The organism is Neorhizobium petrolearium, from assembly GCF_017873175.1.
GTDB classification, from domain to species: domain Bacteria; phylum Pseudomonadota; class Alphaproteobacteria; order Rhizobiales; family Rhizobiaceae; genus Neorhizobium; species Neorhizobium petrolearium.
In genome coordinates this window covers 169,358-225,426 of sequence record NZ_JAGGJW010000005.1, presented here as the reverse complement: position 1 = coordinate 225,426, position 56,069 = coordinate 169,358, and the positions used below count along the sequence as shown (strand labels likewise).

The window sequence follows — 56,069 nt, the reverse complement described above, 5'->3', positions numbered from 1 at the left end:
CCGACTATGTGGATGTCTATTTCATGCATCGCGACAATCCGGATGTTCCGGTCGGTGAGTTCGTCGATGCGATGGATGCGGAAGTGAAGCGTGGCAGGATCCGCGGCATCTTCGGCGGGTCGAACTGGAGCCGCGAACGCATGGACGAAGCAATCGCCTATGCCCGCAAGAACGGCAGGGCACCCCCCCGCGCCCTCTCAAACAATTTCTCGCTTGCCGAAATGCTCGATCCGATCTGGGCAGGATGTGTTGCCGCATCTGACGATGATTGGAAGAGATGGCTGATGGAGAGGCAGATCCCGAACTTTGCCTGGTCGAGCCAGGGGCGCGGGTTCTTCACAAACCGGGCCGGCCGTGACAAACGCGACGACGAAGAACTCGTTCGCGTCTGGTATTGCGAACGCAATTTCCAGCGTCGCGACCGGGCAATAGAGCTTGCCGAAAAGCTTGGACGTCACCCGATCCACGTCGCATTGGCTTATGTCATCGCACAACCCTTCCCTGTCATACCCTTGATCGGGCCGCGGACCGTGGGCGAGCTCGAGGACAGTCTTTCGGCCCTTGATATCCAGCTCTCGCCGGGGCAAGTGGCATGGCTGGAAAACGGATCATAATCTCGAGCGCCGAACGGCCGGGCTTTCGGCCCGGCCGTTGCAAACTCGGTTCATGGTCATGAATGAAAGTCAGCGCCGCTTTGGTGGCTGTCTTTCCATTCGCATATTCCGCTCATCCTGAGCAAACTTACCTGCCATACTGCAGTTCGCCGGACGGCTAAATCCTGGAGCAGTCTCGTCTCCTTGATAGGCTATATCGATCTCCCTGAGATCGATAACTTCTCGTTAACCAAAAAATCCTTGACGCGACTCGGAGAGGCGTTCAGCTTCCGTAACGGAATTGAGCGGATATTTTTCATTTCAGCGTAACCGGTGGCCGCCTCTGTTAGTTCGGTTGCTCAGCGTATAAAATCAGACGGGAATCACGTGCCCGGTCAAGCCGGCTTCATATCGGAGGTTTATCCTGCCTCTGGTCATCGAAGGGAGCAAGGCATGGCGGACACGAAGGGGAACAAACGCATGAACGTATCGGCGAAGAAATCGGGAGCGGGGAGCACAGGAGCTGTGGTCGAGCCGCGCGTGCTCGCCGACGAGGCGATCGCCAGGGATGCGCGGGCGCTTTCCGAACAACTGAAGGCGATGCGCGAGCGGCTCTTTCCCCCGGCCTCGATGAAATCGCTGCGTGCCTTTTCGTCTGGAGAAGCGGCAAAGCTGGTCGGCGTATCCGATGGCTATCTCCGCCAGCTTTCGCTGGCAGGAGAAGGGCCGCAGCCGGAGACGGGCGCCGGCGGCCGGCGCTTCTATTCGCTTACCGACATCAATGCGCTCCGCCGCCATCTTGCCGAACAGGCGCTTGCCAAGGGGAACATCGCCAAGGCGCGATCCTACCTGCCGCGTCGCGATGCGGCGCGCGGGGAACACCTGCAGGTGATTTCGGTCACCAACTTCAAGGGTGGCTCGGGCAAGACAACTTCTGCCGTGCATCTCGCCCAGTATCTGGCGTTGACCGGTCACCGGGTTCTGGCCATCGACCTCGATCCGCAGGCCTCGCTTTCGGCGCTCTTCGGCTATCAACCGGAACTCGATCTCACCGGCAACGACACGCTTTACGGCGCGATCCGCTATGACGACGAGCAGCGTCCCTTGGCGGACATTATCCGCAGCACCTATTTTCCCGGCCTTGATCTCGTGCCGGGCAATATCGAGCTGCAGGAATTCGAGCACGTGACGCCACAAGCGCTGTCTCGCCGCCAGAACGGCGAAGACGCTGGGCCGCTCTTCTTCGCACGTATCCAGGCAGCACTGCAGACGGTGGAAGCCGACTACGACGTTGTCGTGATCGACTGCCCGCCGCAGCTCGGCTACCTGACCCTCTCGGCGCTGTGTGCCTCCACCTCGGTCATCGTTACCGTGCACCCGCAGATGCTCGACGTCGCCTCGATGAACCAGTTCCTCTTCATGACGTCCGATCTGCTTGCGGTCGTACGCGAAGCGGGTGGTACGTTGAATTTTGATTTCCTGCGTTATCTCGTCACCCGATATGAACCGAATGACGGGCCGCAGGCACAGATCGTCGGTTTTATGCGCTCGCTCTTCGGGGATCGCGTGTTGACGGCTCCGATGCTGAAATCGACGGCGGTCTCGGACGCTGGGCTCACCAAGCAGACACTTTATGAGGTGGGCCGCGAGAATTTCACCCGCACCACCTATGACCGCGCTCTCGAGGCGATGAATGCCGTCAATGATGAGGTCAAAGGGCTGATACACACTGCCTGGGGTCGATAGGGGACTGAACTGAAGGAAGGTTTTGGGAATGGCGGGAAGCCGCAAGAATGAGTTGAGGGCATTGTTCGGGGGAGGGCTGGCACCGACCGAGCCTGCCCGTGCGCCCGAGACGAAATCCATGCCTGAGGCTGAGGCCAAACCTGCGCCGGCGAGAGAGGGAGCCTTGCCGCCCCGCAGCGCATCGGGTGCTGTCAAGGCGATGGGGCTTTCCCTCGGAGCCATGTCTCGCGAGGTAGAAGAGGCCCGAGCGCTTCGACAGGCATTGAGCGAAGGGGAGCGCGTCGTCACCATCCATCCCGACAGGATCGATTCCTCTTTCATCGAGGATCGGTTGATGCTTGATGGGCATGAGGATGGGGATTTCGCAGCGCTGGTGGACAGCATCCGCGAGAGTGGCCAGCAGGTGCCGGTGCTGCTGCGTCCGCATCCTGAAAAGCAGGGCCGCTACCAGACCGCCTACGGTCATCGCCGCGTCAAGGCCGCCGCTCGTCTCGGCATCGAGGTAAAGGCGATCGTCAGGCCGCTTTCCGACGACGAGTTGGTGTTGGCGCAGGGTAAGGAGAATGCCGAACGCCGCAACCTTTCCTTCATCGAGCGTGGGCTGTTTGCCAGGAATCTCGTGAGCCTCGGTTTCGACCGCAAGGTGGTCGGCGATGCACTGGCCGTGCAGAAGAGCGAGTTGTCACGCCTGCTGCAGGTGGTGGAAAGTGTGCCCGAACGGTTCATCCGGGCTGTCGGGCCGGCACCGAAGGTCGGGCGCGAGCGCTGGATGAAGCTCGGCGAAATCCTCTCGCGGGAGGCCAAGCAGCATATCGCGACCGACGTGATCCATACCGAACGATTCAAGGTGGCCGACAGCGACAGCCGTTTCCAGATATTGTTCGCACGGCTCGATGCGAGCATGAAGCCTGAGCCTGCCAAGCCGCAGGAATTGAAGGATAGGAACGGTCAGGTCTTCGCCCGCGTGAGGCGCGAAGGGAAGACGAAGCGTATCGAATTTGCGGCGGATGTCGACGCCGCCTTTGTCGACGAGGCGGCGTCATTGCTCGCCGCCCGTTACGAGGAGTTTCTGACAGGTCGATCGGCCGGAAAGAGCTGAGAGCTGTCTTGCATGTTGCCAAAAGCGGAAATCGATTCCGGGCAATGGCATGCACAAACGGAAGTAGAAATGCCTTAACGGGCGTATCGGAACACACGGAAAGGAAGCTACGAGAGCAAGAAAAAGGCCCCCAAAACGTCACCGTCCTGGAAGCCCTCTTCAATCTAAGCAGTTCAAGAGAATCACTTCCATAGTCCAAAGTCAAGAGTCGGCGGCAGAAATGCCGTGTCCGAGCGTGGGAGATTTTGGCTGATTGCGACGTTTCCGCGGGCGCTTGCCTCCGAACGGAGACGGATATGGTGGAAAGACTGGCAACGACGCCTTTTGGCGGCGCGCAATTTTCTGCGCGCAATTTTGCCCTCCGAGCCGAAGTGGAGCGCCGGCAGGAACGTCTGCGCGCGGGCGAGGGTGGCAATCACACCGGCAAGGCCGAGAAATGGCAGCTTATCAGGGCGCTCACCGAGGCGAGGGAGGTCTATGGCCTCTCGGACCGCTCGATCACGGTGCTTGAAGCGCTGACGAGCTTTCATCAGGAACGCGAACTCGATGGTAGTGCGCCACTCATCGTCTTTCCATCGAACGTGGAACTGTCAATCCGTTCCCGCGGCATGTCGCCTGCGACGCTGAGGCGGCATCTGGCAGCTCTGGTCGAGGCAGGGCTGATCTTCCGCCGCGACAGCGCCAACGGCAAGCGTTTCTGCCGCCGTGATGGGAGCGGTCAGGTTGAGAGCGCCTTCGGGTTTGACCTGGCGCCCTTGGCGCTGCGGGCCGACGAGATCTTTTCACGTGCGGAAGCCGCACGGGCGGAGGCGAAGCGGATTGCCCGGGTTCGTTCGGAGATCACGCTGCATCTGCGCGACATTGCCAAGACCGTGGAAGCAGCGCTCAATGAAAGCAGGACAGGGGACTGGGGCACCTATTTGGAGCGGCTGCAGACACTTTCCGGTCGCGTGCCGAGGCGGACCGAGATTGTGGAACTGGAAATCCGCTGCGACGCGTTGATCCGGCTGAGGGCTGAGGTGGAGAATGCCTATCTTAATAGTCTCTCGGAACAGGAAATGAGCGCCAATGAGTCTGTTTTTGAGCAGCATATTCAGAATTCAAATACAGACCCAACTTTTGAATTAAACGGCCAAGAACATAACACCCCGGCGCCGCGAATGCCGGAGATTGCCCCAGAACGCAAATCTGTCGGAGTTGGGCTGAAGGAATTCCTGAAAACTTGCCCGCAGATTGCCGATTATGCTCGCACCGGGGTGAAGAACTGGCGGGACGTGGTGGAGGCGGCTGATCTTGTCCGCTCCATGCTGGGCATCAGTCCGAGTGCTTGGGCGGCGGCGAGGGCAGCGATGGGGGACATTTCCGCCGCAATCGTCGTCGCGGCAATCCTGGAAAGGGCGGAGGATATCCGCTCGCCGGGCGGTTACCTGCGCGATTTGACACGGAAGGCGGAAAAGGGCCGCTTCTCTGTTCATCCAATGCTGAACGCGCTGAGGGGATAGCGGCGGCTCGCCGGGGGTGGAATTGAGGAGCGTCAGGATTCATATGCCTTCCTTTGATGATTTTGATCCGAAAGGCTAATATTGACAGTGAATGTATACAGACTTATTGCTTCTGTAGCGTCGCGATGGAGGATGGGAAAACTGACGGTTTCTGGAGTGGGGTCTGTAATTCCTTTTTTACGAATACCTTTTCTGCGCTTGTGATATCGCGCCATAGATTGGCCAGGCGCCGGATGAAATGTTCGGGAAATAGGGAGGCAGGGGCGATAGTGTATACACGGTTTTGTGAGGCCGTCTTAGAAAGAGTCCCCCGGATCATCAGAAAGCGGCGACCCAGGATATCGCGTCAATGAAAAAGGGAAATTGTGGGCCTGCAGATCATTTCAACTGGTTGACTGCTCGTTCTGCTGAACCTGATATGCTCTGCAAGCCGTGGTGGGCCATGGCCGCAAGGAGGATGCGGCCTGTCACGCAAGCTTTGGAAATGGTCATCTTTTGAGGAGGAAAAGAAATGATTACCAGAAGGACACTGATGGCTGCGACCGGGATCGCTTTGAGCGGTCTTGTGGCTCTGCCGGCGGCCGCACAGGAGACAGTCAAGATAGGCCTCATTCTGCCGATGACCGGTCCGTTTGCCTCGACCGGTCACCAGGTCGACGCCGGCGTGAAGGCTTACATGGCGCTGAACGGCGATACCGTCGCCGGCAAAAAGATCGAAGTTGTTCTTCGCGACGACGCCGGTGTTGCTGACCAGACTCGCCGCATAGCCCAGGAACTCGTCGTCAACGATGGGGTCAAGATGCTGATGGGCTTCGGCCTGACGCCGCTTGCCATGTCGGTCGCTCCGGTCCTTAACCAGGCGAAGATCCCGGCGATTATCACATCGGCCACGACATCGGCGATCATGCCGCAATCGCAATATTTTGCTCGTACTTCGATGGCCGGCCCGCAGTCGGCTGTTCCGGTCGCCACCTGGGCGGTGCAGAACAACCTGAAACGCGTCGTCACCCTCGTTTCCGACTATGGTCCAGGTATCGACATCGAGCAGGGGTTCACTAACCAGTTCAAGAAGGAAGGCGGCACGATCGTCGAAGCCGTCCGTGTTCCGCTCGCCAACCCGGATTTTGCACCCTTCCTGCAGCGCGTGCGCGACGCCAAACCCGATGCGGTCTTCGCCTTCGTGCCGTCGGGTGTCGGCTCGCTGTTCATGAAGCAGTTCATCGAACGCGGACTGGCGGATGCGGGCATCAAGCTGATCGGTACTGGCGATATCACCGACGATGATCTTCTGAACGGCATTGGCCCGGCGGCCAAGGGGGTGATAACCGGCCATTTCTATTCGGCCCTGCACGACAGCCCGGAAAACAAGGCCTTCGTTGAGCAGGTGAAGAAAGACAACAAGGGGATGCGTCCGAACTTTATGTCGGTCGGTGGTTATGATGCCATGACGCTGGCCTATGCCGCCCTCAAGAAGACTGAGGGCGATACGGATGGCACCAAACTCATTGAAGCCATGAAGGGGGCATCGTGGGTAAGTCCGCGCGGCCCGATCACCATTGACCCAGCGACCCGGGACATCGTGCAGGACATCTACATGCGCGAGGTCAAGGAAGTGGATGGCGAACTCTACAATGTCGAGTTCGCCACCTATCCAAAGATCAAGGATCCGAATGCCAAGTAATCGGCGGGCAGGATCGTTGCATATGCGGATGGCGGGCTTTGGCCCGCCATCCTTGTCTCGGCTTTAAACGGTTCCCGATTCCATCATGAGATGTGTTAATGACGGGATCATGAGTTCTTCCCCGTCGCCCGCTTCCGCATCCACCATATTGCAGCATAGCCTGCGGCACCTGAGGGCGTTTCTTGCGGTCGTTGATACCGGCTCGGTTACCAAGGCAGCGGAATTGTGCTTCGTATCGCAGCCCGCCGTCACGCAGGCGCTGTCGAAAATCGAGAAAACGGCGGGCATGCCGCTCTTCTCCCGCACGCCGCAACGCGTCTTTGCCAATACCGGCGGGGAAATGCTGGCGCGGCGCATCAGGCGCGCCTTCGGTTATCTCGACCCGTCCCTTTCCGAGCTCTCGCCAAGGCTCAAGGTGACGGCTACGACGGCACAGCTGAAATCTCTGATCGCCGTCCGGGAAACCGAGAACTTCACGCTCGCCGCGCGGCGGCTTGGCTTGAGCCAGCCCGCCGTATACCGCGCGGTCAGCCAGCTCGAACAGGAAGCAGCGCGGCCTCTCTTCGAACGCGCGTCCTATGGGATTGTCGCGACCCGCCCGGCGCAGGTGCTCGCCCAGGCAGCAAAGCTCGCCTTCCTTGAACTCGAACAGGCAGATGCCGACATGGCAGAGCTCACGACGGCTGAAGCCGGCCAGATCGTCATCGGTGCCACGCCTCTTGCGAAATCCTATGTGTTGCCGAAAGCGATCGCGAGCTTCCGAAAATTCCGCCCAAACCTTCCCATCCACATTCAGGAAGGTCCTTATCCTGACCTGCTCGGAGCTTTGCGCCGGGGCGAGATCGATTTCCTGCTCGGCGCACTACGGGAGCCTGCACCTATCGGGGACGTCGAGCAGAGGGTCCTGTTCTACGACACCGTCGTTCTGGTTGCGGGCAACGATCACCCCTTGGCCGGAAAGTCGGAAATCATGGTCGAGGAGCTTGCCGCCTACCCCTGGGTTGTCGGCCAGAGCGGTACGCCAATCCGCCGCTACTTCGATGGCATATTCGCCAACGCAGCCAGCGGGTCGCCCAAAAGCATCGTCGAATCCGGTTCGCTCATCCTCATGCGCGAACTCTTGGACACGAGCGAGCATCTTGGGTGCACGTCCAGGCTTCAGGCGGAAGCGGAAATAGCTCGCGGGTTGATGCGCGCCTTGCCTTTCGATCTGAGCTACACGTCGAGACCGATCGGGGTGACGCTTCGCAAGGACTGGCTGCCGACTGCCGCACAGCAGACGTTTCTGGAACTTCTGCCGACACGGCCCGATCGGCCGCTATAACGAGAACTTATGAGAACGGCAGACGATCTGATAAACATCTGGCCCGCGTCCGGTTTAATAGTGGGAGCTGGAACAAGCCCCGGGAGAGATTGCAGCTTGAAGCTTACGCCACAGGCGGAACCGAAAGCGAAAATAATGGGGCATCAAAATACCGTAGCCGGTTGACGACTATGTATACATTCATCGATATAGGCGCCAGATCGTGAGGATTTGCCGCTTCGGTTGAAAAATCGGCTGGCTGGCAAGAGGCCGATAGACATAATCCGCACCCTGAGGAGGAGACTCATGCTGAAGAGAAGAACATTGGTGGCTGCCGCAGGCGCGGCGCTTGGCTGCCTTGCCGCATTTCCGGTGGCCGCGCAGGAAGTTGTGAAAGTTGGCCTTATCCTGCCGATGACCGGACCGTTTGCTTCCACCGGACGCCAGGTCTCGGCCGGTGCCAAGACCTTCATCCAAACCCATGGCGACACCGTCGCCGGCAAGAAGATCGAGCTCATCATCCGTGACGACGCAGGTGTTGCCGATCAGACCCGCCGTATTGCGCAGGAACTGGTGGTCAACGACGGCGCCAAGGTTCTCGCGGGCTTCGGTCTCACTCCTCTTGCCATGTCGGTCGCGCCGGTTGCGACCCAGGCAAAGGTTCCGGCGATCGTGATGGCTGCCGGCACGGCATCGATCACCAAAGCCTCGCCGTTCATAACCCGCACCTCCGGTACGCTACCGCAATATTCGCTTCCGGTTGGCACCTGGGCTGCCCAGAATGGTATCAAGAACGTCGTAACGCTCGTGTCTGACTACGGCCCGGGCATAGATGCCGAAAAATGGTTCACCAAGGAGTTCAAGGCCAAGGGCGGCGAGGTCACCGAGGCCGTGCGCGTTCCATTGCAGAACCCCGACTTTGCACCTTTCCTGCAGCGGGTGCGCGACGCCAAGCCGGATGCGGTCTTCGTTTTCCTTCCGTCGGGCGTCGGTTCGCTGTTCATGAAGCAGTTCTCCGAACGCGGGCTTGCCGATGCCGGTATCAAGCTGATCGCCACCGGTGACGTCACCGATGACGACATCCTCAACAGCATGGGCAAACCGTCGATTGGCACTATCACCGGTCATTTCTACGCGACCGCGCACGACAGCCCGGAAAACAAGGCCTATGTCGAGGCTTTCAAGAAGGCCAACGATAACATGCGCCCGAACTTCATGTCGGTTGGCGGCTATGATGGCATGGCGCTGATCTATGCCGCGCTTGAAAAGACCAAGGGCGATGCGAGCGGGCCGGCCTTCATGGAGGCCGTCAAGGGGCTTTCCTGGACGAGCCCGCGCGGCCCCGTCTCCATCGATCCCGAGACCCGCGACATCATCCAGAACATCTATATGCGCGAGGTCAAGGAAGTGAACGGCGAGCTGCAGAACGTCGAATTCCAGACGTTCGAGGCGCTCAAGGATCCGGAAAAAGCCGAAGCCAAGTAAAGACTGGATACCCCTTACCCCGCCTAGCAAGCCGGCAGCCGGGTGAGGAGTTATCTGGCAGCGCCCCCTTAGTCACAAGAAACTCGGGGCTTGAGCCGCCTCGGTTTCCCGGCGACAATGCGGGGAGGCATCATGGGTGCAGTAACCGGGAAATCAGGGCCCTCTAGAGAAGATTTCGCATGCTGACCATTCTGTTTGACGGCGTAGCTTACGGCATGTTGCTGTTCATTCTCGCCTGCGGGCTGACGGTGACGCTTGGCCTCATGAACTTCATCAACCTGGCGCATGGCGCTTTCGCCATGGCCGGCGGCTATGTGACCGTCATCATGATGAACCGCTACGGCATTTCCTTTTACTGGTGTCTGCCGGCGGCCTTCCTCGTCTCGGCGCTGATCGGCCTCGTCTTGGAGCGCACGCTCTATCAGTGGCTATACCAGGCGCCGCACCTCGACCAGGTTCTCTTCTCGATCGGCATCGTCTTTATGGCAATCGCCGCGACGGACTATTTCATGGGCGGTCAGCAGCAGCTCATTAATCTGCCCCCGGAACTTTCGGGTCGGATGGATGTCTTCGGTGTGGGTGTCGGCCGTTACCGGCTCTTCACCATCGTCGTCTGCGCCCTGCTTGCGGTCGCGCTGCAGTTCATCCTGTCGAAAACCCGCTTCGGCAGCCGGCTGCGCGCCGCGGTCGATGACCGGCGTGTGGCGATGGGGCTCGGCATCAATGTGCCGCTCGTCTTCGCGCTGACATTCGCCTTCGGTTCGGGGCTTGCCGGCCTCGGCGGGGCGATGGGCGCGGAAATCCTCGGGCTTGATCCGAACTTCCCGCTGAAGTTCATGATCTACTTCCTGATCGTGGTATCCGTGGGCGGCACTTCGACTGTTTCCGGCCCGTTCCTCGCCGCCCTGCTGCTCGGTATCGCCGATGTCGCGGGTAAATATTATGTCCCCGCCATCGGCCCCTTCGTCATCTATGCGCTGATGATCGTCATGCTAATCGTGCGCCCGAACGGACTGTTCGCAAGGGGTGGCCGATGAGCGCTGTTCAACAGGAAACCACAGTGACGGCAAACCCGACCGCCGACGCCGAAAGCCGCGCGACCAGGCTGATGAAGCGCAGAAGCCGCGTTCGTTTCTACGAGATCGTCATCTGGCTTGCCGCGATCGCAGCTTATTTCGTGTTGCCATCGAAGATGCTGATCCTCACCGAGATCGCCATTCTGGCATTGTTTGCCGTCTCGCTCGACCTGGTACTCGGGTTTGCAGGGATCGTCTCGCTCGGTCACACTGCCTTCTTCGGATTCGGCGCCTATATCGCCGGCCTGCTGGCCCTGCATTTTATCGCCGAGCCGGTGATCGGGCTGATCGTGGCCGGCATTCTGTCCGGTGTGCTGGGCCTGTTGACCAGCTTCCTCATCCTGCGCGGTTCGGACCTGACCCGCCTGATGACCACGCTCGGCATCGGCTTGATGATGGCGGAACTGGCCAACCAGATGGCCTGGCTCACTGGCGGTGCCGACGGGCTGAGCGGTTTCTCGCTCAATCCGGTCCTCGGACTCTTCGAGTTCGATCTTTTCGGCAAGACCGGCTATCTTTATTGCCTTGCCGTGCTCTTCATCGGAACGATGATCATGCGCCGCATCGCCTTTTCGCCTTTCGGCCTGTCGCTGAAGGCGATCAAGGGCAACCCGATGCGAGCCGCCATGATCGCAGTACCAGCGCGCAAACGCATCGTTACAGCCTATACGATTGCCGCTGTCTTCGCCGGTATGGCGGGCGCCCTGCTCGCCCAGACGACGAGTTTCGTCTCGCCGGACGTGCTTGCTTTTCACCGGTCGGCCGACGTGCTTCTCGTGCTCGTCATCGGGGGTACGGGCTATCTCTACGGCGGCATTTTCGGGGCCGTGCTCTTCACGCTGGTGAAGGACTGGCTCTCGGTCGTCACGCCGCAATACTGGATGTTCTATATCGGCCTGATTCTGGTCGTGCTCGTGTTGATCGGCCGTGACCGGTTGGCGCGCTGGATCGAATATCTGCCGGAACGCTTCTCGAAGTCGAAGGAGGAGGGCCGATGAGTGACATCGTTCTTGAAACCAGGAACCTGAAGCGCTATTTCGGCGCCTTCCTTGCCACCAATGACGTGAGCCTGAAAGTGGAGCGCGGCGCCCGCCATGCGCTGATCGGCCCGAATGGCGCGGGCAAAACGACGCTGATCAACCTTCTCACCGGCGTTTTGCCTCCTTCGGAAGGCCAGGTCTTCCTGGAAGGGGAGGACATCACCTCGATGGCGTCCTTCCGGCGCGTCAAGCGCGGGCTTACCCGCACCTTTCAGATCAATCAGCTCTTCAGCGAATTCACGCCACTCGAAACCGTGGCGCTGGCGATTGCCGAACGAGAAGGTGTTGGCCACAATCTGTGGCGGTCGATTGCCGGCTATGGGAAGGTCGTCGACGAAGCTGCAACCCTTCTTGCCCGCTTTGGGCTTGCTTCGGTAATGGCCGAGCGCACCGTCATCCTGCCTTACGGCAAACAGCGTTTGTTGGAGATCGCACTCGCCTTTGCGTCCAAGCCTCGCGTGCTTTTGCTCGATGAGCCGGCCGCCGGCGTACCAGAAGACGAGCGGCACGAAGTGCTGTCGATCGTCTCGGACCTGCCTGCGGATGTAACTGTGCTGTTGATTGAGCACGACATGGATCTGGTCTTTTCGTTTGCAAATCGGATCTCGGTTCTTGTGGCCGGCGCGCTCTTTACCGAAGGCACGGTTGCCGAGATTTCCGCCGATCCGCGCGTCAAGGCCGTCTATCTCGGAGAAAATGCATGAATACCCCGGTTCTGGTCACCGAAAAGCTGGTGGCAGGCTACGGCGAGGCGAGCGTATTGTCCGGTATCAGCCTGACGATCCAGGAAGGCCGGACGCTGGCTCTGCTTGGCCGCAACGGCACGGGCAAGACGACCTTCGTGAATACCCTGGCCGGTGTGACAACCTACCACGCCGGTTCGATCCATCTGATGGGCCGCGATATCACCAGGCTGAGGGCCGACCGTCGCGCGGCGGCGGGTATCGGCTGGGTGCCGCAGGAGCGCAACATCTTCAAATCGCTGACCGTCGAGGAGAACCTCACCGCTATCGCGCGGCCGGGCGTCTGGAACCTGGAACGCGTCTATGGCATGTTTCCGCGCCTTCAGGAGCGGCGGAAGAATCTCGGCAATCAACTCTCAGGCGGCGAACAACAGATGCTGGCGGTCGGACGCGCGCTGATGGTGAACCCCAAGCTGCTGTTGCTTGACGAGCCGACCGAAGGTCTCGCGCCGATCATCGTCGACGAATTGCTTGCGGCAATCCGCCGGATCGTCGAGGGTGAGGGCATGTCGGCGATCATCATCGAGCAGAAGGCGCGGAAAGTCCTGCCGTTGACCGATGATGCCGTGATCCTTGACCGCGGCGCGGTGGTTTATCAGGGGAGCAGCGCGGAGCTTCTTGCCGACGAGGCGATCCTTGGCCAGCATCTTGGAGTGGAGAAAGGCGCGCGGCACTGACGCGACTTGCTACAGATTTGGCCTCACCGTCTTCGCACCGACAGGGTGAGGGGCGTCGGGACGCAATGTCCTTCCCGCAGGGATGATACGGAGGGAGGGATGGGGCGCCATCCCTCCCTCTTTTGTTCATTGCTTCGGAATTCCAGCCTTTTCGATCACGTCCGACCATTTCCTTATGTCGTCCGAAAGCCGCTTGCCAATCTCCTCCGGAGTGCTTGAACGAGCTTCGACACCGAGATCCGCAAATCGCTTCTGGATCGCCGTATCGGCGAGCACCTCGACGAGTGCGGCATTAAGTTTCTTCACCACCTCCGCCGGCGTGCCGGTTGGTGCGAAGATACCGTTCCATGACGTCACGTCGAAACCGGCGACGCCCTGCTCCTGTGCGGTAGGTACGTCGGGCAGCAACATTGAGCGCGTCGGGCCGGAGGAGGCGATAGCGGTCGCCTGTCCCTGGGTGAGGGCCGCCTTCAGCGCAGTCTGGCTGTCTACGATTACGTCGAGTTCGTCGCCAAGCAGGGCAACGAGAAGATCGGGCGTCGCCTTGTAGGGAACGATGGTGAAATCGATCCCCGAGGTCGACTTGAAGAGTTCGGCGGCGAGATTCTGGCTGCTGCCGACATTGATCGTGCCGACATTCAGTGCCCCCGGATCGGCCTTCGCCGCGTCCAGCACATCCTTGAGTGTCTTATATTTGCCGCCAGCCTTGGTGACGAACACGAAGTCGAAATAGGCAAGGCTTGATATCGGGACGAAATCCTTGACCGGATCGAACTGCAGGTTCTTGAAGAGCGGCACACTGATAGCCGTCCCGTTCGAAAGCAGGGCAAGCGTGTATCCGTCGGCTTCGGCGTTAAGTGCGGCCTGCGCAGCGGTGGCTCCGCCGGCGCCCGGCTGGTTCATGATGACGATCTGCCTGCCAAGCTTCTTGCCGAGCGCATCTGCCACCACGCGCGACGTGATGTCGGCAATCCCGCCAGGACCGAACGGCAGCACAAGGGTGATATCCCGCGAGGGGTAATCCTCCTGCGCTGCGGCGGCAGCCGGCGCGACGATCGCCAGGGCGAGCGCGGGCGCTAGCCATTTCATGAATTTGCCGGCCCGCCGAAACAGCCCCGGCGGTTTCTGTGCAACATCGAATGACATTCTCTCCTCCTCTTTTTTGAGACCGTTCAGGCCACGAAACCGTAAAGACGCGCGGGATTGTCGACGAGCAGTCGCTGCCGATCCTCCGCACGGACTGCAAGGCGCGGAACCAGGTCCACGAGATCGGCCTCGTCCACCGGCTCCTTGAGATTGGGATGCGGGAAATCCGTGCCCCACAAGGTTCGTTCGGGGCTCAATTCCACAAGCGCCCGAGCGAACGGCATCGCTGCATCGAACGGGAACCGCGAGATGCGCTCCGAGCCGCAGACCTTGATCCAGCAATTTTCCCGCCGGACGAGTTCGAGAAGCGCCTGGAAGGCCGGCTGCTCCGTGCCGAGTGCGGTATCGACACGGCCCATGTGGTCGATGACGAAGGGAAGCGGCAGGCGGCGGATCATGTCGGAAAGCGGGACGATATCAGCGCCGTCGAGATGCAGAACGACATGCCAGCCGCGGCCCTTGATCCGGTCGATCACGCGGTTGAAGGCGTCCATGTCCGGCGCCCCGCCGAGATGACGGACGAAATTGAAGCGCACGCCACGCACGCCGCCGTCATCGAGCGCCTGGTAGGCCCTGTCGTCGAATGTGTCGTCGACGATGGCGACGCCGCGATAGCGGTCCGGACGCCAGGCGATCGCGTCGAGCATGGCGCGGTTGTCGGTCCCATGGCAGCTCGCCTGCACGATCACGGCGCGATCGATGCCGAGCCGGTCATGAACGGCGGCCAGTGCCTCCCTGGGTGCATCGTCAGGCGTATAGCGGCGGTCCGGTGCATAAGGGAAAACGGCGCCCGGACCGAAGACGTGGCAATGGGCATCGCAACTGTCGGCAGGCAGAATGAAATCGGGCTTGCGCCGCTTTTCGCCCGCATGAAGGGCAGTGGTCATCAGTTCTTACCTTTCACGATCGATGATTCAGGTGCGGCAGCTTCCGTGGGGAGACTGCGGAAGCTGGCGAAGCTCGCCTCGACGATCTGGTTGACGGCGGTCTCCCGATCTTCTCCGTCGACCGCTCCTCCCGAAAGACGCGTCACGCGCTCCGGGTTGATCAAGGCATAATAGAGTGCCCCGAGTAGGAATTGGCTGCGCCAGACGACGCCTTCCAGTGGCGCTCCGGGCACGCAGTCCGCCAGCGCTCCGATGAAGACGCGGCTCGTCTCGTCGAAGGCGTCGGCGATAATCTGGCGAGCATCAGGATTGCCCTCTGCCGAAAGCACGGCGCGCATGCGCGTGAACTCGGCCCCTCCGCCATCGCTTTCGGTGGAGGACGTGAAGGCTGGAACGACATAGGCTCTCAGAACCGCCATCAGCCGCTCGTCTGGATTGCTGATCCGCCGCGCTTCGCCGAGCAGTTCGAGGCGGCGCGCATTCATCGGCTTCGTGTGGCGCTCATAGATTTCTCTGAGGAGATTGGCCTTTGAGCCGAAGTGATAAGTGAGGCTGCCGACATTCGCGCCAGAAGCCTTGGCAATGTCCCGGAGCGACACGGCGTTGTAGCCGCTGCGGGAAAACAGCGTCACAGCATTGAGGAGAAGCGTTTCCCGCAGGCTTGGGCGCATATCGGTCCGAAAGTCGATTGTCCTTATAATTTGTACAAGTGTACAAATTGGAATTCGAAGTCAACTGAAAAAGCAAAGAGGGCAAGCTGGCTCGTAGCTGGCTGGAGAGTAAAGTGGTAAGCGGGTTTCTGTCGGAGGGAGGCCGGAAACGAGATGAATAGTTTCATTTTTAACACCACGCCGTCGCTGATTTTCAAGGCGGGTGCTGCGCGCGAGTTGGCAGATCACGTGAGGTCGCGGCTCGGCAACGCCGTTCTGTTCGTCACGGATCCGGGACTGAGAAAGCTCGGGCTCTGCGATCATGCACTTGTGTCGCTTTCCGACTCCGGTGTGAAAGTCGAAGTGTTCGGGGAGGTGGAGGCCGATCCGTCGCTCTCCACGCTCATGCGGGCAGTGGAGGCTGGAAGGACCGCCGGCGTGACCGGGGTAATCGGCTTCGGCGGCGGCTCTTCGCTGGATGTGGCGAAACTCGCGGCACTTCTGCTCGGCTCTGGCGAGGATATCGATAGCGCCTGGGGTGTCGGAAATGCAAAGGGACCACGTCTGCCCCTGGCGCTGGTGCCGACCACCGCCGGCACGGGTTCGGAGGTGACGCCTGTCTCCATTATCACCGTGGGTGAAGAGGAAAAGCGTGGCGTTTCCTCGTCCATCAACCTTCCTGATGTCGCGGTGCTTGACCCGGAGCTCACGCTTGGCCTCCCGCCGTCGATCACCGCTGCAACGGGGATTGACGCCATGGTACATGCGATCGAGGCCTATGCCTCGAAGAATGCCAACAACAACCCGCTCTCGAAAATGCTGGCGAGACAGGCGCTGCAATTGCTGGGCGCAAACATCGAGGCGGCAGTGTCCGATGGGCGCAACATGGAGGCGCGGGGCGCGATGCTGCTCGGGTCGATGCTGGCCGGGCAAGCTTTTGCGAACTCGCCCGTCGCGGCAGTGCATGCGCTCGCCTATCCGATCGGCGGCACATTTCATGTTCCGCACGGACTATCCAATGCTCTGGTGCTGCCGCATGTTCTGCGTTTCAACATGTCCGACGCGGCGGATCTCTATGCCGAAATAGCCGTTGACGCCTTCCCACATCTTGTCCGGGAGGGGCAGATGCCGGTGCGATGCGCGGCCTTTATCGAAGAACTGGCCGCACTTTCGGAGCGGCTCGGCCTGCCTTTAAGGCTGCGTGATGTCGGGATCGGCGAAGCCGACCTGCCGAAGCTTGCCGCCGATGCGATGAAGCAGCAGCGATTGCTGGTCAACAACCCGAGGAGCATGGCCGAAGAGGATGCGCTGATGATCTACAGCTCCGCCTGGTGACGCCTTGAGATTACTTCATTGCAGAGAGGAATGATTTGTTTTCATTATCCGATGGACAGCGACCAAATGTCTGCGGGAGATTTCCGGATTTGACGTCGGTCAATGAGGGGCATAGACCCTCCGCTTAAGCGGGTTCGTCTGAAAACGCTGCAGCATCACCTCTTCAATGGTTAGAATGTCACCCATGCTCGAAACCCGTATTCGCCGCCCATCGCTCCTTGATCGCATCACCACCCCCCAGCAGGCTGCCGCTCTAATCAAGGATGGCATGATCATCGGCATGAGCGGCTTCACCCGTGCCGGTGATGCCAAGGCGGTGCCGATCGCCATGGCGGAGCGGGCGAAGACTGATCCGTTCAAGATCACGCTGATCACCGGCGCCTCGCTCGGCCACGACATCGACCGCATGCTGACCGAAGCCCATGTGCTCTCCCGGCGCATTCCCTTTCAGTCGGATGCGACGCTGCGCGCCGCGATCAACCGCGGCGAGGTGATGTTCGTCGACCAGCATCTTTCGGAGACCGTGGAGCATCTGCGCTCCAACCAGCTCGGCCCGATCGACTACGCCGTCATCGAGGCAGCGGCGATCACCGAGGATGGGGGCATCGTACCCTCCACCTCGATCGGCAATTCCGCGAGCTTCGCCATTCTTGCGAAGAAGATCATCGTCGAGATCAACCTCAGTCAGCCGGCCGAGCTCGAGGGCCTGCACGACATCTACATACCCACGAAGCGCCCGTCGCGTGTGCCGATTCCGGTTGTCGCCTGCGACAGCCGCGTCGGCTTTCCCTATGTGCCGATCGACCCCGAAAAGATCGCTGCCATCGTCGTGACCGATGTGAAGGACAGTTTCTCAACCGTCGAGCCGGCGGATGTCGACACGAAGGCCATTGCCAGCCACCTCATCCGCTTCCTGGAGCAGGAGGTCGAAAAAGGCCGGCTCGATCTGACGCTGCAGCCTCTGCAAGCGGGGATCGGCACGATCGCCAATTCCGTGTTGACCGGGCTCTCGGATGGGCCCTTCCATCATCTGCGCATGTACAGCGAGGTGCTGCAGGACAGCACGTTTGATCTCTTCGATGCCGGGAAGCTGACCTTTGCCTCGGGTTCCTCGATCACGCTTTCGGCCGCCTGCGCTGCGCGGGTTTTTGGCCAGTTCGACAAGTACAAGGAAAAGCTGGTCCTGCGTCCGCAGGAGATCAGCAATCATCCGGAGGTCATCCGCAGGCTGGGCGTGATCGGCATCAACACCGCTCTGGAAGTCGACATTTACGGCAACGTCAATTCCACCCATGTGAACGGCACGCATATGATGAACGGTATCGGCGGCTCGGGCGATTTCGCCCGCAACGCCTATCTGTCTATCTTCGTCACCAAGTCGGTCGCCAAGGGCGGCAAGCTCTCCTCGGTGGTTCCCATGGTTCCGCATGTGGATCACACCGAACACGATGTGGACATCATCGTCACTGAAAACGGGCTTGCGGATCTGCGGGAGCTTGCACCCCGCGAGCGCGCCGAGCAGATCATTGCCAACTGCGCCCATCCCGACTTCCGCGATCGTCTGGCCGACTATTTCCAACGCGCCTCAGCCCGCGGCGGGCAGACGCCTCATCTGCTCGAAGAGGCGTTTTCCTGGCATGAGCGGAGCCGGCAGACCGGCACCATGCGGCTTGGCTGAGCGAACGACTGTTCCTACCACCATTCGTGGAAATGCTGCACGGGACCGTGACCGGTTCCCACCGTGAGCGTGCCGGCAGCCGCGATGGCGCCGGAGAGATAGGCTTTGGCGATCGCGACGGCGTCGGCCGGCGAGGCGCCCTTGGCGAGTTCCGCGGCAATTGCGCTGGAAAGGGTACACCCGGTACCGTGGGTGTTTCTCGTCAGGGTGCGTTTCCCTTCAAACCAGTGAAGGCCATCGCTGTCGGCCAGAACATCCGGGCTGTCACCACTCTCTAGGTGACCGCCCTTCACCAATACCGCCTTCGGACCGATTTTACGCAGGCGTTCGGCCTGATCGGCCATCATCTGGCGGGTGGTGGCGACGGGTTCGCCGAGCAGGGCGGCTGCTTCCGGCAGGTTTGGCGTGACGATCGTGGCAACCGGCATCAGCCGATAGCTGACGGCATCCATAGCCTCCGAAGCAAGCAGCGGGGAGCCTCCCTTGGCGATCATTACCGGGTCGAGCACGATCGGCAGGCTATCGCGATAGGGCTTGAGCACATCCGCGACCGTTTCGGCGATTTCGGTATTGGCAATCATGCCGATCTTCACCGCATCCACCCGCACATCCGCGAAAATGGTGCGGATCTGCTCTGCGACGAACTCGGCAGGCACCGCATGCACGCCGGTGACCCCTTGCGTGTTCTGCGCGGTCAGCGCCGTCAGCACGGCCATGCCATAGGTACCGCGTGCCGAAAACGTCTTGAGGTCGGCCTGAATGCCGGCGCCGCCGGAGGGATCAGAACCGGCGATGGAAAGAATATTGCGGATCATGTGCGTGCCTTTTCGATTTCCTCGGCAATCCTGCGGGCGGCGGCTTTCGGATCCGGCTGGCCGCAGATCGCGGAGACGACGGCGATGCCTCTCGCGCCGGCGGCAAGTGCTGGGCCAGCATGCTCCGCCTTGATTCCGCCTATCGCAACAGCCGGCACGGGTGCTGCTGCGACGATGCGGGCAAGTCCCTCGAAGCCGATCGGTTGCTTATGGTCCGGCTTGGTGAGGGTCGCAAAGACCGGGCCGATGCCGACATAGTCCACGACGGAGGTATCGATGCGTTGCGCCAGTTCCTCGGTTTCGACCGAGAGACCGAGGATCATGTCTCGGCCAATGCGCTCGCGGGCGATAGCCGCGACCATGTCGCTCTGGCCGACATGCAGGCCTGCGGCACCGATTGCGATCGCCGCCTCGACATCGTCATTGACGATCAGGGGCACTCTGGCGCCGGCAAGCGCGGCCTTCAGGGCAAGGCCGGTCTCGATGATCTGCGCCGTATCCGCGTGCTTGTCGCGGAGCTGCACGATCGTAGCGCCGCCCTCGACGGCAAGCCTCGCGGTCTCCACCATGCCGATTTCGCGGCATAGATCGGGATCGAGAACGAGATAGACGGAAAGGTCGAAATTCTTCATGCGCTGACGATCCTGACTTTGGCATCGAGCGTCTCGGTCGAAAGTGTTGCGAGGCGGTCGAGAAAGAGGGGCAGGAAGGAGCCGGGTCCGGCGGCACCGATAGCCGCTTCTTCGCCAGCGACCGCGAACATGGCGAGTGCCGCCGCCGTCGCCTCTAACGGTCCTTCCGGGTTTGCCGCCGCAAAGGCGCCAACGAGGCAGGTGAGCGAGCAGCCAAGAGCGGTGATGCGGGGCATCAGCGCTGAACCGCCCATGATGCGAACCGAGTGCTGGCCGTCGGTGACGAAATCCACTTCACCGGTAACCGCGACGATGGAGCCGCTCTGCCGGGCAAGCGTGATCGCCGAACCTTCTGCCGCCTCGGTCGGATCGCCGCTGTCAACGCCGTGGCCGCTCGACTGGCTGCCTGCCAGCGCAATGATCTCGGAGGCATTGCCTCGCACGATCGTGGGTTTCAGCTTCATGAGTTCGGCGACGGCGGCACGGCGGTAGGCGGTGGCGAAATGGGCAACGGGATCAAGCACCCAAGGCCTGCCGGCTTCATCGGCGGCTTTTGCTGCCTCCTTCATGCCGGCCAGGAAATCTGGCGAAAGCGTGCCAATATTGATCGTCAGTGCAGATGCGATCCGAGCGAATTCGCCAGCCTCCTCTTTCGTATGCACCATGGCGGGCGAGGCGCCGGCAGCGAGCATCACATTCGCCGCGATATTCATCGCCACGAAATTGGTGATGTTCTGGACGAGCGGATTTTTCGCGCGCATCGCAGTCAGCAATTGGCCGGGAGTCTGTGTGGTCTGCATTCTCGCCTCGTTCGGCGGGGCAGACGCATGGGTTCTTCTGTTCGAAGAACCGAACGACTCCCTCCGCCAGCATGATCTGGTTCAGGTTCAAAGGGTACTTCTCAGCCCGGCTTTACGCCGGACGCCCCCGTCTGGGACAAGGCTTATCGTAGATCGGCCTGCGACCGCCAGCGAATTTTTCTGAAAAATGCCCTTGAAGCTCTAGTGGCTGGAGGTTGTAAGGAAGTGCTCGATCCCGAAAGGAAAGAGAAATGGCAGCGACAAATCAGGTTCGGTACAAGGTTGGTGGTATGGATTGCGCAAGTTGCGCGACCAAGATCGATACGGCGGTGCGACGCATGCCGGGCGTCGAGGACGTTTCCGTCTCCGTCGCGGCGGGTACGATGACGGTAAGCCATGACGCAACGAGCGATCTCGCCGCGATCGAGAAAAAGGTGATCGGGCTCGGTTATTCGCTGCGGGCACTTGGCAGGAAAGCGCCAACCACGACGGGGCATGAGCATGATCACGATGGTGGGCACGATCACAGGCATGACCACAACGACCGCAACCATTCCACACATGGCGCCAAGGAGATTGAAGGCCTTCATGGTCATGACCACGGGCCGACGGAAGGACCGTGGTGGAAGAGCGCCAAAGGCCGGCTGACTATCCTTGCCGGTGCAGCGCTCGCGGTTGCCTATGGGCTCGGCCATCTGGTGCCGGCCTATGACACCTACATATTCACGGCCGCCATGCTGATCGGCCTTGTACCGATCGCGCGTCGCGCCGTCATGGCAGCCCTTGCCGGCACGCCGTTTTCGATCGAGATGCTGATGACGATCGCGGCTATCGGCGCCGTCCTCATCAATGCCTCGCAAGAGGCTGCCGCCGTCGTCTTCCTCTTCCTCGTCGGCGAACTTTTGGAAGGGGTCGCAGCCGGCAAGGCGCGTCAGAGCATCCGCAGCCTGACGGCGCTGGTCCCTAAGAATGCGCTGCTGGAGGTGAACGGGCAGATCCGCGAGGTACCAGCCGAGAGCCTGGCGGTCGGCTCCGTCATCCTCGTGCGGCCAGGCGACCGGATTTCGGCGGATGGCGTCATTGTCGCCGGCACGAGCGCGATCGACCAGGCGCCGGTGACAGGGGAAAGCACGCCGGTCGTGAAGGGCGCCGGCGATAAGGTTTTCGCCGGCACGATCAACGGCGATGCGGCGCTGCGTGTACGGGTGACGGCTGCCGCGGAGGACAACACGATTGCCCGTATCGTTCGGATGGTCGAGGAGGCGCAGGAGAAGAAGGCGCCGACCGAGCGCTTCATCGACCGTTTTTCGCGCTATTACACGCCGGGTGTTGTGTTGGTCGCGGCCCTGGTTGCCATCCTGCCGCCGCTTGTGGCCGACGCCGCCTGGGAGGAGTGGGTCTACAAAGGTCTGGCGATCCTGCTGATCGGTTGCCCCTGCGCGCTCGTCATCTCGACGCCGGCCGCGATCGCTGCTTCGCTTTCCTCCGGCGCTCGTCGCGGGTTGCTGATGAAGGGCGGTGCCGTTCTGGAAACGCTCGGCAAGCTGACGGCCGTGGCGCTCGACAAGACCGGAACGCTGACCGCCGGCAAGCCGCAGGTGACGGACGTGATCGCCTTCGGCCGCGACGCCGAAGACGTGCTGCGCTACGCCGCGGCGCTTGAAACCGGCTCGAGCCATCCGCTGGCCGTCGCAATCCTCGCCAAGGCGGCCGAGGATGAGGTGGATATTCCCGCTGTGTCGGATGCCAGATCCCTGAATGGCAAGGGTGTCGCCGCCACGGTCGAAGGCCAGGAAGTCTTTCTGTGTTCGCCGAAGGCGGCAGCCGAGAGGGTTTCGCTGCCGATGGCACATTCCCGGCGGATCGCCGGCCTCAACGATGAAGGCAAGACCGTGTCCGTGCTGATCGTCGACGGTGTCCTGGCCGGCGCGATCGCCATGCGCGACCAGCCACGCCCCGATGCCATGGCGGGACTGAAAGCACTTACTGACGCCGGCGTGAAAACCGTAATGCTGACGGGCGACAATGCCCGCACGGCGTCTGCAATCGGCAAGGAACTCAACGTCGAGGTACGCGCCGAACTGATGCCTCAGGACAAGCAGCGCATCGTCGGCGAATTGAAACGCGAGGGTTTCGTGGTCGGCAAGGTCGGTGACGGCGTCAACGATGCACCGGCGCTTGCTGCTGCGGATGTGGGGATTGCGATCGGCGGCGGCACGGATGTCGCGCTCGAGACGGCCGACGCGGCCGCGCTGCATGGGCGGGTTCTGGACATCGCCGACATGATCGAACTCTCGAAGCGGACGATGCGCAACATCTATCAGAACATTGCCATCGCGCTCGGCCTGAAGGCGGTGTTCCTGGTGACCACGATCCTCGGCGTCACCGGACTCTGGCCCGCAATCCTTGCCGATACCGGCGCGACCGTGCTGGTCACCCTTAATGCGCTTCGTCTGCTGCGGATCAAAGCTGTCTGACGTTGACTGAGGAACATCGGTACACGCCGGGGGTTATGGTCTCTGAAACCGAAGACCATGAGGAGGCCCGAGATGAGCAGCAGACTTCCCCCCACACCCTCCGATAACCTGAGCCACAAGGGGCCTGGCGAACAGGCCCATGCAGAGACCAGGCGCGGCACGATCAAAGCCGCCAATGATCCTGGCAAGCAGGGTCAGCAGGGCAATACGAAGATCAACACGACCCATCAGGGCTATCAGCAAGACCGATAGGCGTTGTTCCATGTCCACATCGCAGAAGACCCCGGCGAGCATCCGCCAGGGCGGGCCTGGTGCTTCGCACAAAATGCCAAGCGCCGGTGAGGGCTGAGAAACCATCGACGGATGACGACCGGCAATCCCGGAGCCGGGTTTCCGGCGGTGGCGGGGAACGCGACAGCCACCATGCCCACGACGCGAAAAAGAAGGGCGGCGGCACCCGTCCGGCTCATTGATATGCAACATTGGATGAACACCCTCTTCGCGGCTGCGCGGAGAGGGTGATGCTCTGGTGCCGGACGCTCCTTATGCCTCGATGGCTTCGCCCGGGCCGGGACCTTCGAAACCGAGAGGAAGCGAACCTCTGTCGCGCTTTTCGTCAGGTTCGATATGCCAGGAGCGTGTGCAGCGGGCGATGCCTTCCCTTTCGTCCATCAGACAAAGCTCGTAACCGTCCTCGTCCAGAAAGAAGGCGACGCAGGCCTGCCGCGCGCTGCCGCCCGGAGCGAGGCAGAATTCTTCGAAGGGTTCATCGTCCGGTTCCTGCGCTGCAGCGGGAGTTGTGAAAGGCTCGGCCGTGGCCAGCACGAGGAGGAGGGCGATGAGACCCGGAATACGCCTGTGCCTCATGTCAGATCGGGATTGCATCGCTCCCTCCCTCAACGCTCGAACAAGCGGGTGCGCGTGTTGCCACGCGGGCCTGTGCGTGTAACGGAGCAGGACTGATCAGGCCGGCTGCAATTGCGGACCCGGGATGTCGTATTGCCGCGCGGACCGACGACTTCGCGTGTCGCCGCGCATTCACCACCGCTGCAGGTACGGGTATGGGTGGCTGAGCCGCCATAGATGCCGGTAGTCGAGCGGGTCGCGGTGCAGGCTCCGTTTGCGCAGTTCACCGACCGGTCGAAAGAATTCACCCGTGGTGCCGCGACCGGCGGGTGATAGCGCCAGGTATGATACCAGGGATAGCGAACGTAATAGCGGTCCCAATAGGCGCGGTTGTAGCCGACCACGACGATGCCGATACGGGGTGCAACGACCGGCGTCAGCACGATTGGCGCGCCGCGATAAACGACCTGGATGTAGTTCGCCGATACCCAACCCCGATAAACACCAAGCGAGATATCGCACCAGCTATAACCTGCGACGCATCCATAGGTCGTGATGCGGGCGCCGACCGGCACGACGGTCACGACGGGATAGGCGGTCGACGGCCCGGCTCTCAGGTTGACGTTGCCGGTCGCGACCGCGGCTGTGGCAGCTGCGGCGACGGACGACATGCCCGCCAGCATTGCCAGCGCGAGAAGCAGTTTCCTGAACATGGTTCTTCCTTTCAGAGCGTTTGGTCAGCGCTGCGCCACGTCTGCGAGCGCCGTGCGGCAGGGCGAGGAAAGCTTCTCGGCATTCTGTCTAAGGCAGGCGGCGATACGACCTTCACCCCTCTCGACACCGTTGCAATAGGTCTTGAGATCAGTGCGGCAGGCGCGTGCGACCGCAATCGCCATCTGGCGCATCTCGGGCGAGACCTGCGTCTGGGCGGGTGCTGTACCGGCAAGTGTTGCGAAGAACAGGGCGAGAAGCGTCGGGGTGAACAGGATTTTTCGGATCATCGGGATAGTCCTTCGGTTCTGGTAATGGAGTTGGTTTCGGGCGACAGACTGTCTTTGACGGCCGGCGGCGGCTTGGGCGAAGTGCTTGGTAAAGGGCCGACCGGTCCGAACAGCACGCGGAGTTTCTTGCCTATATTCGGCGCCTGGAAGAAATCCCGCCAGAGCATCGCCCATTCGCCGAGAGCGATCTGGCCGGGATGGAGTGATGGTGGGCGGCCACGCAGGCCATAACGCAGCGGTTCGGTCGCCGGCGCCTCCGCGAATGTGCCGAACAGGCGATCGAAGACGATCAGGATGCCGCCGAAATTCTTATTGAGGCAGCGAGGATTGGAAGCGTGATGAACGCGGTGATGCGCCGGTGTGTTCAACACCCATTCGAGCGGCCCGAGGCGGGGCGAAAGCTCGGTATGAATGAAGAACTGATAGGCAAGATTGAGCCCCATCATGGCGACGATACCGAACGGATGAAAGCCGACAAAGGCAAGCGGCAGGAAGAAGAGGAAATTGCCGGAAATGCTGCCCGTCCAGCCGAGCCGGATCGCGGCCGTCAGGTTGAGCTTCGTCGGTGAATGATGGACGGCATGGGTCGCCCAGAGCCAGCGGATATGGTGCGAGGCCCGATGGTGCCAGTAATAGACGAGATCGACCGCGAGGAAGAGCGCCAGGGCGCCGGCGGCGCTGGTGATGTCGATATCGAACAGGCGATGCCGGTAAGCGAGCATGAAAGGCGTGGCGACAACCGCTGCTTCCACGGGGCGGAGAATGCTGTGAATGAACGCGACGCCGAAGGAGGCAGCGGATTCCTTCAGATCATGGATATCATGCTCCGCCAGCCTGCCGATGAGGTATTCGAGCAGCATGAAGGATGCCGCGACGACAAGGATACCGCCGCGCACGGACGGATCGACGATGCTCTGGAACATGGAAGAACCTCGCTTGGTCAACAGGAACGCCCGGCGGCCTGAGCCAGGGGTAGGAAACCGCCGGGCGCCTGCTCAAGTCAGTAACGATGGAAACTGCCTGAGCGGGTAACGGTATTGCCGCGCGGACCGGTTGTGGTGCGCGAACCGGTGCAAGTGCCGCCGTTGCAGGAGGCCGAGCCGCTGCGCGACATGCTGTAGCCATAGGGGCCGGTGCGGGTGATGCTGCGCGAGCAGGAGCCGGACGCGCAACTGCCGCTCGCATGCACAGAGGCGGTTCTGCGCGGACCGCTCACCGAACCGTCGCGGGTCCAGGCATTCGCCTGACCCACCGAAAGAAGCGCGAAAGTGCCGGCAAGCAGGCCGGCGGCGAGTGTCTTGGTCATCGTTCCATCCTCGTATGGTTTGGATCGTCACATCAATGGTCGCAGGGAATCGGCCGGTGATGCGAGGGCAAGGATGGTTTGCTGATGTATGCCGGTTTTGTCGTGCAGTTCTCAAAACGTAAGCTTTTGTTTTTGGCTTGTAGCATTTTGTATCGGCGGTCCGGAGCAGCTTGATTTCGTGAAACCGCTTCGCCATGGTCTCGGTATGGACAGACCCGTGCCCACTATCCTGATTGTCGATGACGATGCCGAAATAAGGCAGCTCGTCGGCGATTTCCTGTCGCGGGAGGGTTACGCCGTGGAGACGGCGGAGGATGCCCGCGCGATGGACGAAATCCTCCGCCGCCGCGAGCCCGATCTGATGATCCTCGACCTTATGATGCCGGGCGAGGACGGCCTTTCGGTTTGCCGCCGCGTTCGCGCCACGCGGCCGCTGCCGATTTTGATGTTGACGGCGAAAAGCGACGAGACCGATCGTGTCGTGGGTCTGGAACTCGGTGCCGACGACTATCTCGTCAAGCCCTTCGGCCCGCGCGAGCTCCTGGCGCGCGTCCGGGCGCTTCTGCGACGGGCTTCGCCGCAACCCTTCCAGCCGCCGAGCCGGCGTTTCGCCTTCGACCGTTTCGTCGCCGATCTCGATGCCCGGCAGCTTGAAGTGGAGCCAGGCGGGCTGGTGCCACTGACGAGCGGCGAATTCGAGCTTCTCTCCTGTTTCGTGCTGAGGCCACGCCGGGTGCTCTCGCGCGACCAAATCCTCGACTGGACCCATGGGCGTACGGCCGATCCTTTTGATCGGACGGTCGACCTGCTCGTCTCGCGGCTGCGCAAGAAACTGGATGCGGCAAGTCCCGGCAGCAGTCTCATCAATACGGTTCGCAACGGAGGTTACCTGCTGACGGTGCCGGTGCGCCAGGTGACGTGATGTTGGGCTTAAGCCTTTCCCGGAGGTTGATAGCGATTGGCGGCGCAGGCTTGCTGGCCCTGTGGATCGCGTTGATCTCCTTTTATTATCTGGCGAATGACCTCAGTCGAACGACGTCCAATCCTCCGCCCGAGCAAATCGCAGCGATTGCCACGCTTTTGAAGAGTGAGCCGGAGGATCGGTGGCCCTTGCTGATCGATGCCGCGAATTCACCGGTCCTCAATGTGCGGATCATCGGGACCGACTTGCCGCCCGAAAAGACTGCCGATCTATGGGACAATGCCGAATATCGGATCTATCGCGAAGTGCTGGGCGAGGATCTTCTTTCGATCCGCCTCCTCACGCCGGAGCGCCGGATCAGGCGGCCGCTTTTCTTCAAGGGCGTGGTAAACCCCATCCAGTTCCGTGTCCGGCTTTCGCCGGAGCGGGTGTTGGTCATGGAGACTCGCACGCCCTTCATCGTCACGTGGTTCGGTTTGCCGGTGGGGCTCGGCGCCGGCCTGATCGGTACGCTTTTCGGACTCGTGGCCATGATCGCCCTCCACCGTGAGATCCGCCCGCTGACGCGGTTGGCCGCAGCCGTCGATCGGATCGATCCGACCGGTACTCCGGTTCCCTTGCCGAAGCTGAAAGGCGCCGCACCCGAAACGCGAGCGCTGGTCAATGCCTTTGAGCGGCTGCAGACACGGCTTCATGCGATCGTCAGGGCAAGGCTCGCTCTGATTGGCGGCATACAGCACGACGTGCGGACCTTTGCGACGCGGCTCAGGCTGCGACTGGAACATATCCCGGACGAAGTGGTGCGGGAGAAAGCCGTGGCCGACATAAACGACATGATCGAACTGCTCGACAACGCAATGCTTGCCGGTCGTGCCGGAGTCGGTGCATTGGACGAGGAGCTTTTCGATATCGTGCCGTTACTGGAGGCAGAGGTTGCCGACCGCCGAGCAACCGGAGGGCGCGTCACCTTGGCTGCCTTGTCTGCCGAGGCTGCATCAGGGACTGCAGCCGAAACCGCACTTTTGATAGGCGACCGGCTGGCACTCAGGCGCATTTTCGCAAACCTGATTGACAACGCGCTGAAATATGGCGGCGCGGCGCATCTGAGGCTGATGGTTGAAGGAGAATGGCTGCGGCTGACGATCGACGATGAGGGGCCAGGCATTCCGATCGATCAGCGGGAAATCCTGATGGAGCCCTTCGTTAGGCTCGAAACATCACGCGCTCGCAAGACCGGTGGGGCCGGCCTCGGTCTTGCGGTGGCCCGCAATTTAGTGGAGGCGCATGGCGGAACACTGGCGATCGACGATGCTCCGGTCCGCGGAGCGAGGATCATCGTGCGCTTGCCGCTGTTTCGGAGCTGAAGTCTGCTTTGATTATCAAGGCCGTGCAGCTCAGAGTGGGCAGAGGGTTTTGCGAGGAGCATAAACGCCCCGCGCCGCCATAAGCTGAACTGCGGCGCGGGGAATTCTCCGTCGGATCGCCAGCAGGGCGGAGCTCGCTTGCGGGCAACGATCAGTCGAGTTCTGCAGCCCGGGCAAGAGCAGTGCTGCCTTGCGCGAGGTCCACGCTTGCGACCACCGACATGCCTGGGACGAGCCTGTCGGTCAGCGGCTGTTGCGGCTCGATGGCGATCCGGACCGGAATGCGCTGGGCCACCTTGGTGAAGTTGCCGGTGGCGTTGTCGGCCTTGATGACCGAGAATTCTGACCCGGTGGCCGGCGCGAAACGTTCGATCCGGCCCGCGAATTTCTGATGCCCGAGAGCATCGACGGTAAAGACTACCTCCTGCCCAGGCCGCATGCCGGCAAGCTGGGTCTCCTTGAAATTGGCGACCACCCAGACATGATCGGGCACAACCGAGCCGATCTGCGTGCCGACCGAGACGTACTGGCCGATCCGGCCCGCCATCTCGCCGAGCGTGCCGTCCTGCGGCGCTGTGATGCGTGTATTGGCCAGATCGATCTCTGCGAGCTCCACAGCGGCCTTGGCGCTTTCGACGCTGGCTTCCAGCGAACGGCGGCTGACGACGATCGTGTTCAGATCCTGTTCTGCGACGAGCTCGGCGGCTTCCGCCTGATGCACCGCGGCCTGCGCCTGGTTGAAGGCCGCGCGGTTCTTCTCGGCTTCGCTCTGGCTGGCGATGTTCTTTTCCAGAAGGCCTTCGGTGCGCTCGTAGGTCGTCCTGGCAACCTCGAGAGCGGCATTGGCGCTTTCCACTGCCGCCTTGGCAGAGGCGATCTTGGCTTCCGCCGACTTGTGGCTCTGTTCGGAATTGGCGAGCGCGGCTTCGGCGGCTGCCAGCGTCGCCTTCGCCTGCTCCAGCTTCTGGGTATAGATGCGGTCGTCGATCCGGGCGATGAGGTCGCCTTTCTTGACCCTCTGATAGTCCTGCACGGGTACGTCCACGAGATAGCCTGCAAGCTGCGGGCTGAGCAATGTCACCTGACCGCGCACGTAGGCGTCGTTGGTCATCTCGACTGAGCCGTGAAAGGGTGGCAGGTCCCAGGCGTAAAGCACGAGGAACACGCCGGTGACACCGGTGATCATGGCCATATAGGTGGCGATGGATCGAAAAAGCTTGGTCATGGCAATAGCGTCTTGTTCTTCTTGAGTGTCCCTCAGGCGGCTGCGGGCACCGGGTTTGAATTTGGAAGGAAGCGTTCGCGGTTGCGCCAGGCGACGTGAATGCCGAGGCAGCCGAGCGCCGCGAGCGATAGATATGCGGTGAGCAGAAAGGAGTCGTTATAGGCGAGCGCATAAGCCTGTTGCTGCGTTTGTCTTGCAAGGAGCGTGGCGCCTTGGGCCGTCTGCTGGTTCGGGTCGGCCAGCACTTTGCCATAGGCGCCGCCGAATTGTTTAAGCCGGGCTGTGACCAGCGGATCGGTGGAGATGAGTTGCGAGACGAGCCGGAAGGAATGGAACTGCTCGCGCCATTGCACGAACGTGCCGTAGAGCGCGCTGCCAAGGTAACCGCCAATCTTCTGCGTGGTGAGGAAGACGACGATGAAAGAGAGGATATAGCCCGGGCCGCGCTTCAGAGCCGCGCCCATGCCTACGGCAAGCGCCGGCGGCAGGAAAAGGCCGCTTGCGAAGCTCACCAGGAACTGGCTCACATACATTTGCTCCGGCCGGGTGAGGGTCGTCGACTGGCTGTCCATATAGCTGCCGATGGCGACGAAGAGCAGCGAGACTGCATGGATCGCTGATGCCCGGCCTGGCTTCATGATCGCGGCACAGACGATCCCGGAGACGATCGAACCGGTAAGGATGACCCAATAGAGGCCGGCCATCTGCTCGTTCAGCATGCCGGCATTGCGCAGGAAGTTGATGGCGCCGCTCGACTGCTCCGAAAGCGCGATACGGAAGACCAGCAACGCGCCGGTGAAATGCAGGATTTCGCGGGAGGTAAGCCATCGGATGTCGACCAGATGGTTTCTCCGGTTGAGCTCGATCATTGCGAAGATGGCCGACGCGATGATTCCGGCGATGATCGGGAGGGCGAGCCAGTCTGCGGCCGTCCACCAGTAGAGCCGGCCGACCGTGAGAACGACCGCGAAGCAGCCGAGCGCGATCGCCAGGAAGATGTAGCTGACCACGTCCAGGCTGCTGATCACTTTCGCGCGGTGCGGGGAATTAAGCGGCAGGAGATAGACGAGGCCGAGCGAGACCATGGCAAGCCCCATCTCGACCACATAGAGCGCGTGATAATCGCCAAGATCCAGCAGTGTCGGCGAGATGAGTCCGGTGATGGGAGCCGGGATGGCGAGCGCCGTCAGCGCAATACACAGCCCGATGTTCATCTTCCTCGCTGGCGGAATGGCCTCGAGAATGTAGAGGAAGCCGAGCGAGGTCATGGGAGCCGCGGCGACACCCGCGAAGAAGCGTAGCACCAAGGCGCTATGATAGCTGTCCACCCAGAAGTGGGCGAGGCAGACGAGCACATAGACGACGACCGCCACCTCGGCGAAATTCCTCAGGCCGTATTGGGCGCGCACCTTGAAGAGCAACAGCGTCAGGCTGGCATTGGGAAAGAGATAGGCTGCCATCAGCCAGGTGGTTTCGACCTGGGTGAGGCTCATCGGGCCGGCGATCTGCTGCAGGTTGGTGGAGATGAAGCTCAACCCAAGTCCCTGGGTCAGCGCGATCAACGTGCCGGCGACGATGTAGGCGACCGTCATCAGGGGTGATTTCGGCACGAAGGCAGGGGGCGCAGCTGGCGCCGGAGCCGCGGGGAACGCGTGAGCAGCAACCGGCTCCGACCGCGTTTCGGAGAGACGAGCGGGTTCGGCCAGCTTTTCATCTTCGCGAAATTCCGGCCGTTCTATCGTCTCGTCTTTCAGTCTCGCTGCGGCTTCACGCGGGGACATGGATATCGTCCATTTCCGCGACATTGGCCGAGATGCGTTCGAAAAGGGCAATGCTGGCACGCAGCTCTTCCGGGTCGATATCGGCAAAGACCTGCATGCGCAGGCCCTCGCCGATCGACTGCACGAGCGCGGCCTGTTCCTCGCCGTAGGGGGTCAGCACGATCAGCTTGACGCGGCGGTCGCTGGCGTCCGCCCGGCGTTCGATGAGACCGTTTTCCTCCATCCGGTCGAGGAGGCGCACCATGGTTGCCTGCTCCAGTTCGAGCTCGCAAGCAAGCTCGCTCTGGGTCATGTTCTGCTTCTTGGAAAGCCGCAGCAGCGTGCGTGCGCGGGGATAGGTGAGCCCATGCGCCGTGACCTGCTGATTGAAAGCCGTGCGAATCTTGCGGCTCACCTTGGTGAGCGATTCCAGGAACTCGGAGCTGATCGGATCGGGTTTCATTGGGTGCTTAATGTTAGTGTGCTAAGTTTCTTGTTAATACTTAGCATGCCAACTATTCCGTTTCAAGGGGAATTGGAAAAGGGACCCATCGAAGATGGGAAGAGGCGGTGAAACCGCGCCGTGAGGAGGCTAGATCCTCCTCATCATGTTACTCCGCCGCTTCGGCTTCCTTGATCTGCTCTTCCATGACCGCCATTTTTCGCCCGGCAAGGACGTCGCCGGCGTTCCGGGGCAGCCGGAAGAAGGAAAAGCAGGACGAGGCGGAGATTACCGCAACGACGATGAAGGCCATCGCGAAAGCGTGGTTCGTCAGTGTTTCCGAGCCGCCGGAATAGAATTGCAGCAGGATCGCCGAGATCGCGACGCCCACGCTCTGGGCGATGCGCTGCGCCATCTGCGAGAGAGAGGTCGCGTGGCTCATCTCCGCTTCGTCCGTTTCGGCAAACGCAATCGTGTTGAGCGCGGTGAATTGCAATGCGCGGAAGAAACCCGCAAGCAGGATGACGAAGATCATGATTACCGGCGCAGTGCCGGGCGTGAAAAGCGCACAGAGAGCCATGGAGAAGCTGGCGATCAGCGCGTTCCAGAAGAGCACGCTGCGGAAGCCGAAACGGTGCAGGATGCGCTTGGTGATCGTTCGCATGCCGAAGGCGCCGATGGTCGAAACGAAGGTGATGGCGCCGGATTGCAGCGGCGTGTAGCCGAACACTTCCTGCATCAGGAGCGGCAACATGAAGGGTAGCGCGCCCATGCTGATCCGGAAGAGCGACCCGCCGGCAAGGCTGGCGCGGAATGTGGGATGGCGGAAGAGCTTCAGATCGAGGATCGGAGCTTTGGTCCGGCGCGCATGCAGGATGTAGAGGGCGAGCGCGGCCAGGCCCGTCGCAGCCAGGACCAGCGGCCCGGCATTCATCCCGCGGGCGAAGGAATCGAGACCGAATATGACCGCGCCGATGCCGATGCCCGTGAGGACAAAACCGGTAAAATCGAAAGTGGTTCGCTCGACCGGAGGGATTTTGTCGATCAGCGTCAATGTCAGCGCGATCGCGATGATTCCGACCGGCAGGTTGATCCAGAAGATCCAGTGCCAGGAACTGATACCGATGATGAAGCCGCCGAAAAGCGGACCGATAGCCGGGCCGATCACGGCGGGCATGCTCATCAGCACCATGGCCGAGACGAGCTCCTCGCGCGGCACGGAGCGCACGAGGATGAGGCGCGCCGTCGGCAGCATCAGCGCGCCCCCGAAGCCCTGCAGCATGCGGGCAGCAATCAGCATCGCAAGGCTTGTCGAGGCGGCGCAGAGGAGCGAGGCAAGGGTGAAAAGGCCGATCGCCCAGCAGAAGACGATGCGGGCGCCGAAGCGGTCCGCAAACCATCCGCTGACCGGCAGGAAGACGCCCAGCGAAAGCATGTAGACGGTGATCGTCGAGTGGAGTGCGACCGGCGGTTCGCCGAGCGCATCTGCGATCGAAGGCAGGGCGGTTGTGATCGCCGTCGAATCGATCTGCTGCATGATGAGGGCCGACGCGACGATCAGCGGCACGGTCTTGCGCGTTTCCAATTGGATTGTTCTCTTCTGCTTTCACGTTACCACACGCGCCGAAATGCCGCTTTGCCGGACCCTCAGGCTACTCCTCCGCGGAGAGTGCCCGCTTGCCTAAGTGTTCTTCTATATGGAACGACGGTCCATTATATGGTATTCCTTCATGGATCGGGCTGTCAACGGCATGTTCCGGACGCCTGCGGTGGAGTAGTGACGGGAGTGGCGATGGGAACGGAAATACCGGACGTGGACGAAGAAGGACAGAAGGCGCGGCTCTCCTCGGTCTCGATGGCGATCCGGATTCTGAAAGCCTTTTCGGGCGACGATGCCGAGATTGGCATCAGCGAGCTTGCCAAGCGTCTCGGGATTGCCAAGAGCACCGTCCACCGCCTTGTCGTGACCCTGATGGCGGAGGATTTTCTCGACAAGAATCCGGAAACCGGTCGCTACCGGCTTGGCCTCGGGCTTTTCGGCCTCGGTTCGCTGGTCCGCCACCGCATGGATCTGTCGACGGAAGCGCGCACCCTGCTGGCGGATCTGCGCCAGGAGACGGGCGAAACGGTGCTGCTTGCGGTGCCGGCCGGGCGGGAAATCATGTATATCCGCACCCTGGCGTCCCGCCAGGCCGTGCGCATCAATGCCGAGATCGGCATGCGGGTGCCCTGTCATTGCACGGCGGCCGGCCGGGCGATCCTCGCCTTCCAGCCGGAGAACCGTATCGCCACCGTCACGACGGCGCCGATGCCAGCCCGCACGCCGAAGACGGTCACCGATCCTGACAAGCTCCTGAAGCTACTCGCCAATATCCGCCGCCAGGGATACGCTATCGAAGACGAGGAAAGCGAACTCGGCATGCGTGCCATCGCAGCGCCTATTTACGACGCCCAATCGGAAGTGGTCGGCTCGGTCGCTATCGCAGGACCGGTCCAGCGTCTGTCGCTCAGGAATCTCAACAGTCTTGCCGAGCCGCTGCTTTCCACGGTGCGGGCAATTTCCGTCCGTCTCGGATACCGCGGTCCGTTCTGTTCCGATGAGTTCTGAAAATTTACCCTCGAAAAAGGGGTTGCCGCTGGCTCCGAGTGCCCTAGGTGAAACGTTGAACCGTTCGGTTCGATCATCTCGGCGCACGTCTGTCCTGACGCGTCACCGACCTTTTCTTCCTGGGGAGGTCTCATGGAAACCCGCTGTCCCAAGCGCCCCACGCGGCGCCAATTCCTGTCTTCTGTCGCATTTACCGTTCTTGCCGGCTCCGCAGCGCCGGTGCTTGCTCGTAGCATTTCGGGCAGCCTGCCTTGGGAGGTGCGTTCCGCCGATCCGCCGGTACAGGTGAGACCGGGAGGCTGGCTGTTCTTCACGCCGGAGGAGGTCACGACCATGGAGGCGGTCGTCGATCGGCTGGTCCCGGCGGACGAGCTGTCAATCGGCGGCAAGGAAGCCGGATGCGTCGTCTATCTGGACCGGCAGCTCGCGGGTTTCTATGGCGTGTCGAGCCGTCTCTACACCAGCGGCCCCTTCCTTCCCGGATTACCGACGCAGGGATACCAGAAGCCGGAAACGCCGGCGGAACGTTACCGGGCGGGTCTTGCAGGCATCGATGCCTGGACGCGGGACAACAAGGGTGGCAAGCGCTTCTCCGAACTGTCGCCGGACGAGCAAGATGCCGTGCTCAAGGATCTCGAGGCCGGCAAGATCAGCATTTCCGAGCAGTTGGACGCGAAATCCTTCTTCAACCTGATGCTGAGCAACACGATGGAAGGCTTCTTCGCCGATCCGATCTATGGCGGCAACAAGGACATGGCTTCGTGGAAGATGCTGGGGTTCCCCGGCGCGCGATACGACTATCGCGACCACGTGACGAAACATAACCAACCCTATCCCTTGCCTCCGGTTTCGATCGCGGGCTCGACGGAATGGATCACCAGGTAGGGACGCAAAGATCATGACCACAATTCTACCTCGCAAGGACGTCGTCATCGTCGGCCTTGGCTGGACGGGCGCCATCCTTGCCCACGAACTGACTGAAGAGGGGCTCGACGTCGTCGCGATCGAACGCGGCCCCTGGCGCGATACGGCCACAGATTTCAACATCGGCTATGCCCAGGACGAACTGCGATACGCCATTCGCAAGGACCTCTTCCTGCAGCCGGTCGTCGAAGCGATGACCATGCGCAACAACACGTCGCAGACGGCGCTGCCGATGCGAGACTACGGCTCCTTCCTGCCTGGCAATGGCGTCGGCGGTGCCGGTGTGCATTGGAACGGTCATACCTGGCGGTTCTGGGATACCGATTTCCGCATCGCTGATCACCTCAGCGAGCGATATGGGATCGGCAAGATCGCCGAGCTGCAATTGCAGAACTGGGGTGTCACGGCGCAGGAGATGGAGAGCGCCTTCGACCGCTTCGAATATCTCGCCGGCATTTCCGGCAGGGCGGGCAACATCAACGGTCAGATCCAGGAGGGCGGCAACCCGTTCGAGGACCCGCGCGCCCGCGACTATCCGCTGCCGCCGATGCAGATGACCTATGCGCCCACGCTGTTTGCCGAGGTCACCAGATCGATGGGCCTGCATCCGTTTCCGACGCCTTCGGCGAACCTGTCGCAGGACTATATCAATCCGCTCGGCATCGCCATGGGCCAGTGCACGATGTGCGGCTTCTGCGAACGCTTTGGCTGCGCCAACTATTCGAAATCTTCCGCCCAGACGACCGTCCTGCCGGTGCTGATGAAGAAGAAGAATTTCGAGGTTCGTACCGACTCGGAAGTATTGCATGTCGATCTCGATGCCTCGAAGACGCAGGCCCGCGGCGTCACCTATGTCGATACGTCTGGCGAGGAATTCTTCCAGCCGGCGGACATGGTCCTGCTCTGCGCCTACGGTCTGCACAATGTCCGGCTGATGATGCTTTCGGGCATCGGCCGTATCTATGATCCGAATACCGGCGAGGGCACGGTCGGGCGGAACTACTGCTACCAGACCAATTCCGGTGCGCAGGTCTTCTTCGACGACAAGAACTTCAATCCGTTCATCGCCGCCGGCGCGCTTGGCCAGACGCTGGACGACTACAACGGTGACGTCCTCGATCACGGTCCGCTCGATTTCGTCGGCGGTGCGGGCGTCAACTGCATCCCGACCAACGGGCGCCCGATCTCGACCCGCCCGACGCCGCCCGGCACGCCGCGCTGGGGGGCGGCATGGAAGCAGGCAACCGTAAAGGCCTACAAGGCGACGCTCGGCTTTTCGTCCCAGGGGTCGAGCTATCCGACCCGCGGCAACTATCTCGATCTCGACCCGACCTATACGGACCGGTTCGGACGACCGCTGCTCAGGATCACCTTCGATTTCCCGGATAACGATATCCGCATGTCGAACTGGGTTTCGGATCGGCTGGAGGAGATCGCCAAGACCTTCGGCGGGCGGCAATACGTCGTCAACAGGCGCAAGAAGGGCTGGGATTCGGTACCCTACCAAAGCACCCACAACACCGGCGGGGCGATCATGGGGGATAATCCCGCAACCAGCGCCGTCAACAAATATTTGCAGAGCTGGGACGTGCCCAATGTGTTCGTCGTCGGTGCATCCGCCTTCGCGCATAATGCCGGCAAGAACCCGACCGGAACGGTGGGCGCGCTCGCCTTCCACGCGGCAGATGCCATCCGCCAGCAATATCTCCGTACCCCCGGTCAGCCTCTGGTGACGGCATGAAGAAGATCGCTTTTTCCCTCACACTCGCCACGACCGTGCTTTCTGCAGGGCTGGCACTGTCGCAGGCACCTGACGATGCTTCCAAGATCATCCGCGGCCATTATCAGGCGATCCTGGCGGACTGTGCTGCCTGTCATACAGCGCCGGGGGGCAAACCGCTTTCCGGCGGTCTTCCGCTCGAAACGCCTTTCGGGCAATTGATCCCGCCGAACATTACGCCGGACAAGGCGACCGGTATCGGCAACTGGACGGAGGAGGATTTCCATCGGGCGCTGAAGACGGGTATCGGACACGACGGCAAGAGGCTCTATCCCGCCATGCCTTATCCCGCCTATACCAAGATGAAGGATGAGGATATTTCCAGCCTCTGGTCTTATCTGCGCACCGTGGAGCCGGTCTTCAATCCGGTCGACGCCAACCAGTTGCCGTTCCCGTTCAATATCAGGCTTTCGATGCTGGGTTGGAACATGATCAATTTCGAAGGCGGCGCGTTCAAGCCCGACCCGTCGAAATCGCCGGAATGGAACCGCGGCGCCTATATCGTCCAGGGACCCGGCCATTGCGGCACCTGCCACTCGCCGAAAACCTTCCTCGGAGCCGATAAGGTGGACGAGGCTTTGCAGGGGGCATCATTGCAGGGATGGTATGCCCCGAACATCACCGGCAACTCCTATATCGGGATCGGCAGCTGGAGCGAGGATGAGATCGTCCAATACCTGAAGAGCGGGGCGAACGGCCATACGATCGCGTCCGGTCCGATGGCCGAGGCGATCCAGGCCTCGACCTCGCTGATGACCGACGCGGATGCGAAGGCGATCGCCACCTATCTCAAGAGTACGGAAGGTGGTCCGACCGGCAAGCCACAGCCGGTCTCCGCCAGCGATCCGCATATGACGGCGGGTGCTGCGATCTACCATGACACCTGTTCGGCCTGCCATGGCGGCGCCGGCAAGGGCGCGCGCCAGCTTTTCCCGGCACTGGCGGGAAGTTCGATCGTGCAGCAGCCGAGTGCGGAAACGCTCGTCCGCTTGGTGCTGAACGGCAGCCAGGGGGTTCATACGCCGGAAGCGAAGACGCAGCCTTCGATGCCGTCGCTCGGCTGGCGGCTGTCGGACCAGCAGGTGGCCGACGTGCTGACTTACATCCGCAACAGTTGGGGCAATGCCGCACCCGCGGTACAGGTCTCCGATATCGCCAGCCGTCGCTGAAACGGAAACAGGCGCCGGCTAGGCGTCTGTCTTCCCCAAAGTTACGGTCAGGCTTTCATCAGCCACATATAGGCGGCGGCCGTCCAGGAGAAGCCAAGGCCGCCGCAGCCTTCGCCGGTGATCGGATCGAAATATTCGGCGAAACCTTCGGTCTCGATCGCTGCGGTCGTCGACTTACGAAGCTCCTCGGCTGCTTCTGGATGGCCGTTGCGTTTCAGTCCGTCGATCAGCAGCCAGTTGATGATCGCCCAGGCCGGGCCGCGCCAATAGCGCTTCGGCTCCCAGCCTGCGACGCCCGGCCTGGTGGTCGGGAACGCGACTTTTAGCCCCTTCGACCAGGCTTTCATCTCATCGACCAGCGCATCCGCAATTTGCCTGTCGAGGTCGAGTGCAAGGAGCGGGATGAAACCGGCCTGGGTTGCGGCCTCGACATCCTTACCGGAGATCAGGTCGCGGGAGACGAAGCGGGAGAGGGCAGGGCGCCATTGGGTGAGTATTGCCCGGCGCGTTCGTTCGTTCAACGCAACGATCTCGGCCGCATCTTTCGTCCTGCCGAACAGCCGTGCAAGATGTTCCAGGTCTTCGCCAGCCTTGAGCAGGATCGCGGTCGTCTGGATTTCGGCGATCTTGAAGGGCGCCCTTTCCCACTGCTTCGCCGGGTCCCAGCCACAGGCGGCATAGGTGTCGACCAGATGGATGAAGCGTTTGTAATCCTCGTCACGCGGGCGCATGTCGGCATTCACATGGCCGGTATCCTTGCGCACGACGGGCGTGTCGGTCGTGGTCGGTACGCGGGCGAGCGCGACATCCCAGGCCGGCGAGTTGTCGCTGCCGCTTTCCCAGGGGTGTAGAAGCGCTACGAGGCCGGTGCCTTCCGGATCGCGCGCCGAATACCACCAGCGGTGCCATTTCAACGCCGCTTCATAGAGCGGCAGGGTGCGGTCCCTGTTGCCTGCGGCTTCGTGCAGCTCGCGCAGTGCGATCGCAAAGACCGGCGGCTGGGTGATGCCGGAGGTCGGGATCGTGTGTTTCGTGCGCCAGACATTCGGGCCAGGGAAATAGGTGTCGCTCGGCTGGTGGAAGACGATATGCGGGATCATGCCGTCCGCCCACTGGCCCTCGACGAGGCGCTCGAGCTCCCGATAGGCGCGATCGGTGTTGTAGAGCGCGAAACCCATGGCGACGAAGGCGGAATCCCAGTTCCACTGGAAGGGATAGAGCCGATCGGTCGGCACCGTATAGCCACCGCGGTCGTTGGTGACGAGGATCCGTTTGGCCTCATCGATATGCGTGTTCATGCCGGTACTCCAGGATTGTCAGGCCGCGACGGCCGGGTAGGACTTGCCGCTTTCGGGCGAAAGCCATGTAATGCGGTTGCGGTCGAGCTTGAGGCCGATCGTGTCGCCGCTCCTGACAGTCTCGGACGCCGGCAGAATGACACGCACCGGCTGGTCGTGGATCGAGCCGGTCAGAAGCAGATGCGAGCCCATCGGCTCGGCGACGCGAACCTTCATTTCGAGCCCTTGGGGGAGGGGTGCCAGTTCAACGGCTTCGCCGCGCAGGCCGAGGACGACCTCGCCGCCTGCTTCCTTCGGCGCCACGAACTGCTCGGCACCCGCTACCACCTGACCGTTCGAGACCGGCACCTTGATGAAATTCATCGGCGGATTGCCGATGAAGCCGCCGACGAAGCGCGTCGCCGGATGATTGTAGACGTCCACCGGCGTGCCGACCTGCTCGACCACGCCGTTGTGCATGACGGCAATGCGGTCGGACAGGCCCATCGCCTCGGTCTGGTCATGCGTGACGTAGATCGTCGTCGTGCCGGCCGATTGCAGGACGGTCTTCAGTTCGGTGCGCATTTCGAGCCGCAACAGCGCATCGAGGTTGGAGAGCGGCTCGTCCATCAGCAGGACCTTGGGCTCGACGGCAAGCGCACGGGCGACCGCAACGCGCTGGCGCTGGCCACCGGAGAGCTTGTTCGGATAGCGATCGAGATATTGCTCGATGTGGAGCAGGCCGGCGGCCTTTTCAACCTGCGCTTTCACCCGCGCGTCGTCGGCCTTCTGCATGCGAAGCCCGAAGGCGACGTTCTCGTAGACGGTCATATGCGGGAAGACCGCGTAGTTCTGGAAGACCATGGCCAGTCCGCGATCCTTCGGCGGCAGGCCGATCACCGATCTGTCGCCGATGCGGACGTCTCCCGAGGTTGCGGTTTCGAGACCTGCGATGATGCGCAGGAGCGTGGTCTTGCCGCAGCCGGAGGGACCGAGCAGCGAGACGAACTCGCCGTCGTTGATCGTCAGCGAGACCTCTTTCAGCGCCTCGAAGGAGCCGAAGCTCTTGCGGATGCGGTCGATGACAATGTTGGCCATGGCTAGGTCCTGTTATTTGGAGGAAATGCCCCAGATCGCGAAGAGGTAGCGCCTGACCGCGAAGATGAAGACAACCGAGGGAAGGATGAGCAACAGTCCGCCGGCGAAACGATAGTGCATTGGGCTTTCAGAAAGCACCGTCAAGAGATAGGCCGTCAGCGTGCGGTTCCTCACCGTCAGCACCGAAGCGGCAAAAACCTCGTTCCAGGAGATGACGAAGGCAAAGACGGCCGTCGCAACGATGCCGGGCAGCGCCAGCGGCGCCACGATCTTGAAAAAGGCCTGGATTCGCGTGCAGCCGAACACCCAGGCCGCTTCCTCCAACTCCTTCGGAACCCCGAGGAAAATGCCCTGCGTCACCAGTGCCGCAAACGGCAGCGCCAGCACCGTATGGATGAGCCCGACGCCGGTGATCGTGTCATAGAGGCCAAGCCGGATGAAGGAGACCGTGAGCGGCAGCGCCAGGATCGCCAGCGGGAAGGCGCGCGTCAGGAGCACCAGCAGCCGGTAGCTGTCCTTGCCGTGGAAATTGTAGCGGGCAAGCGCATAACCGGCGGGTGCGCCGAGGATGATCGAAAGCGCCACCGTGATGCCAGCAGCACCCAGAGAATTCAGGAAGGACTGCACGACGCCTTCCGTTCTCAAGAACAGGAGGAACGGCTCGATCGAGATGCCGGTCGGCAGGCCAGTTTTCGGCCATTGATAGACGCCCTGGCGTCCCCCGAGCGCCCCGAGCGCGACGAGATAGATCGGCACGAGCACCCAGGCACAAAGTGCGATGATGCCGCTCCAGACCAGCCAGCGGCGAGACGAGACGAAACCTGCGGGACTTGCTGCGCTTACGGTTTTGGAACTCATGGCAGGCGCTCCGGATCGACCTTGATGGCTTTCAGATAGACGACGGTCGCGGCAAGCGAGATCACCATGATCAGCACGGCGTAGGCGCCGGCCACGCCGTAATTCTGGTTCTGGTTCTGCCAAGTATAGGCCTCACCGACCAGGACCGGGAAATTGCGACCGCCGAGCGCATAGACGACGGCGAAGACCTCGAAGGCCAGTACGGTGCGCAGAATGAGTGCCGATTGCAGCGCCGGGCGGATGAGCGGCAGGGTGATGCGAAAGAAGCGTGTCCACGGCCCGGCACCAAAGATCTCGGCGGCTTCCTTGAATTCCTTCGGAACCTGGTTGAGGCCTGCGACGATGATGACCATGACGATCGCCGTGCCGCGCCAGATTTCCGCGACAGCGATGCCGATAAAGAGCGCGACGGGCGTCTGGTAGGTGAGCCAACTCGTCTGGCGCTCGATCAGACCGAGGCTGAAGAGCAGCGAGTTGAGATAGCCGGTATTCTGGAGGATCGACAGCCACACCATGCCGGCGGCAAGATCGGAGATGCCGAGCGGGATCGTCCAGATCCACAGGATGGTCTCGCGGCCGGCGCCGACCTTCGCCACCAGCGTGCCCATGACAAGCGCGATCACCACCTGAACCGGCACAACGGCGATGGTCAGGAGGAACGTGTTGCGAACCGACGGGAGGAAATTGAGGTCACCCGCCATCGTGCGCATATTGGCAAGCGATGGCAGGCCGTTGTCCGAGAATGCAAGCCAGATCGTCTGCACGAGCGGCACGACGAAGAGCAAGGCCAGGAAGGCGACGGACGGCAAGATCAGAAGATAGGGGATCCAGGTTCGGTTATTGGTCATCGGCCCCCGCAGGCGTCTTGTGTAATTTAGGATCGCGTGCGGCCCGGGCATCAACGCCCGGACCGCTCAGGTTGCCTTGGGAGGCTTATTCGACCGGGCAGGCGCCGTTGCTCTTGGCGTCGGGAGCCCAGCATGGGGCTTTGGTGTCGGCCATCAGCTTGGCCATCGTCTCGCCTTGCGATTTCAGGACGTCGGCGACCGGCTCGCTGCGCAGAACGATCCGCTGGAAGCTGTCCATATAGACCTTGTTGAACTCGCCACCCTTGTCGCCGAGGCCGACCGGCAGGAGCGAGATCACCGCGTCCTTGGCCGATTGGGTGGCGGTCACGGCGCCGGCGAGCAGGGCAACCCCCTTGTCGAGGTCTTCCGGCAGTTGGACGTTCAGCGTCGGGAAGAAACCGACGAGTTGGGCGGTCAGCAACTGCGTATCCTGGGTGGCCAGGTGTTCGATGACCTTTGTGGCGCCTGCCGCATCCGGCGCGCCCTTCGGAATGGCGAGGCCGGCGACGACCGGCATGTAGCCGCGGCCCTTCGGGCCGGCCGGTGCGGGAAAGACGACATAATCGTCGGGGCTCGCAGAGATTGCGTTCTTCAGCCGCGCGACGTGATCCCAGGCGACCATGACTTCGCCGGCGGCAAGCGGTTCCTGCATGAAGTCGTAATTGGTCGAGGTGGGCGTGACGACCGTCCAGAGTTCCTTGAACTTCTCCCAGCCCGCGGCGGCATCCGCATTCTTGAACGTGCGCACCACGCCGCCCGTGAAGGAGGGATAGAAATATCCTTCGAAGAAGCGTGCCATCAGTCCCTTCGGGCCGGCCGGGAAGCCGATCTGCGGCTGGCCGGTCGCTTCCTCCATCTTCTTGCCCCAGGCGATCAACTGATCGTAGGTGAGCGCGTTGATATCGGCGCCTTCCGGCAGGTATTGCAATGCGTCCTTGTGGGCAGCCATGACATAGGTTGCCTGCATCCACGGAATGTACTGCTGCGTCGACTTGCCGAGTTTGCCGAGGTCGAGCAGCGATTGCGGCATGCCGTTGGCGGCTAGTCTCTTGGCAAGGTCATCGAGCGGCTCAAGCGAATCCTTGTCTGCAAGCGGCGAGAGCTCGCCATGCAAGGCGCCGACGAGACTGATCGTATGCTTGCCGGCCTGGCGCTCGGCCTCCATGCGTACCGCGAACTGCGGCGGCTCCTCGACGACGTAATCGACTTTCGCGTCCACTCCGTTCAGGATTTCCTGGCGCACGGCGGTGGCTTCCTCGATCGGGCGAAGCTGGGTGGACAGGAAGACCGTCTGGGCAAGCGCCGGAGTGGCGAGCGCCAGGGCGGTCGAAGCGAAAACTGCAAGCGATAAAAGGCGTTTCATATTCTCCTCCTTCATTGTTCTTGTCTGGGTACTGCTGTCATGCCGCCGCGGGCGGGCGGCGATGGCTGTCGCGATCGACGAATTCGATCGCGTGAAGCTCCTGGAGCTCTTCGGCCGGTTCTCCGGCGATGGCGCGCAAGAGCAGCGAGGCGAAATTCGTGCCGAGGTTCTCGCCGGTCATCCGCATGGTCGAAAGCGAAGGGCTCGTATAGGCGCCCATCGGCAGATCGTCATGGCCAACGATGCTGATCTGGTTTCCGCCGTCGATTTCCCTCAGTGCCCGAAGTGCGCCCATCGCCATCTCGTCCGTGGCGCAGACGAGCGCGGTCGGGCGTGATGGCTGACGCAGCAGTTCGAGCGCTGCGAGATACCCCCCCTGTTCGGTTGGCGCCCCCTCGGCGCAGAGGTCGGCTTCAAGGCCGGCCTCGTCCATAGCGGATTGCCAGCCCATGCGGCGCACATGGGCGAAATAATACTCCTGCGGCCCGGCGATATGGCCGATGCGGCGGTGGCCGGCGGTCCGGAAACGCTGGGTCGCGGCGTGGAAACCGGCAAAGCCGTCGCCGTCGATATAGGGGTGGGGGACCGGGCTTTCGGTGCGACCGTTGGTGACGAAGGGAATGCCGCGCGACTGCAGAAATTCCACGCGCTCGTCATGTCGCTTGGTGCGGACCAAAAGCATGGCATCGACGCGACGGCCATCGACAAAACGGCGGCAGATTTCAAGCTCGCTCTCGCCGCGCGGCACGGGTGCTATAACGAGATTAAGCCCGGCACCGGCCAGGTGTTCGGCGCAACCGGAGAGCATGTCGAGGAAGTGCGGCGGTCCGATATGGCCGGGATCGCTCGGAAGTGTGACGGCAACCAGTTCGGCGCGCTGCCTGCGAAGGCGCCGGGCCGACGCGTTCGGCCGATAGCCCGCCTTGTCGGCAGCCTCGCGGACCCGCTCGCGGGTTGCCGCCGAGACATCCGAATAGCCGTCGAGCGCACGCGATACCGTCGTTATCGACAGTCCAAGCGATTGCGCAAGCTGTTTCAGATTGGCCAAGATCTTCCTCCCGAATTGAAGAAAGGATCATCCAAAACGTTTTGGGAGTCAAGCCAAAACGTTTTGGATTGTTATAGACCCGCTCCTGATCCGGAAAACCTGCGGGAGGAAACGCGGGCGTCCGGAGATGAGGATTATTCCGGTGGACCCCATTCACGCCGGCGTCCTGTCTCGCTACAAGTCAAGTGTTCCTCGACAAATTTGGATTTGAGCCATGGCCGATAGCGTTACCGATCGTTTTCTCCGTTACGTCGTCATCGATACCCAGTCGGACGCGAAGTCGCCGACCCAGCCATCTACCGAGAAACAGAAGAACCTCGGACGGCTGCTGGCCGAGGAATTGCTGGCGATCGGCGTGACCGACGCGCATCTCGACGAGCACGGCTATGTCTACGGGACGATCCCGGCGACGACCTCGAAGAACAACGTCCCCGTCATCTGCTTTACCGCCCATATGGATACGGCGCCGGACTTTTCCGGCACGGGGGTCAAACCGCAGGTGGTGAAGAACTACCAGGGCGGCGACATTCAGCTTGTCGGCGACAGAAGCCAGGTGATCAGGGTTTCCGAGCATCCGGTGCTGAAGGACCTCGTCGGCCACGACATCGTCACCTCCGACGGCACGACGCTGCTCGGCGCCGACGACAAGGCCGGCATCGCCGAGATCATGTCGGCCGCCGAATTCCTGATCAACAATCCGGACATCAAGCACGGCGCGATCCGCATTCTCTTCACCACCGACGAGGAAATCGGCCGCGGCGTCGACAAGGTCGACCTGAAAAAGCTCGGCGCCGATTTCGGCTACACGATGGATGGCGAGACGGCCGGCACGATCGAGGACGAGACCTTTTCTGCCGATGCCGTGGAGATCGCCATCAAGGGCGTCGCCATGCATCCGGGCTTCGCCTACGGCAAGATGGAGAACGCCATCAGGATCGCCGGTGCGATCATCGATCGCCTGCCGAAAGATCAGGCGCCAGAGACGACCAGGGGCCGCGACGGTTTCATCCATCCGACCGGCATCTCAGGCGTGATGGAGAAGTCGAACCTTTCCTTCATCGTCCGCGATTTCACCGAGGAAGGCCTCAAGACCAAGGAAGCGCTGCTGGAAAAGATTACCAGGGAGGTGATGGCCGGCTATCCGGGCTCCAGCTACACGTTCACGGTCAAGGAACAGTACCGCAACATGAAGGTGGTGCTCGACAGGCATCCGGAGATCGTCGAGTACGCGGTCGAAGCGATCCGCCGCGCCGGCATGGAGCCCGTGCGCGGCTCGATCCGCGGCGGCACGGACGGCTCGAGGCTTTCCTTCATGGGCCTGCCTTGCCCCAATATCTTTGCCGGCGGCCACGCTTTCCACTCGCCGCTCGAATTCGTCAGCAGCCAGGACATGGAAAAGGCGGTGAAGACGATCGTCGAGCTCGCCAGGCTCTGGGAGGAGCGGGCGTAAAAGCGCCAGGCTGTGACAGGAGCAAGGCCTGTCAGCATGCACCCATCCTCCCCTTGAGGAGGATGGTGGGCGTCTCGCCACATCAGTCGTCTTGAAACGCCCATATTTTCCGCCTAAATTCCCCGCCATCCGCAACACCGACAGGATGGTCGACCATGGATTTCACCCCGATCGCAACGCCACTTCGCCTTGCCATTCGGGGAATCTCTATCCATGCCTGCTTCCATCACTCTTTCCGATCTTTCCTGGTCCACGCCTGACGGCAGACCGCTTTTCTCACATCTGAACCTCAGCTTCGGGCCTGAACGCGTAGGCCTTGTCGGCCGCAACGGCGTCGGCAAGACGACGCTTCTGAAGTTGATCAGCGCGGAACTCTCACCCTTATCCGGCACGGTTTCCGTGTTCGGCACGCTCGATGTACTGCGCCAGAGCGTGCAGGTTGGGCCGGACGAAACGATCGCAGATCTCTTCGGTGCACGTGATGCGCTTGACCTGCTTGCCCGCGCCGAAAGAGGGGAAGCGACGGCCGATGAACTCTCCTCCGCCGACTGGATGCTCGAAGCACGCATGGCGGAAGCTCTGGCGCGCGCCAACCTCGATGCCGATGCGGAAACGCCGCTCGCAACGCTGTCGGGTGGTCAGCGCACGCGTGCCGGGCTGGCAGCGCTGATCTTCGCCGAGCCGGATTTCCTGATCCTCGATGAACCGACCAACAATCTCGACCGTGACGGACGGCGGGCGGTGATCGACCTTCTCGCCGGTTGGCGCAGTGGCGCAATCATTGTCAGTCATGACCGGGAATTGCTCGATACCGTCGATGCGATCGTCGAGATGACGACACTTGGGGTGACGCGTTATGGCGGCAACTGGAGCCACTATCGGGAGCGCAAGGCGCTGGAATTGGCTGCTGTGGAGCACGATCTTGCCGATGCCGAGAAGCGGGTGGCGGAGGTCAACCGGACGGCACAGGAGACAGTCGAGCGCAAGGCTCGCCGCGACAGCGTCGGAAAGAAGAAGGCAGCGCGGGGCGACATGCCGCGCATTGTAGCCGGCGGGCTGAAACGGCAAGCGGAGAACACCAGTGGCGAGAATGCTCGGCTTGCCGAACGGCGCAGAACACAGGCGATGGAAGAAGCCGCCGCCGCGCGTGAAAAGATCGAGATCCTGCAGCCGCTTTCCGTGAGGCTGCCGCCGACAGGCCTGCCGGCGAGCAGGGTCGTGCTGAGAATCGACAACGTCACGGCCGGTTATGCGCCGGAGCACCCGGTATTGCGCGGTCTTTCTTTCGAGATCACCGGGCCGGAGCGGATCGCTGTCACCGGGCCGAATGGGTCGGGCAAGACGACGCTGCTTTCGCTCGTGACTGGCACGTTGCAGCCCTTCGAAGGATCGGTGCGGGTGATGGTGAAGACCGCTATGCTGGATCAGCGCGTGAGCCTGCTCGACTCGGCTCTGTCGATACGCGACAATTTCAAGCGCCTTAATCCACAGGCAGACGAGAATGCCTGCCGCGCAGCGCTGGCGCGCCTCATGTTCCGCGCCGATGCTGCCTTGCAGATCGTCGGTACGCTGTCGGGCGGGCAGATGCTGCGCGCGGGCCTTGCCTGCGTGCTCGGCGGGCCGGAACCGCCGTCGCTCCTGATCCTCGACGAACCGACCAACCATCTCGACATCGATTCGATTGCTGCGGTTGAAGCCGGATTGCACGCCTATGACGGCGCGCTTCTGGTCGTCAGCCACGACGAGGTGTTTCTCAGCGAAATCGGCATCACCCGCCGGCTGGAACTTGGGCTCAAAAGCCCTGAGAGCCCGTCAGCGCCTCGGTCGTCACCAGGTTGACGCCGGCCTCGGCGAACTGCGCATTGTAGCGGTTGATGATTGCCGGTGCGGCCTCGTCCGGCTGGTCCAGCGTGCTGTGAGCATCCGAAACGACGGTGACTTTCAGCCCGTTGGACATCGCGCCCTTGACCGTCGCTGCAACACAGAAATCCGTTTGCGCCCCGAGAAGCACGACCTCCGGTGCACCTTGCACTTCGATCCACTTGCCGAGTTCCGGGTTGCTGAAAGCATCGCCGACCTTCTTGGAGAAGGTCGGTTCGTCCTCGGCCTGGCCGAGCGCCGGAGAGACCGGCCAACCCGGCTCTCCCGGCGCAAGCGGATCGCCTTCCGGCCCGTCGTGGCGGATGAAGGCTATCTTGCGGCCTTCCCGCCGCGCCCAGTCGATCACTTTTCGCGCATGCTCGGTCAGGCGATCGGCATCGTGTACCGGTGGCTCGACGAGGCCGTCGAACATGCCTGCCTGCAGGTCGATAACGAGGACGGGGGCGCCGTTGGCGGGCTTTTCGTGAACCATCATGAACTCCTGAACATAGGCGATTGACGATGCCCATTAATGCGCGCGGACGCCAGCCTGTTCAATACGTCCCGGCTGCTCGCCGGACGTTCTATCTGAGCAAGCTCTGGCCACCGTCGACAAAGATTGGCGTGCCTGTCACGTGTCGGGACCGGTCCGAGGCCAAAAAGAGAATGACATCAGCAACATCCTCGCTCTCACCCGCCTTGCCGCCGGTAATCGGGATATCGCCTTTGGGGAACTTCACCGGCACGGCCGTGTCCTTCTCCTTTCGCACCGTCGTGTTGTCGTTGATGTTCGTGTCGATTGCGCCGGGACAAACGGCATTGACGCGGATTCCGTGCTTGCCGAGTTCCAATGCAAGCTGCTGGACGATTGCGACTTGCGCCGCCTTGGTCGCCACATAGGCCGTCGCGCCGGGGGTATTGAAAGTGCGGTTGCCATTGATCGAGGAGACAACCACGATCGAACCCCCCCGTTTCTTCAGGTGTGGAACGGCGGCGTGGAAGGTGAGATAGGTGCCGCGCAGGTTGACGGCGATGGTTTTATCCCATTCTTCCGGCTTGAGGTCGTCGATCGGCGCCCAGACGCCGTTGATGCCGGCGTTTGCCACCACGATGTCCAAACGGCCGAACGTTTCCGCAAGCCGGTCGAGGGCTTCACGCATCCGTTTCTCGTCCGAGACGTCCGCCTCCAGTGGCAATGTCTCACCACCGGCTTTCCTGATCTTGTCGGCAGTTTTATCGATCTCGTCTTTCGTGCGGCCGAGCACGCCGACCTTTGCGCCTTGGCCCGCAAGCTTCAGGGCCGCAGCCCTGCCGATGCCCGAGCCAGCGCCCGTTACCAGAGCTACCTGAGATCTGAGTTCCATAGGTCCATCCTGCATTCGAACGGCATGCCGCACTGCGAAGACGAACGATGGGAAACGCTCAAGGTTCCGGGGCTCAGGCAGGATATTCCGCGTTCAGGATACGCAGGCCCTCGGCAAATTTCGAACCATCGCCATCCATCTGGCGCATCTGGGCAAGATTGTCCGTAAGGTCGGCGCGTTTCACCGAGCGTGCGAGCGGATTCCCGATGGAACGGCGAACGAAGTCGAAATAGTCCTCGCCATCACGCTTGCTCATCGCATCGACGGCCTCGATGACCAATGCCGGAAAACCCTCTTCACGCAGTCGGGCGAAGGTCCAGCCAGGGCCTTTTTCAACCACATCGTGCAGCCAGGCGACCAGTTTCTCGTCCTCGCCCGCCACGCTTTCGGCCACGCGCCGCACATGCTCGATGAACGGTCCGCCGGTCTTCGACGATTGACCTTGATGTGCCTCTGTAGCGATCGCGATCGCTTTTTTGAGCAAATCCTTCTTCGCCATGACAAGATTCTCCTTGGCGTTTCGTGGGCACTTTATACCCGCGGCATGTCAGGGCAATGCGTCAGTTCGGTCTTCCTCGAACTGCTTGACGGGTAGTGGCGGAAGCCAGTTCTCGCGCCTCTTCACCCAGAGCTCGTAGGTGGGTTCCAGATCGGTTGGCGCCATGTCCAGCGAGCCGACACGAATCTCCATTTCCTCTCCATCACTGCTTTCGTTGAAGACGCGCGAGCCGCATTCGGGGCAGAACCCGCGCCCCTGGAAATATCTGACTTCGCCTGTGCTCTCGAACGCATGCGGCGGCCAGATTCCGAATGTAGCGAAGCTCGAGCCACTCTCCTTGCGACAATCCATACAGTGGCAGAGCCCGATCCTGAGCGGCGCACCCTTCACGCTGTATTTGACCCTGCCGCACAGGCAGCCCCCGGACCGGATGATCATCTTCTCTTCTCCCTGTTTCCTGAGGAAGAGCAGGTAGGGCAGGGGAGGCCAACTGTCATCACCTTCGCGTGCGCGGCGGAACCTGGTTCAGCAATTGGCGTTGGAAGCGAAACGTGAAGACAGATTACCGCCATGCGTAGTTTTCTCGCTTCCGCCTTAATCGCCGCCACAATTTTCTGGCCGTCCCTCTCGCCGGCAGCCGAAGGTAATTTTCTGCGGATGCTCGCGGGAAACTGGAGCGGCAGGGGCATGGTGCTGACGCGCATCGGAGCCCGTCCGATCAACATTACCTGCCATCTGGCGATTGAGGCCGTGACCACCGCTCTGTCCATGCACGGAAACTGTCGCGGCCTGTTGGTCGTCCGGCGGAAAATCTCCGCCAATCTCCGGGCATCCGACCATGGCTATCGCGGCACCTATGTCGGGCCGTCAGGCCAATCTTCGACGCTTGCAGGCAACAGGCGGGGCAATGCGATCAATCTTGGTGTCCGCTGGGCACGGGTGACGAACGGCGACCGCGCCGCCAAAATGACGATCGAGAGGATCGGCAATGACCGTCTCCGTCTTCAGACGGTGGACAACGATCCGGCGAGCGGCAAGTCTGTGGTGACGAGCCGCATCGATCTCAGCCGGTGAGGCAGGAGAGGATTATCCGACCTGGCCGAGCTTGCCGGGGTTCATGATGCCCTTCGGGTCGATTGCCGCCTTGATGGCGTTCATCATGTCGACCGCATCGCCGTGTTCGCGGCGGAGATATTTCAGCTTGGAGATGCCGATGCCGTGTTCGCCGCTGAACGTGCCGCCCATGTCCATGGCGCGCTGGTAAAGCCTTTCCGCGAGACGCTCGGCCTCCGCCAGTTCCTCCGGAATTTCCGGCTTGATCAGGTAGCCGACATGGAAATTACCGTCGCCCACATGGCCGATGATCTTGCCCATCACGAAGGAATTGTCGATATCTTCGCGCGCGGCGAGCACGGCATCCGCCAGCCTGGAGATCGGCACGCAGACATCGGTCGTGAAGGCCCTACAGCCGGGCCTCAACGTCTGGTTGGAATAGATCGTCTCGTGGCGGGCCTTCCACAGCCGCTCGCGGTCCTCGGTGCGGGTCGACCACTGGAAATCGGACCCGCCGAGATCGCCAGCGATCTCGGCCACGGTATTGGACTGCTCCTCCACCCAGCGCGGGCTGCCGTGGAATTCGAGGAAGAGGGTCGGCGCCACCTTGAGCGTCAGCCCGGCATGGCGGTTCGCCGCCTCGACGGCGACTTCGTCAAGGAATTCTATGCGGGCGACCGGAATGCCGCTCTGGATCGTCGCAATGACCGTCTCGACCGCGCCCCGCATCGTCTCGAAGGTGCAGACGGCCGATGCGATGGTCTCCGGGATGGGGTGTAGCTTGACCGTCACCTCGGTAATGACGCCGAGCGTCCCCTCCGCACCGACGAAGAGTTTCGTCAGGTCATAGCCCGTCGAGGACTTTTTCGTCCGCCTCCCGGTGGTGATGATCCTGCCCTGCGGGGTGACGACACGCAGTGCCAGTACGTTCTCCCGCATCGTGCCGTAGCGCACTGCGGTGGTGCCGGAGGCGCGGGTCGAGGCCATGCCGCCGAGCGAGGCGTCGGCGCCGGGATCGATCGGGAAGAAAAGGCCGGTATCGCGGATATGGGCGTTCAACTGCTTGCGAGTAACACCCGCCTGCACCTGCGCGTCGAAATCCTCATGGTTGACCGCTACGATCTGGTTCATGCGGGTGAGGTCCAGCGAAATCCCGCCCTTGAGCGGGATCGTATGGCCTTCCATCGAGGAACCGGCCGCAAACGGCGTGACTGGAATGCCCGCTTCGAAACAGGCCGAGACGACACGCGCCACCTCGTCCTCGTTTTCGGCATAGACCACGGCATCCGGCAGCCGTGTCGGCTGGCGGGACATGTCATGGCCGTGGTGCTCGCGCACCGCGTCGGCGGTAGAAAGCCGCTCGCCGAAATGCAGCTTCAGCGCGTCGAGGGTGGATTGCAGGTCGCTCATTTTTTCTCACCCGTCAGCATGCGGTGATAACGCGAGCGGGCGATTTCCTGCGTGGTGATGAATTCGAGCAGGACCGGCACGCCCTTCTGCGTCTGTTCGACGCCGCGCCGGATCGCCGGGATGATCTCGTCCGGATCGATAACGCGCTCGCCATAGCCGCCAAGGGCGCGGGCAAAGGCAGCGTAATCGCCGGATATATCGGTCGAGCGGTATTTCTCCGTCGAGACCTTCATGATCGGCAGTTCCATGGCCATGGAGAAGTTGTTGAGCAGGATCGACAGGATAGGAATGCGTTCGCGCACCGCAGTTTCGAAATCCATGCCTGTGAAGCCGATCGCCGCGTCGCCCCAGACGTTGATGCAGAGTTTGTCCGGATGCATGAGCTTGGCGCCCATGGCCAGTCCGAGGCCGTAACCGAGCTGGGTGGACTTGCCCCAGCCGATATAGGTGAGCGGCTTCACCGATTTCCAGAAGGGCGAAAGCTGGTCGCGCGGGCTGCCGGCGTCATGGGTGATGATCGTGTTCTCGATATCCACCGTGTGCTGCAGGTCCCAGAGGACGCGGTAGGGCGAGAGCGGCTTGCTCTGCGAGGTCAGCTTCGGCATCCATTCCGAAAGCCATTCTTCCTGCACTTTCGCGATCTCGGCGGCGACATCCTTGCTGTCGCGGGTCTCGATCTTGCGGGCCTTGAGTTCAGCGAGAACGGCATCGAGCGTCAGCGCCGCATCGCCGATCAGCGCCACCTTGGCCTCGATGTCCTTGTTGACATGGTCCGGATCGAGGGTGGCGTGGATCACCGTCTTGTCGAGTGGCATCTGCACACCAAAGGCGGTTTCAGTGAACGAGCAGCCGATGCCGAAGATGAGGTCTGACGTGTCGAGGAAATGCCGGAGCGTCTTGGAGATCGCAGCACCGCCAGCGCCGACTGAAAGGGGATGGGTTTCTGGAAACGCGCTCTTGCCTTCGAGGCTGGTCGAGACCGGGATCGCCAGCAGTTCGGCAAGCTCCTTCAGCTGCGGCCAGGCCTCGGCATAATGGACGCCCTGGCCGGCATAAAGAACCGGGCGCCTGGCGGCGAGCAGCAGGTCGACGGCTTCCTTCACCGCCGCCGGATCAGGCCCATAGCGGGTGGCGAGGACCGGCCGATAATTCAGCGGTTCCGGCACTTCGTGCTGCCACATATCGTTGGGGATCTCGATCAAAACGGGTCCGCCCCGGCCGTTGCGAAGTTTTGAGAAAGCGCGACGAAAAATGTTGGGAATTTCTTCCGCGAGCGTGATTGGCTCGGCCGACTTGGTGATATCTCGCATCGAGCGGGTGGCGTTATAGTTCGGGTCCACATGCGCGATGCGGCGCTCGTAGCCCATCGGCAACACGAGGATCGGAACCGATTCCGAATAGGCCTGGGCGATGCCGCCATAGGCGTTTTCCGTGCCCGGGCCAAGCTGCATGGCGAAGACGCCGATCGTTTTGCCGGAGCTCAAGCGTGACATGGCGTCGGCCATGTGCAGGCCGTGACGCTCTTGGCGCACGATGATCGGGCGGATATCGGCCATCGCGACGTGCTCGAGAACGTGGTTTACCGGATAACCGCAGACGATCTCAATCCCTTCGCGCTTCAAGATTTCGGCAATGGCGTCTGCGACTTTCATGGGTTTCCCCTCCCGGGAACGGATTAGCTACGAAGTTTGAAATTCTCTGCGGTCCAGGCGCCGGGATGGCGCACGGGCGCGCGGCGGGCCTCGTCGGAACTCAAGAGCCCGTTCTGGCCGAGCGCGATGCGGTATTCCTCGATGAAGGCCTGCGCCATATGGGTGGCGCCATGGTCGCCGAGGGCGGAAAGCCCCAGCATGAAGGCGCGCCCGGCAAAGCAGGAATGCGCGCCGCAGGCAAGCGCCCGCAGCATGTCGACGCCGGAAACGACGCCGCTGTCGAACAGCACGGTGCCGCGTGTGCCGACGATGCGGGCGATCTCCGGCAGCACGTCGATCGTCGCCGGCGCGGCATCGAACTGGCGGCCGCCGTGGTTGGAGACGACGACACCGTTCAGGCCGAGTTCCAGCGCCTTTTCCGCATCCGCCGGATGCATGACGCCCTTGACCATCATCGGGCCCGGCCATTTGTCGCGCAGCCTGGCGATCTGCTCCCACGGGAAGCCGCCGCCGATATGTTTCTGCACGAAGCCTGCCGTCGCGCCGTGATCCGTGCCGCCGGCGAACGTCGCCATATTGGCAAAGGTCGGCATGCCGTTCCGGCGGACGGCACCGAGCCACAGCGGCGCCATCGCCGCCCGTATCATCGTCTTCGGCGTCAGCCGGAAGGGCATGACGAGACCGTTCCTCAGATCGCGCGGTCGCTTGGCACGTACCGGCACATCCAGAGTGGCGACAAGAACCTTCGCGCCAGCCACACGGGCGCGTTCGGCCATTTCGAGACTGTACCGATGATTGTCCGGAGCCATCGGGTAGAGCTGGAACCAGGTGACGTCGGGCGCCCATTCCACCACCTGCTCGATCGTTGAACAGGCGAGCGTGCCGACCATATAGGGGATGTTATGGGCCTGGGCGGCCTGGGCGAAACGCTCCGTTGCTCCTGGCCACATCATGCCATCGAGGCCGATCGGCGAAATGCCGATCGGTGCGGCGTAACGATGGCCGAAGAGTTCGACGGAGGTATCGACCTTGGTAACGTCAATGCCGTAGCGCGGCACGACCTCGACCGCCTTCAGCGCCGAACGGTTGCGGTTCAGCCCCGTCTCGTCTCCGGCGCCGCCCTGCAGAAACTCGTAGGCGAAACGCGGAATACGCCATTTCGCCCGCTTCTCGAGATCGCTGACCATCGGGTAACGCCGGCGGAGTTCCGCCAGCGTCTTTGCGTTGTCTCCGGTTCCTCCCCCCATCGCCGACGCCTTCTCAGTAGGAGACCATGACTTCGAGCATGGCCTGCCGGCCGCTCTTGGTCGCGGCAAGTGCCCTTTGCAGCGCTGCCGGCAGGTCCGCGCCGGTCTCGACGCGTTCCGCATGGGCGCCATGGGCGCGGGCGACGGCCGCATAATCCGGAGCCGGATCGAGCGCGGTGATCGGCATGGTGTTGGCGGTCGCTGCACTGCCGTCCGGATACATGTAGAGCGTCGAGCGGCGCACGGCATTCCAGATGCCGTTGTTGAAGACGATCGTCAGCAGCGGCAGCTTCAGGGCGGTTGCCGTCTGGTGGCAGGCGACAGGGTTGG

At 61.8% G+C, this 56,069-nt stretch carries 53 protein-coding genes, 1 pseudogene and 1 riboswitch (2 of these 55 running past the window's edge); of the genes and pseudogenes, 25 read left to right on the top strand and 29 right to left on the bottom strand.

What is annotated here, in order from left to right:
* The 11 genes from J2046_RS11580 to J2046_RS11530 form a co-directional block, all read left to right on the top strand.
* Window positions 1-614, top strand: partial view of an aldo/keto reductase gene (locus tag J2046_RS11580; RefSeq protein ID WP_210051864.1) — the end only. It extends 1,396 nt beyond the left edge of the window; only the last 614 of its 2,010 coding nucleotides appear in the window; its start codon lies off the left edge, out of view; it ends in the stop codon at window positions 612-614.
* Between the two features lie 459 nt (window positions 615-1,073).
* Window positions 1,074-2,339: a plasmid partitioning protein RepA gene (gene repA, locus J2046_RS11575; protein WP_210052162.1), complete on the top strand. Its 1,266-nt coding sequence runs from the start codon at window positions 1,074-1,076 to the stop codon at window positions 2,337-2,339.
* Window positions 2,340-2,367: 28 nt separating this feature from the next.
* Window positions 2,368-3,438 carry a plasmid partitioning protein RepB gene (gene repB, locus J2046_RS11570; RefSeq protein ID WP_210051862.1) on the top strand — a complete coding sequence of 357 codons (1,071 nt, stop codon included), beginning with the start codon at window positions 2,368-2,370 and terminating at the stop codon, window positions 3,436-3,438.
* A 296-nt stretch (window positions 3,439-3,734) separates the two neighbouring features.
* Window positions 3,735-4,940 carry a plasmid replication protein RepC gene (gene repC / locus J2046_RS11565; protein ID WP_210051860.1) on the top strand — a complete coding sequence of 402 codons (1,206 nt, stop codon included), beginning with the start codon at window positions 3,735-3,737 and terminating at the stop codon, window positions 4,938-4,940.
* A 511-nt stretch (window positions 4,941-5,451) separates the two neighbouring features.
* Window positions 5,452-6,621 carry an ABC transporter substrate-binding protein gene (locus J2046_RS11560; protein ID WP_210051859.1) on the top strand — a complete coding sequence of 390 codons (1,170 nt, stop codon included), beginning with the start codon at window positions 5,452-5,454 and terminating at the stop codon, window positions 6,619-6,621.
* Between the two features lie 109 nt (window positions 6,622-6,730).
* A complete protein-coding gene (locus J2046_RS11555) occupies window positions 6,731-7,945 on the top strand; it encodes a LysR family transcriptional regulator (RefSeq protein WP_210051857.1) in 1,215 nt (404 codons plus the stop codon).
* A gap of 285 nt (window positions 7,946-8,230) precedes the next feature.
* On the top strand, window positions 8,231-9,409 hold the full coding sequence (locus J2046_RS11550; RefSeq protein WP_210051854.1) for an ABC transporter substrate-binding protein: 1,179 nt from the start codon (window positions 8,231-8,233) through the stop codon (window positions 9,407-9,409).
* Window positions 9,410-9,588: 179 nt separating this feature from the next.
* Complete coding sequence (locus tag J2046_RS11545) at window positions 9,589-10,446, top strand: branched-chain amino acid ABC transporter permease (protein WP_210051852.1); 858 nt, start codon at window positions 9,589-9,591, stop codon at window positions 10,444-10,446.
* Window positions 10,443-11,483, top strand: coding sequence for a branched-chain amino acid ABC transporter permease (locus J2046_RS11540; protein ID WP_210051851.1), 1,041 nt, complete (start codon window positions 10,443-10,445; stop codon window positions 11,481-11,483). Before J2046_RS11545 ends, J2046_RS11540 begins: the two co-directional genes overlap by 4 nt.
* Window positions 11,480-12,229 (top strand): ABC transporter ATP-binding protein, encoded by a 750-nt coding sequence (locus tag J2046_RS11535; protein WP_210051849.1) that lies wholly within the window; start codon window positions 11,480-11,482, stop codon window positions 12,227-12,229. Before J2046_RS11540 ends, J2046_RS11535 begins: the two co-directional genes overlap by 4 nt.
* A complete protein-coding gene (locus J2046_RS11530; protein WP_037145594.1) occupies window positions 12,226-12,945 on the top strand; it encodes an ABC transporter ATP-binding protein in 720 nt (239 codons plus the stop codon). The genes J2046_RS11535 and J2046_RS11530 overlap by 4 nt, the downstream gene beginning before the upstream one ends.
* 126 nt (window positions 12,946-13,071) lie before the next feature.
* On the opposite strand, the gene J2046_RS11525 is transcribed toward J2046_RS11530, so the two are convergent.
* From J2046_RS11525 to J2046_RS11515, 3 genes are all read right to left on the bottom strand, one after another.
* Complete coding sequence (locus J2046_RS11525) at window positions 13,072-14,034, bottom strand: Bug family tripartite tricarboxylate transporter substrate binding protein (protein ID WP_411828490.1); 963 nt, start codon at window positions 14,032-14,034, stop codon at window positions 13,072-13,074.
* 83 nt (window positions 14,035-14,117) lie between these two features.
* The gene (locus J2046_RS11520; protein WP_210051845.1) at window positions 14,118-14,978 is read right to left on the bottom strand and encodes an amidohydrolase family protein; all 861 of its coding nucleotides are present in this window, start codon (window positions 14,976-14,978) and stop codon (window positions 14,118-14,120) included.
* The gene (locus J2046_RS11515; protein WP_210051843.1) at window positions 14,978-15,649 is read right to left on the bottom strand and encodes a TetR/AcrR family transcriptional regulator; all 672 of its coding nucleotides are present in this window, start codon (window positions 15,647-15,649) and stop codon (window positions 14,978-14,980) included. Before J2046_RS11515 ends, J2046_RS11520 begins: the two co-directional genes overlap by 1 nt.
* A gap of 153 nt (window positions 15,650-15,802) precedes the next feature.
* On the opposite strand from J2046_RS11515, the gene J2046_RS11510 reads away from it, so the two are divergent.
* Window positions 15,803-16,963 (top strand): iron-containing alcohol dehydrogenase, encoded by a 1,161-nt coding sequence (locus J2046_RS11510; protein WP_210051841.1) that lies wholly within the window; start codon window positions 15,803-15,805, stop codon window positions 16,961-16,963.
* A 184-nt stretch (window positions 16,964-17,147) separates the two neighbouring features.
* On the top strand, window positions 17,148-18,641 hold the full coding sequence (locus J2046_RS11505; RefSeq protein ID WP_210051839.1) for an acetyl-CoA hydrolase/transferase family protein: 1,494 nt from the start codon (window positions 17,148-17,150) through the stop codon (window positions 18,639-18,641).
* Between the two features lie 14 nt (window positions 18,642-18,655).
* Here the strand turns inward: J2046_RS11505 and thiD are convergent, their stop codons facing one another.
* Genes thiD through thiM form a run of 3 tightly spaced genes read right to left on the bottom strand, consistent with a single transcriptional unit; the run spans window position 18,656 to window position 20,888 of the window.
* Entirely contained in the window at window positions 18,656-19,456 is an 801-nt protein-coding gene (gene thiD / locus J2046_RS11500; RefSeq protein WP_210051837.1) for a bifunctional hydroxymethylpyrimidine kinase/phosphomethylpyrimidine kinase, read from the bottom strand.
* Window positions 19,453-20,088, bottom strand: coding sequence for a thiamine phosphate synthase (gene thiE, locus J2046_RS11495; protein WP_210051835.1), 636 nt, complete (start codon window positions 20,086-20,088; stop codon window positions 19,453-19,455). Before thiE ends, thiD begins: the two co-directional genes overlap by 4 nt.
* Window positions 20,085-20,888 carry a hydroxyethylthiazole kinase gene (gene thiM / locus J2046_RS11490; RefSeq protein ID WP_210051833.1) on the bottom strand — a complete coding sequence of 268 codons (804 nt, stop codon included), beginning with the start codon at window positions 20,886-20,888 and terminating at the stop codon, window positions 20,085-20,087. Before thiM ends, thiE begins: the two co-directional genes overlap by 4 nt.
* 41 nt (window positions 20,889-20,929) lie before the next feature.
* Window positions 20,930-21,027: riboswitch (TPP riboswitch) on the bottom strand.
* 112 nt (window positions 21,028-21,139) lie between these two features.
* On the opposite strand from thiM, the gene J2046_RS11485 reads away from it, so the two are divergent.
* The 3 genes and pseudogenes from J2046_RS11485 (at window position 21,140) to J2046_RS33805 (ending at window position 23,838) form a co-directional block, all read left to right on the top strand.
* Complete coding sequence (locus J2046_RS11485; protein WP_210051811.1) at window positions 21,140-23,365, top strand: heavy metal translocating P-type ATPase; 2,226 nt, start codon at window positions 21,140-21,142, stop codon at window positions 23,363-23,365.
* A gap of 72 nt (window positions 23,366-23,437) precedes the next feature.
* Window positions 23,438-23,617 carry a hypothetical protein gene (locus tag J2046_RS11480; protein WP_037145609.1) on the top strand — a complete coding sequence of 60 codons (180 nt, stop codon included), beginning with the start codon at window positions 23,438-23,440 and terminating at the stop codon, window positions 23,615-23,617.
* A gap of 10 nt (window positions 23,618-23,627) precedes the next feature.
* A pseudogene (locus J2046_RS33805) lies at window positions 23,628-23,838 on the top strand (hypothetical protein).
* A gap of 70 nt (window positions 23,839-23,908) precedes the next feature.
* Here the strand turns inward: J2046_RS33805 and J2046_RS11475 are convergent.
* The 5 genes from J2046_RS11475 to J2046_RS11455 form a co-directional block, all read right to left on the bottom strand.
* Window positions 23,909-24,250: a hypothetical protein gene (locus tag J2046_RS11475; RefSeq protein ID WP_210051807.1), complete on the bottom strand. Its 342-nt coding sequence runs from the start codon at window positions 24,248-24,250 to the stop codon at window positions 23,909-23,911.
* Between the two features lie 11 nt (window positions 24,251-24,261).
* A complete protein-coding gene (locus tag J2046_RS11470; RefSeq protein ID WP_210051806.1) occupies window positions 24,262-24,924 on the bottom strand; it encodes an SH3 domain-containing protein in 663 nt (220 codons plus the stop codon).
* A 24-nt stretch (window positions 24,925-24,948) separates the two neighbouring features.
* A complete protein-coding gene (locus tag J2046_RS11465) occupies window positions 24,949-25,212 on the bottom strand; it encodes a cysteine rich repeat-containing protein (RefSeq protein WP_210051805.1) in 264 nt (87 codons plus the stop codon).
* Window positions 25,209-26,135, bottom strand: a complete 927-nt coding sequence (locus J2046_RS11460; RefSeq protein ID WP_210051804.1) for a sterol desaturase family protein — start codon at window positions 26,133-26,135, stop codon at window positions 25,209-25,211. The genes J2046_RS11465 and J2046_RS11460 overlap by 4 nt, the downstream gene beginning before the upstream one ends.
* 77 nt (window positions 26,136-26,212) lie before the next feature.
* Entirely contained in the window at window positions 26,213-26,518 is a 306-nt protein-coding gene (locus J2046_RS11455) for a hypothetical protein (RefSeq protein ID WP_233469700.1), read from the bottom strand.
* A gap of 205 nt (window positions 26,519-26,723) precedes the next feature.
* Here J2046_RS11455 and J2046_RS11450 point away from each other — a divergent pair, with 205 nt between their 5' ends.
* Both J2046_RS11450 and J2046_RS11445 read left to right on the top strand, forming a co-directional pair.
* Entirely contained in the window at window positions 26,724-27,440 is a 717-nt protein-coding gene (locus J2046_RS11450; protein ID WP_210052158.1) for a response regulator, read from the top strand.
* Between the two features lie 50 nt (window positions 27,441-27,490).
* Window positions 27,491-28,804, top strand: a complete 1,314-nt coding sequence (locus J2046_RS11445) for a sensor histidine kinase (RefSeq protein WP_233469699.1) — start codon at window positions 27,491-27,493, stop codon at window positions 28,802-28,804.
* 151 nt (window positions 28,805-28,955) lie between these two features.
* Here J2046_RS11445 and J2046_RS11440 read toward each other — a convergent pair whose 3' ends face one another.
* The 4 genes from J2046_RS11440 to J2046_RS11425 form a co-directional block, all read right to left on the bottom strand.
* Window positions 28,956-30,029 (bottom strand): HlyD family secretion protein, encoded by a 1,074-nt coding sequence (locus J2046_RS11440; protein ID WP_210051802.1) that lies wholly within the window; start codon window positions 30,027-30,029, stop codon window positions 28,956-28,958.
* Window positions 30,030-30,061: 32 nt separating this feature from the next.
* Window positions 30,062-31,810, bottom strand: a complete 1,749-nt coding sequence (locus tag J2046_RS11435) for an efflux MFS transporter permease (RefSeq protein WP_233469698.1) — start codon at window positions 31,808-31,810, stop codon at window positions 30,062-30,064.
* Complete coding sequence (locus J2046_RS11430; protein WP_037145627.1) at window positions 31,797-32,252, bottom strand: MarR family winged helix-turn-helix transcriptional regulator; 456 nt, start codon at window positions 32,250-32,252, stop codon at window positions 31,797-31,799. The genes J2046_RS11435 and J2046_RS11430 overlap by 14 nt, the downstream gene beginning before the upstream one ends.
* A 148-nt stretch (window positions 32,253-32,400) precedes the next feature.
* Window positions 32,401-33,816: a DHA2 family efflux MFS transporter permease subunit gene (locus tag J2046_RS11425; protein ID WP_210051801.1), complete on the bottom strand. Its 1,416-nt coding sequence runs from the start codon at window positions 33,814-33,816 to the stop codon at window positions 32,401-32,403.
* A 207-nt stretch (window positions 33,817-34,023) separates the two neighbouring features.
* Here J2046_RS11425 and J2046_RS11420 point away from each other — a divergent pair, with 207 nt between their 5' ends.
* The 4 genes from J2046_RS11420 to J2046_RS11405 all read left to right on the top strand — a co-directional run bounded on the left by J2046_RS11420 (window position 34,024) and on the right by J2046_RS11405 (window position 38,712).
* Complete coding sequence (locus J2046_RS11420; RefSeq protein WP_210051800.1) at window positions 34,024-34,839, top strand: IclR family transcriptional regulator; 816 nt, start codon at window positions 34,024-34,026, stop codon at window positions 34,837-34,839.
* A 132-nt stretch (window positions 34,840-34,971) separates the two neighbouring features.
* Window positions 34,972-35,724: a gluconate 2-dehydrogenase subunit 3 family protein gene (locus tag J2046_RS11415; RefSeq protein ID WP_210051799.1), complete on the top strand. Its 753-nt coding sequence runs from the start codon at window positions 34,972-34,974 to the stop codon at window positions 35,722-35,724.
* 13 nt (window positions 35,725-35,737) lie between these two features.
* Complete coding sequence (locus J2046_RS11410; protein ID WP_210051798.1) at window positions 35,738-37,504, top strand: GMC family oxidoreductase; 1,767 nt, start codon at window positions 35,738-35,740, stop codon at window positions 37,502-37,504.
* Window positions 37,501-38,712, top strand: coding sequence for a c-type cytochrome (locus J2046_RS11405; RefSeq protein WP_210051797.1), 1,212 nt, complete (start codon window positions 37,501-37,503; stop codon window positions 38,710-38,712). Before J2046_RS11410 ends, J2046_RS11405 begins: the two co-directional genes overlap by 4 nt.
* Window positions 38,713-38,759: 47 nt before the next feature.
* Here the strand turns inward: J2046_RS11405 and J2046_RS11400 are convergent, their stop codons facing one another.
* The 6 genes from J2046_RS11400 to J2046_RS11375 form a co-directional block, all read right to left on the bottom strand.
* Complete coding sequence (locus tag J2046_RS11400; protein ID WP_210051796.1) at window positions 38,760-40,010, bottom strand: MGH1-like glycoside hydrolase domain-containing protein; 1,251 nt, start codon at window positions 40,008-40,010, stop codon at window positions 38,760-38,762.
* A gap of 18 nt (window positions 40,011-40,028) precedes the next feature.
* Window positions 40,029-41,087 (bottom strand): ABC transporter ATP-binding protein, encoded by a 1,059-nt coding sequence (locus J2046_RS11395; protein ID WP_210051795.1) that lies wholly within the window; start codon window positions 41,085-41,087, stop codon window positions 40,029-40,031.
* A gap of 12 nt (window positions 41,088-41,099) precedes the next feature.
* A complete protein-coding gene (locus tag J2046_RS11390; RefSeq protein WP_210051794.1) occupies window positions 41,100-41,945 on the bottom strand; it encodes a carbohydrate ABC transporter permease in 846 nt (281 codons plus the stop codon).
* Complete coding sequence (locus J2046_RS11385) at window positions 41,942-42,793, bottom strand: carbohydrate ABC transporter permease (protein ID WP_210051793.1); 852 nt, start codon at window positions 42,791-42,793, stop codon at window positions 41,942-41,944. Before J2046_RS11385 ends, J2046_RS11390 begins: the two co-directional genes overlap by 4 nt.
* A gap of 85 nt (window positions 42,794-42,878) precedes the next feature.
* Window positions 42,879-44,156, bottom strand: a complete 1,278-nt coding sequence (locus J2046_RS11380; protein WP_210051792.1) for an ABC transporter substrate-binding protein — start codon at window positions 44,154-44,156, stop codon at window positions 42,879-42,881.
* Between the two features lie 37 nt (window positions 44,157-44,193).
* Complete coding sequence (locus tag J2046_RS11375) at window positions 44,194-45,204, bottom strand: LacI family DNA-binding transcriptional regulator (RefSeq protein WP_210051791.1); 1,011 nt, start codon at window positions 45,202-45,204, stop codon at window positions 44,194-44,196.
* Window positions 45,205-45,418: 214 nt separating this feature from the next.
* Between J2046_RS11375 and pepT the strand changes: the two genes are divergently transcribed.
* Window positions 45,419-46,654 (top strand): peptidase T, encoded by a 1,236-nt coding sequence (gene pepT / locus J2046_RS11370; RefSeq protein WP_210051790.1) that lies wholly within the window; start codon window positions 45,419-45,421, stop codon window positions 46,652-46,654.
* Between the two features lie 213 nt (window positions 46,655-46,867).
* Window positions 46,868-48,493, top strand: coding sequence for an ABC-F family ATP-binding cassette domain-containing protein (locus J2046_RS11365; RefSeq protein WP_210051789.1), 1,626 nt, complete (start codon window positions 46,868-46,870; stop codon window positions 48,491-48,493).
* Here the strand turns inward: J2046_RS11365 and J2046_RS11360 are convergent.
* The 4 genes from J2046_RS11360 to J2046_RS11345 all read right to left on the bottom strand — a co-directional run bounded on the left by J2046_RS11360 (window position 48,447) and on the right by J2046_RS11345 (window position 50,815).
* Window positions 48,447-49,007 (bottom strand): isochorismatase family protein, encoded by a 561-nt coding sequence (locus J2046_RS11360; RefSeq protein WP_210051788.1) that lies wholly within the window; start codon window positions 49,005-49,007, stop codon window positions 48,447-48,449. The genes J2046_RS11365 and J2046_RS11360 overlap by 47 nt on opposite strands.
* A gap of 91 nt (window positions 49,008-49,098) precedes the next feature.
* Entirely contained in the window at window positions 49,099-49,878 is a 780-nt protein-coding gene (locus J2046_RS11355; RefSeq protein ID WP_210051787.1) for an SDR family oxidoreductase, read from the bottom strand.
* Between the two features lie 73 nt (window positions 49,879-49,951).
* Window positions 49,952-50,377 carry a metal-dependent phosphohydrolase gene (locus J2046_RS11350; protein WP_210051786.1) on the bottom strand — a complete coding sequence of 142 codons (426 nt, stop codon included), beginning with the start codon at window positions 50,375-50,377 and terminating at the stop codon, window positions 49,952-49,954.
* A gap of 48 nt (window positions 50,378-50,425) precedes the next feature.
* Window positions 50,426-50,815 carry a GFA family protein gene (locus J2046_RS11345; RefSeq protein ID WP_210051785.1) on the bottom strand — a complete coding sequence of 130 codons (390 nt, stop codon included), beginning with the start codon at window positions 50,813-50,815 and terminating at the stop codon, window positions 50,426-50,428.
* A 132-nt stretch (window positions 50,816-50,947) separates the two neighbouring features.
* Here J2046_RS11345 and J2046_RS11340 point away from each other — a divergent pair, with 132 nt between their 5' ends.
* Window positions 50,948-51,451, top strand: coding sequence for a hypothetical protein (locus tag J2046_RS11340; RefSeq protein ID WP_210051784.1), 504 nt, complete (start codon window positions 50,948-50,950; stop codon window positions 51,449-51,451).
* 12 nt (window positions 51,452-51,463) lie between these two features.
* Here the strand turns inward: J2046_RS11340 and J2046_RS11335 are convergent, their stop codons facing one another.
* The 4 genes in view from J2046_RS11335 to J2046_RS11320 are tightly spaced (at most 23 nt apart) and all read right to left on the bottom strand, a layout consistent with a single transcriptional unit that may run on beyond the window.
* A complete protein-coding gene (locus J2046_RS11335) occupies window positions 51,464-52,840 on the bottom strand; it encodes an FAD-binding oxidoreductase (RefSeq protein WP_210051783.1) in 1,377 nt (458 codons plus the stop codon).
* Window positions 52,837-54,492 (bottom strand): thiamine pyrophosphate-requiring protein, encoded by a 1,656-nt coding sequence (locus J2046_RS11330; RefSeq protein ID WP_210051782.1) that lies wholly within the window; start codon window positions 54,490-54,492, stop codon window positions 52,837-52,839. The genes J2046_RS11335 and J2046_RS11330 overlap by 4 nt, the downstream gene beginning before the upstream one ends.
* 23 nt (window positions 54,493-54,515) lie before the next feature.
* Window positions 54,516-55,739: an alpha-hydroxy acid oxidase gene (locus J2046_RS11325; RefSeq protein ID WP_210051781.1), complete on the bottom strand. Its 1,224-nt coding sequence runs from the start codon at window positions 55,737-55,739 to the stop codon at window positions 54,516-54,518.
* Window positions 55,740-55,752: 13 nt separating this feature from the next.
* Window positions 55,753-56,069 carry the final stretch of a thiamine pyrophosphate-requiring protein gene (locus J2046_RS11320; protein ID WP_210051780.1) on the bottom strand. 1,384 nt of this gene lie beyond the right edge of the window, so 317 of the gene's 1,701 nt are visible here — the last part of the coding sequence; the start codon falls outside the window, past its right edge; the stop codon is at window positions 55,753-55,755.

Excerpts from the sequence above, each read along its gene's own strand:
- repA (WP_210052162.1), top strand. The coding sequence starts at position 1,074 with ATGAACGTATCGGCGAAGAAATCGGGAGCGGGGAGCACAGGAGCTGTG.
- repB (WP_210051862.1), top strand. The coding sequence starts at position 2,368 with ATGGCGGGAAGCCGCAAGAATGAGTTGAGGGCATTGTTCGGGGGAGGG.
- repC (WP_210051860.1), top strand. The coding sequence starts at position 3,735 with ATGGTGGAAAGACTGGCAACGACGCCTTTTGGCGGCGCGCAATTTTCT.
- J2046_RS11560 (WP_210051859.1), top strand. The coding sequence starts at position 5,452 with ATGATTACCAGAAGGACACTGATGGCTGCGACCGGGATCGCTTTGAGC.
- J2046_RS11555 (WP_210051857.1), top strand. The coding sequence starts at position 6,731 with ATGAGTTCTTCCCCGTCGCCCGCTTCCGCATCCACCATATTGCAGCAT.
- J2046_RS11550 (WP_210051854.1), top strand. The coding sequence starts at position 8,231 with ATGCTGAAGAGAAGAACATTGGTGGCTGCCGCAGGCGCGGCGCTTGGC.
- J2046_RS11545 (WP_210051852.1), top strand. The coding sequence starts at position 9,589 with ATGCTGACCATTCTGTTTGACGGCGTAGCTTACGGCATGTTGCTGTTC.
- J2046_RS11540 (WP_210051851.1), top strand. The coding sequence starts at position 10,443 with ATGAGCGCTGTTCAACAGGAAACCACAGTGACGGCAAACCCGACCGCC.
- J2046_RS11535 (WP_210051849.1), top strand. The coding sequence starts at position 11,480 with ATGAGTGACATCGTTCTTGAAACCAGGAACCTGAAGCGCTATTTCGGC.
- J2046_RS11530 (WP_037145594.1), top strand. The coding sequence starts at position 12,226 with ATGAATACCCCGGTTCTGGTCACCGAAAAGCTGGTGGCAGGCTACGGC.
- J2046_RS11525 (WP_411828490.1), bottom strand. The coding sequence starts at position 14,034 with ATGAAATGGCTAGCGCCCGCGCTCGCCCTGGCGATCGTCGCGCCGGCT.
- J2046_RS11520 (WP_210051845.1), bottom strand. The coding sequence starts at position 14,978 with ATGACCACTGCCCTTCATGCGGGCGAAAAGCGGCGCAAGCCCGATTTC.
- J2046_RS11515 (WP_210051843.1), bottom strand. The coding sequence starts at position 15,649 with ATGCGCCCAAGCCTGCGGGAAACGCTTCTCCTCAATGCTGTGACGCTG.
- J2046_RS11510 (WP_210051841.1), top strand. The coding sequence starts at position 15,803 with ATGAATAGTTTCATTTTTAACACCACGCCGTCGCTGATTTTCAAGGCG.
- J2046_RS11505 (WP_210051839.1), top strand. The coding sequence starts at position 17,148 with ATGCTCGAAACCCGTATTCGCCGCCCATCGCTCCTTGATCGCATCACC.
- thiD (WP_210051837.1), bottom strand. The coding sequence starts at position 19,456 with ATGATCCGCAATATTCTTTCCATCGCCGGTTCTGATCCCTCCGGCGGC.
- thiE (WP_210051835.1), bottom strand. The coding sequence starts at position 20,088 with ATGAAGAATTTCGACCTTTCCGTCTATCTCGTTCTCGATCCCGATCTA.
- thiM (WP_210051833.1), bottom strand. The coding sequence starts at position 20,888 with ATGCAGACCACACAGACTCCCGGCCAATTGCTGACTGCGATGCGCGCG.
- J2046_RS11485 (WP_210051811.1), top strand. The coding sequence starts at position 21,140 with ATGGCAGCGACAAATCAGGTTCGGTACAAGGTTGGTGGTATGGATTGC.
- J2046_RS11480 (WP_037145609.1), top strand. The coding sequence starts at position 23,438 with ATGAGCAGCAGACTTCCCCCCACACCCTCCGATAACCTGAGCCACAAG.
- J2046_RS11475 (WP_210051807.1), bottom strand. The coding sequence starts at position 24,250 with ATGCAATCCCGATCTGACATGAGGCACAGGCGTATTCCGGGTCTCATC.
- J2046_RS11470 (WP_210051806.1), bottom strand. The coding sequence starts at position 24,924 with ATGTTCAGGAAACTGCTTCTCGCGCTGGCAATGCTGGCGGGCATGTCG.
- J2046_RS11465 (WP_210051805.1), bottom strand. The coding sequence starts at position 25,212 with ATGATCCGAAAAATCCTGTTCACCCCGACGCTTCTCGCCCTGTTCTTC.
- J2046_RS11460 (WP_210051804.1), bottom strand. The coding sequence starts at position 26,135 with ATGTTCCAGAGCATCGTCGATCCGTCCGTGCGCGGCGGTATCCTTGTC.
- J2046_RS11455 (WP_233469700.1), bottom strand. The coding sequence starts at position 26,518 with ATGACCAAGACACTCGCCGCCGGCCTGCTTGCCGGCACTTTCGCGCTT.
- J2046_RS11450 (WP_210052158.1), top strand. The coding sequence starts at position 26,724 with ATGGACAGACCCGTGCCCACTATCCTGATTGTCGATGACGATGCCGAA.
- J2046_RS11440 (WP_210051802.1), bottom strand. The coding sequence starts at position 30,029 with ATGACCAAGCTTTTTCGATCCATCGCCACCTATATGGCCATGATCACC.
- J2046_RS11435 (WP_233469698.1), bottom strand. The coding sequence starts at position 31,810 with ATGTCCCCGCGTGAAGCCGCAGCGAGACTGAAAGACGAGACGATAGAA.
- J2046_RS11430 (WP_037145627.1), bottom strand. The coding sequence starts at position 32,252 with ATGAAACCCGATCCGATCAGCTCCGAGTTCCTGGAATCGCTCACCAAG.
- J2046_RS11420 (WP_210051800.1), top strand. The coding sequence starts at position 34,024 with ATGGGAACGGAAATACCGGACGTGGACGAAGAAGGACAGAAGGCGCGG.
- J2046_RS11415 (WP_210051799.1), top strand. The coding sequence starts at position 34,972 with ATGGAAACCCGCTGTCCCAAGCGCCCCACGCGGCGCCAATTCCTGTCT.
- J2046_RS11410 (WP_210051798.1), top strand. The coding sequence starts at position 35,738 with ATGACCACAATTCTACCTCGCAAGGACGTCGTCATCGTCGGCCTTGGC.
- J2046_RS11405 (WP_210051797.1), top strand. The coding sequence starts at position 37,501 with ATGAAGAAGATCGCTTTTTCCCTCACACTCGCCACGACCGTGCTTTCT.
- J2046_RS11400 (WP_210051796.1), bottom strand. The coding sequence starts at position 40,010 with ATGAACACGCATATCGATGAGGCCAAACGGATCCTCGTCACCAACGAC.
- J2046_RS11395 (WP_210051795.1), bottom strand. The coding sequence starts at position 41,087 with ATGGCCAACATTGTCATCGACCGCATCCGCAAGAGCTTCGGCTCCTTC.
- J2046_RS11390 (WP_210051794.1), bottom strand. The coding sequence starts at position 41,945 with ATGAGTTCCAAAACCGTAAGCGCAGCAAGTCCCGCAGGTTTCGTCTCG.
- J2046_RS11385 (WP_210051793.1), bottom strand. The coding sequence starts at position 42,793 with ATGACCAATAACCGAACCTGGATCCCCTATCTTCTGATCTTGCCGTCC.
- J2046_RS11380 (WP_210051792.1), bottom strand. The coding sequence starts at position 44,156 with ATGAAACGCCTTTTATCGCTTGCAGTTTTCGCTTCGACCGCCCTGGCG.
- pepT (WP_210051790.1), top strand. The coding sequence starts at position 45,419 with ATGGCCGATAGCGTTACCGATCGTTTTCTCCGTTACGTCGTCATCGAT.
- J2046_RS11365 (WP_210051789.1), top strand. The coding sequence starts at position 46,868 with ATGCCTGCTTCCATCACTCTTTCCGATCTTTCCTGGTCCACGCCTGAC.
- J2046_RS11360 (WP_210051788.1), bottom strand. The coding sequence starts at position 49,007 with ATGGTTCACGAAAAGCCCGCCAACGGCGCCCCCGTCCTCGTTATCGAC.
- J2046_RS11355 (WP_210051787.1), bottom strand. The coding sequence starts at position 49,878 with ATGGAACTCAGATCTCAGGTAGCTCTGGTAACGGGCGCTGGCTCGGGC.
- J2046_RS11350 (WP_210051786.1), bottom strand. The coding sequence starts at position 50,377 with ATGGCGAAGAAGGATTTGCTCAAAAAAGCGATCGCGATCGCTACAGAG.
- J2046_RS11345 (WP_210051785.1), bottom strand. The coding sequence starts at position 50,815 with ATGATCATCCGGTCCGGGGGCTGCCTGTGCGGCAGGGTCAAATACAGC.
- J2046_RS11340 (WP_210051784.1), top strand. The coding sequence starts at position 50,948 with ATGCGTAGTTTTCTCGCTTCCGCCTTAATCGCCGCCACAATTTTCTGG.
- J2046_RS11335 (WP_210051783.1), bottom strand. The coding sequence starts at position 52,840 with ATGAGCGACCTGCAATCCACCCTCGACGCGCTGAAGCTGCATTTCGGC.
- J2046_RS11330 (WP_210051782.1), bottom strand. The coding sequence starts at position 54,492 with ATGAAAGTCGCAGACGCCATTGCCGAAATCTTGAAGCGCGAAGGGATT.
- J2046_RS11325 (WP_210051781.1), bottom strand. The coding sequence starts at position 55,739 with ATGGGGGGAGGAACCGGAGACAACGCAAAGACGCTGGCGGAACTCCGC.